This is a genomic window from Streptomyces cinerochromogenes (assembly GCF_014648635.1).
Classification (GTDB): Bacteria; Actinomycetota; Actinomycetes; order Streptomycetales; family Streptomycetaceae; genus Streptomyces; species Streptomyces cinerochromogenes.
In genome coordinates, this window is record NZ_BMRM01000008.1 from 1 (window position 1) to 57,671 (window position 57,671).

Below are 57,671 nucleotides of genomic sequence, written 5' to 3' on the forward strand. Positions count from 1 at the left end.
AACTGGATCGGCACGATGTGGAAGGGATCGCTGTCCTTCGAGACACCGATGCTCTGGGTGATGGGGTTCCTCATCACCTTCGTCTTCGGCGGGCTCACCGGCGTCATGCTCGCCTCCCCGCCGGTCGACTTCCACATCTCCGACAGCTATTTCGTCGTAGCCCACTTCCACTACGTGGTCTTCGGCACGGTCGTCTTCGCGATGTTCTCCGGCTTCCACTTCTGGTGGCCGAAGTTCACGGGCAAGATGCTGGACGAGCGCCTCGGCAAGATCACCTTCTGGACGCTGTTCACCGGCTTCCACGGCACCTTCCTGGTCCAGCACTGGCTGGGCGCCGAGGGCATGCAGCGCCGGATTCCCGACTACCTCGCGGCCGAGGGGCTCACCACGCTCAACACGGTCTCCTCGATCTCCTCGTTCCTGCTCGGCGCCTCGCTGCTGCCCTTCTTCTACAACGTGTGGAAGACGGCCAGGTACGGCACGAAGGTCGAGGTCGACGACCCGTGGGGCTACGGCCGCTCCCTGGAGTGGGCGACCTCCTGCCCGCCGCCCCGGCACAACTTCGTCACCCTGCCGCGGATCCGCTCCGAGTCCCCGGCGTTCGACCTGCACCACCCGGACGTACCGGAAAGGGAGTTGACCGCGCCGTGACGGCCCACGACGAACGGGACCTGGTCCGGCAGGTCGAGGGGCACCTGCTGCTGGCCGCCGCCCGGGAGGAGGGCCGTACCGCAGCCGCACGCCTCGGTTCCCGGCTGGGCTGGCTCACCGACATCCAACGCCAGGAGCTGGAGCGGCAGTTCGAGACCGAGTACCTGGCGCTGGCCCGGCTGTCGTGGTGCCGTACGGCCGAGCGGGCGGAGGAGCTGCGGCAGGCGTACGAGGCCCGGTACCGGGCGCTGCGCGGAAGGCTGCTGGCCTGCGGTGTACTGGGGTGCGCGCTGCTGGCGGCGGCGGTCCTGCTGGTGTCGGCCGCCGCCTAGTACTGCAACGGTGGGAGCACCTCCGGCGCTGTGACCTCGCCGCCCGGCTGCGGGCCGGGACGGAGAGCACTGCGTGACCGCCGAGCAGCGGCACCCTCGTGCTCACTGCTCGCGCTCTTCGTCAGCCGCAGCATCCTGGTGGGGCGCGCCGCTCAAGGGGTGGTGAGTGCCGTCGCTGGTGTGGACCCAGATGAGGCAGTCGTGCCGGGAATCACGTTCGGCGTCCTGGTGTGTCCATGCGCGGCAGTGCTGTGGCATGCGTTGCTCGAACCGGTAACCGACGCGCTGGGCGAGCCGTAGCGAAGGCTCGTTGCCGGGTTCGATCTCCAACCAGACCCGGGGAACGGCGAGTTCGTCGTGGACCCACAGCGTCGCGGCGATCACGGCACGGGAGGCGATTCCCCTGCCGCGCTCTTCCGGCCGTACCCAGTACGCCAGCTCGGTGCTCCCCGGGTGCTCCGGCATCAGTCCGACGGCGCCGAGGAGCCGTCGACCCCGCAGGACGCCCAGGCAGAACTGAGCTGCCGTGGCCGGGTCCCATGCGGCCAGCGCCGCTTGTGCGTCGCGCAGCGAGTACGGACCGACCGGACGAGCGCCCCACAAGGACCGTCCCGGCTCCCGGCTCGTGGCCTCGACGAGCAACGCCGCGTCGGTGGTGACCAAGGTACGAAGCCGCAGATCGCCAAGGTCCAGCTCCACGTCTGTGAACCGCATTGCAACCTCCTCTTGTTCGGCTGTTCGGCCCGCGAGCCGGTGGGAGCGCGGCCTGCCACCGCCGCGCGGATCGACCGCGTCGGAGCGCTCGGCGGATCAGTCCTCGTGCACGAGCCAGCCGATGCGCAGTTCTTCCGCACCCGGGCGGAACGTCCGCACGAGCTCGGCGCGCTCGGGGTCGTCCTCGGGGAGGTTGTCGGCGAGGAGGGCCTGCGCGGCGATCGTCTGGGGCCGGGCGCCGAGTGCGGCGCGCAGGTGGAGCGAGCGGCGCAGCATCGACAACCGCTCCGTAGGCTCCTTGTGCGGGGCGAGGTGCCGGATGATGTACGACTCGAAGTAGCCGTCGCCGTACTTCGTTGCGACATCGAGAGCCGTCTCGTAGAGAGGGAGGGCGCCGGCCGGGTCCTCGTCGATGTTGTCCAGCAGGACGGCCCAGTGGTACTCGGCCCAGGCGCGCTGCTTCTCGTCGCCGGTCTCGATCGCCGCGCGGTAGCCGGCCTCGGCCACGGCGCGGTCGTCGGCGCGGGCGCCGCGCTGGAACAGCAGCCGACTGTAGGCCAGTCGACCCGTGAGCAAGTGCGCGGTGGGCGATGCGGGATCGAGCGCCGCCACCGCCTTCTCGGCCTCCTCGTGACCTTCGATCCGGAAGAACCAGCGGTCGACGGCGATCTCCGCGCGCAGCTCGGGATCGGCGTCCGGGCCCAAGGCGGCGAGCGCGGCGTCCCACTCCCCGAGCAGCTGAAGGCGACGAGCGATGTAGGTGTCATCAGATAGCATGGCGCCTACAGTAGGAAGCGGCGATGTAGGTGGTCAAGTGCAATACGGTGACTACATTGGGAACGTGACGCGGCTGGCTGTCGAGCTGGCCAATACCGGGACCCTCGACCAGCACGGCGAACTGGTCGCCGCGTTCTTCGCGGAGCACGAGGTCACTCCGCCGCCGGGCGGTGACTACGGTGAGCTGCCGGACCTCGTGCGCACGGCCCTGGCGCAGTTGGTCGACGGCGGCCCCCCCGAAGCCGTTCACCGTCTGCTGCGCGATTACCCGCCGGACATGCACCTGTCCGACCATGACGGCCTCGGCGGCTGGCACATCCACTTCAGCCGCAACGGCACCCCGGCCAAGCGCTGGGTCGGCCAGCTGGTCGCCGCCAAGCTCGCCCTGGTCGTGGCCGGGGATCCGGCGGTGACGCTGGGGCGATGCGGTGCGGTCGGGTGCGGAAACTACTTCGTGGACCAGTCACGGAACCGGACGCGTCGGTTCTGCTCCAACGCGTGCGCGAGCCGGACGACGGTCGCGGCTCATCGGGCCCGGACGGCGAAGAAGTCCTAGTACCGCACCGGTGCCGGCCGCCCGCCTGTCGCGAGGAGGACGGCGCGGCGCCGGTGCTCTCGCGGCGCCGGACCGGCCGGCGGCACGGCCGGAGGACCCGGCCGGCCGGGGTGATCCCCGGTGTCAGGCCATGGTGAGCACCATCCGGAAGCGGGCGGCGCCCGCGAGCATCTTCGCGTACGCCTCTCCGGCCTGCTCCAGCGGCACCGTCTCGGTCATCGGGCGGATGCCGTGCAGGACGCTGAACGCCATGGTGTCCTCCACGTCCTGCGAGGTGCCGGACGGGTGCCCGCGCACCACGCGGCCGGACATGAGCAGCTGTGCCGGGCTGATGCCGAGCGGCGCGCTGTCCGCGCCGATGGCGACCAGTTCACCGCGGGGGGCCAGGCCGTCCACGGTGGCCGTGATCGCCTCGGAGTTCCCGGCGGTGGCCAGCACCACCTTGGCCCCGCCGAGCGCCTGCAGGGCCTCGGCGACCGGGGTGCCGGAGGTGCTGTCGACGTAGTGGTGGGCGCCCAGTTGCTTGGCGAAGCCGTCCTTCTCGGCGCCCCGGGCGATCCCGACGGTCTCGAAGCCCATGGCGACCGCGTACTGCACCCCGAGGTGCCCCAGGCCGCCGAGCCCGAGCACCGCGACCAGGTCCCCGGGCCGGGCGGAGCTGCGCCGCAGCCCGTTGAACGTGGTCACGCCCGCGCAGGCCATCGGTCCGGCGTCGTGCGCGGCCAGTCCTTCGGGAATGCGGGCGAGCGCGTCGGCGGGTGCGATCACCTTCTCGGCGAAGCCGCCGTCATAGGCCCAGCCCGGCACCTTCAGGTGCCGGCACACGATGAAGTCGCCCTCGCGGCAGGGCGTGCAGTGGCCGCAGCTGCCGCCGAACCAGCCCACGGCCACCCGGTCGCCGACGTGCCAGCCGTGCTCCCGCACCCCCTGGCCCAGCTCCTCGACGCGCCCGGCGATCTCGTGCCCGGGCACCTCCGGGAAGGACACGCCGGGCAGTGAGCCGCCGAGGAAGAGGGCGTCGCTGTGGCAGATCCCGCACGCCTCGACGGCGATCCGCACCTGGCCGGGTCCCGGCTGCGGCACCTCGCGTTCGACCAGCTCGAAGGCGCCGCCCGGCTCGGCCACCTGCACGACTCGATAGGTGCTCATGGGTCTCTCCCGAGTACGGGTACGACGGTCCCCCGCACCAGCAGACCAGCTCCGGCCCGATCCCGCGCGCCGAGCCCGGGCGCATCCCCGCTGACCTGGGCGGGTCCGGTCAGGGGTGCCCGGGCCGCCAGCCCTCCGGCCGGAGCATCGCCAGCAGCAGCCGGACCAGTTCGTCCACCACCTCGTCGAGCGTGGCGTCCACCCAGCCGGCGGTCCAGTCGTGCAGCAGCCCGTTGACGCCGCCGATGAAGGCCGTGGCCGCGAGGCGGTAGTCGCGTGGCGCCGCCTCCCCGCGGGCCACGGCCGCGTCCGCCTCGGCGCGGATGAGGTCGACCCAGCGGGCGCGGCGGGCCAGGCGCTGTTCCTCCAGGCGCGGGCTGACCCCGATGATCTCCACGAACGCGATGCGGATGCGGCGCGGGTCGCTGGTGACGTCGTGGGCGTAGGCCCGGAAGAGCACGGTGGCGCGCTCGGCCAGCGGCAGGTCCCCGGCGGTGGCGAGGGCGTCGAGGACGGCCTGTTCGGCCCAGCCGTTGACCTCCAGGTGCAGGGCGGCGAGGACGTCCTCCAGGGTGCGGAACTCCTCGTAGAACTGGCGCGTGGACAGGCCCGCGGCCTGGCTCAGCGCGGCCACGGTGGTGCCCCGGTAGCCGGGGGTGCCGCCGAACAGGCGCAGCGCCGCGTCGAGGAAGCGGCGGCGGCGCTCGGCCTGCCGTTCCTCGGCGGACCGGCCGCCGTAGCGTCCCGTCGGCGCTCTGAGCCTGCCCCCCACGCGTCCCCCTCCGTCTCCCCCGCCGATCACCCCAATCTTGTCGTGCACACATCTTGTCGAGAAGGCCCACCCCTCCTTACTTTTCAGTAAGTTCACTGTGAAAGCACCCGTGTTCAGATTCCCCCGAGGAAAGAGAGCCGTCATGGCTGCCTTAAGAACCAGGCACCTGTGCTCCGTGGCCGCCGCCCTCGTCCTGACCGCCGCCGCCCCGGCGACCGCCGCCTCCGCAAGCACAGCCGCCCCGGACGGGCTGCGCGAGGTGCTGTTCGTCGGCAACAACTGGGACGGCACCGCCGATGTCATCCGCTCCTCCGGCGACTTCGCCAGGATCGGCCGGATCGACGTCGTCCCGGACAAGGACGCGCGGATGGCGGAAATCAACGCGGATCCCGTCAAGTGGATCTACTTCCAGGCGATACGCAACAGCGTCGGCGAGGGCCACGACCAGCTCGCCGACGACATGTACACGACTCCGGACGGCCGGTCGGTGGTGGTGTCCCGGCCGAGTTTCGCGGACGTCGTCTCCATCGACCTGGCCACCGGAAAGGTCAACTGGCGCTTCCCCGTGGCCGGTTACCGCGCCGACCACATGGCGGTCTCCCCGGACGGCACCCGGGTGGCGGTCTCCGCCTCGACCGCGAACACCGTCCACGTCCTCGACATCGGCACCGGGAAGCAGCTGGGGTCGTTCAAGACCGGCGACAAGCCGCACGAGAACATCTTCACCAGGGACGGCAAGTACATCTGGAACATGTCGATCGGTGACGTCAACACCGCGCTGGACGACCCGGGCTGGGACTGGACCAAGGGCGACCGGCGCATCACGGTCGTGGACGCCCGGACGTACCAGCAGGTCAAGGTCGTCGACATGCGGCAGCGGCTGGACGCCTACGGGCTGAAGGACTTCTCCGACGCGGTCCGCCCGGCCGTCTTCTCCCCCGACGAGTCCAAGCTGTACTTCCAGGTGTCGTTCTTCAACGGCTTCTTCGAGTACGACGTCGCCGGCGACAAGATCACCCGGATGAAGACGCTGCCGAAGAACCCGGCGACCAGCGAGGACCGCACCACCTGGGTCAACGACTCGCGCCACCACGGCATCTCGATGAACCCCGAGGGCACCAAGCTGTGCGTGGCGGGCACCATGGACGACTACGCGACCGTGGTCGACCGGGCCACGCTCCAGGAGGGGCCGCTGGTCACGACGTCCAAGCCGTACTGGGCGACGGTCAGCGGGGACGGCAAGGACTGCATCGTCTCGGAGAGCGGCGCCGACCAGGTGACGGCGATCGACTTCGCCACCGGCAGGAAGGTGGCGTCGGTCCCCGTCGGCGACCATCCGCAGCGCGTCCGGCTGGGGCACGTCCCGTCCGACTGGACGGGGCCGAGCGGCGGCTGACGCCCGTCGAGCCGTGGCCTCCGGGGTGCCCCCACTCGCTCCGGAGGCCACACCCGTGCCGTCAGAACCGCGCCGCCGCCCACCCGGCCAGCTCCGCCTTCGCCGCGTCCAGCAGGTCCGCCGAGGGTGCCGCGGTGCCGTTGGTGACCAGGGCGTAGTGCAGGACGCCGGAGTCCGCGTCGGTGAGCAGCAGCCGCCGGCTGCCCGTACCGCCCGGTTCCGCGGCCACGGCGACCGGGGTGGCGGAGGTGTACGCGGGCGGGGCGTGGACCGCGCCGAGGTCGGAGACGACCGTGGTCGCGGCGGTCGGGAAGGACGCCGGCAGATGCAGTTCGGTGGGTGCCGTGCCGTCGCCGGAGCGCCACACCAGCAGACCGTACTGCCCCGAGCCCACGAGCTTCGCCACGTTCGGCAGGGACGTCGGCACCGGGTTCCAGGTGAGGGTGGTGGAGCCGTCACGGGAGCGGTCCTCGTAGGTGAAGGCGAGGGCGGTGCCGGCCGTGGCGCTCGGGTAGAGGCGGTCCAGGAGGCGGGCGTCCTGGCGCAGGGCGACGCTCCCGGAGTCGTCCAGCCGCACCGCCGACAGGTCCTCGTCGTTCCAGGCGTCGCCCGCGGTGAGCACCTTGCCGGGGTTGCCGTTCATCGGCTCGTGGTGCCGGCCGTGGTAGAGGTCCCACTGCCACTGGGTCCCGGACAGCACGGGACCGGAGGAGGCGGGCCTGGTCCACCAGCCGGCGCCGGGCAGCCGGGAGTCGAGGGCCTGGTACATGGCCTTCAGGACGGTCGGCGCCTTGTCGGACACCGTGCCGGACAGGGGGTGGCCGAACTCGCTGACGACGGCCGCGGTGCCGGCGGCCGTGGCGCGGTCGCGGACGGCGGCGAAGTCGGCGGCGTACTGGCCGTCGGCCGCCTTGCCCCACATCAGGATGCCGGAGATGGCCTTCTGGTCGTAGAAGTGGGTGTTGAACACGTAGTCCGGGCCGAGCGTGCCCGCGTCCAGCAGGCCGCCCTCCTGTTTCTGGGTGGAGATGTTGGCGTTCCAGAAGAGGTTGGGCTCGACGAGGGCGGGCTTGTCCTGCCAGCCGGCGGCGTCCATCCGGGCGCGGAACCTGACGTAGAAGGGCCAGAGCAGATCGCGCTCCCAGGTGCGGGAGGTCTGCCCGGAGTCGTAGCCGCCGGCGTACGGCTCGTTGTACGGGTCGAAGCCGGCGATGCCCGCGAACTCGGCGTCGCTCAGGTGCCGGCGCAGGTGGGCCATGGTGCTCTGGGCGGTGGCCAGGAAGGCGTCCTGCACTCCGTGGGCGTTGTGCCAGAAGTCGTACTGGGCCTTCCGCACGGCCCCGTTCTGCGTGATGTTCTGACCCCAGAGGAGGCAGATGCCGCAGGACTCCTTCGGGTAGCTCCCCGCGTCGACCGCCCACTCGGGGGCGCCGTCGCCGGTGTACCAGCTGTCCGTGTCGAACAGGTACCGGGAGAAGAGGTCCTGGTGGAAGTCGGGCTGGACCCGGATGCCCGCGTCCAGGAAGGCGCGTATCTGTTCGGTGGCGGCGGCCAGGTAGGCGGTGTCCACCTGGCCGCGCACGGGCTCGGCGTGCGCCCAGGACAGCAGGAAGCGGACCGCGTTGCCGCCGCCGAGGGCGCGCAGCGCGGCCGCGGACTTCCGGGCGTCGGCGACCGAGGCGAAGGGCAGGCCGCCGTTCTCCTCCAGTTTGGTCTCACCGGAGACGTTGTAGCCGCGCAGCACGATCTCGCGGCCCTGGCCGTCGGTGAACCGGCCGTCCCGCACGGTCAGCGGAGCGCCGTCGAACCAGAGGGAGTCGGAGGGGGCGGCGGTGGCGGGCGGGGCGCCCGCCACCGTGAGGGATCCGCCGAGGACGACCAGGACAGCCAGCAGACGCGCGCGGAAATTCGGCATGTCCACCACATTCCGATGCCGTCGGGAGGACGTCAAGAGCTTCTGACCTGTGAGTAAGTTGACGATTGGTCAGGAGCTGGTCCGCTCCCCCGTCCGGCGGGTCACGTTCAGCAGGTACTCCTTCCGGTTCAGCGGGTTGTGGTCGGTGCGCGGGCGCCGCGGGACCGTGCCGCGCGTGACCGGCGCGTAGTGGTCGAAGGCCGTCTCCAGCTCGCCCTCGCCCCGGGTCAGCCCCGGCAGCCGCTGCTCCAGTGCGTGCACCCGGGCGGCCGGCACCGTGCCCTCCAGCACACAGACCGCGGCCCGCGTGCCGGTGCTCTCCGGTACCGCGCCGAGCCGGGCCAGCACCGGAAGCAGCGCGCCGAGCGTGTCGGCCGGTGCCTGGAGCCGGAAGCGGTGCACCGGCTCGTGCACCAGGGTGCCGGCGCGGCGCAGCGCCTCGGTCAGGACCAGCGGGGTCAGGCCCCGGAAGTCGTAGCCGGTGCTCGACATGCTCTTGTCGAATCCCTGGTGGGCGTGGCTCTGCCGGGGCGAGTAGCCGGAGTGGGTCACGGTGACCGTGCAGTCGGTGACCTGCCAGCCGTGCAGCCCTTGGCCGAGCGTCTCCCGGACGGTGTCCTCGACGGCCTTGAAGAAGGCGTACGGCATCGAGCCCAGCTCCACCTCCAGCCGGAACGCGACGCCCGCGCCGGGCGGGGCCGGGTCGACGCGCAGACCGACGGTGGCGAGGAAGGGGTTGGGGTCCTTCTTGTTGAACTCGACGGCGTGTCCGGTGCCGACCGGCCGTTCGACGCACAGGGTCGTCGTCTCGCGGAAGGTGACGTCCAGGCCGTACTCGTCGGCGAGGGTGGCCTGGACGACCTCCTTCTGCACCTCGCCGTAGAGGGACACCGAGGTCTCCCCGCGCAGTGCGTCGTGCCGGACACCGATCAGCGGGTCCTGTTCGGCCAGCTGGGTGAGCGCGAGGTGCAGGGAGCGCCGGTCGGTGCCGGGGGCCGGGACGACGACGGTCTCCAGGGTGGGCGGCGCGAAGTGGTGCCCGCGGGACCGTCCCGGCGCTCCGAGCGCGTCACCGATGCGGATGCCGCCGAGGCCCCACACCTTGACGATCCGGCCCGCCCCGGCGCTGTCCGTCCGGGTGTCCGTGCCGTGCTCGAAGACGCTGAGCGCGGTGACGCGTCCGTCGGTGCCGGGGCCGCGGCGGCCGTCCCCGAACGGGATCCGGTCGCGGACGCGCAGAGTGCCGGAGAAGAGACGGGCGTAGGCCACCTTCTCCCCCGCCGGGCCCCGCTCGACCTTGAAGACCGTGCCGGAGACGGGGGCGCCGGGGTCGCCGGCGGCGGGCGGCAGCAGCCGTTCGATGCCGTTGATCAGCTCGGGCACGCCGGCGCCGGTGATCGCGGAGCCGAAGTACACCGGGTGGACCGAGGCGTCGCGGGTCCGTGCCGTCAGGACGCGGTGCAGCCGGGCCCCGGGGACCGTGCCGTCGAGGTAGGCGGCGAGCAGGCCGTCGTCCCGGTCCGCCAGCGCCTCCAGCGCCGCCGGGCCGAGGCCGGGGCGGAACCGGGCGGCGCGCGTGCCGAGCCCTGCGGCCGTGCCCATCGGCACGACCGGTACGGCGAGCCGCTCGGCCATCTGGTCGAACACGGCGGTGTCCCGGGCGCCGCGCCGGTCGATCTTGTTGACGAAGACCAGGGTGGGGATGCGCAGCCGGCGCAGGGTGCGCATCAGGACCCGGGTCTGCGCCTGGACGCCCTCGACGGCGGAGACGACCAGAACGGCGCCGTCGAGCACACCGAGCACCCGCTCCACCTCGGCGATGAAGTCCGGGTGACCGGGGGTGTCGATCAGGTTGACGGTGACGCCGTCGAGCGGGAACGACACCACGGCGGACTTGATCGTGATGCCGCGCTGCCGCTCCAGCGCGAGGGTGTCGGTGGTGGTGCTGCCGGCGTCGACGCTGCCGATCTCGTCGATCACTCCGGCGGTGTGCAGCAGTCGTTCGGTCAGGCTGGTCTTACCTGCGTCGACGTGCGCGAGGATTCCCAGATTGAGCAGGTGCACGAAGCGTCATGTCCTTGAGAGAGGGGGCCGTTGCTACCGGGGTGGACATGGACGCAGTGCGCATCTTCGCTCCTGGCCTTCTCGGGGAACTCGACCGGTGCAGTGCAGCAGAACGGCGGCCACGGCGCCAACGGATTAACGTTCAACTGGATGCCCGGGGCGGGGGGCTGAGCCGAGGAGCGGACGATGCGCGAGATTCTCCCCGTACTGGACCGGTGGTACGCCGCCCGGGTGCCGTTCGGGCTGGCCACGGTCGTCTCGGTCAGCCACAGCGCACCGCGCGGGCCCGGCGCCGCGCTGGCGGTCGGCCCGGACGGAGAGGTGGTCGGCAGCGTGTCCGGCGGCTGTGTGGAGGGCGCGGTGTTCGAGCTGGCCCAGGAGGTCGTCGAGACCGGCGCGGCACGGCTGGAGACGTTCGGCTACAGCGACGACGACGCCTTCGCGGCCGGGCTCACCTGCGGGGGTGAGATCACCGTGCTGGTACGGCCGGTGACCCGGGCCGGGGACCCGGTGTTCGGCGCGGTCGCCGCGTCCGTCGCGGGCGGTGAGCCGGTCGCCGCGGCCGTCGTGGTCGACGGGCCGGCGCAGCGCGGGGCCACCCTCGCGGTGTGGCCGCGGACGGCCGCCGGCAGTCTGGGCACGCGCGGGCTCGACGTGGCCGTCGCCACCGACGCGCGCGGCGAACTCGCCCTCGGCGTGACGGGCCTGAGGCACTACGGGCCGCACGGCGAGCGGCGCGAGGACACGGTGACCGTGTTCCTGCAGTCCTTCGCCCCGCCACCGCGCATGCTGGTGTTCGGCGCCATCGACCACGCCGCCGCCATGGCCCGGCTCGGGGGCTTCCTGGGCTACCGGGTGACCGTGTGCGACGCCCGGCCGGTGTTCGCCACGCCGCGGCGGTTCCCGGAGGGCGTGGAGGTCGTCGTGGACTGGCCGCACCGCTATCTGCGCGGTACGCGCACCGACGAGCGGACGGTGATCTGCGTCCTCACCCACGACCCGAAGTTCGACGTGCCGGTGCTGCGGGAGGCGCTGCGGCGACCGGCGGCGTACATCGGGGCGATGGGCAGCCGGCGCACCCACGACGACCGGCTCCGCCGCCTGGTCGAGTCCGGCCTCACCGACCAGGAACTGGCCCGCCTGCGCTCCCCGGTCGGCCTGGATCTCGGGGCCCGTACGCCGGAGCAGGTGGCGGTGTCGGTGGCGGCGGAGATCGTGGCCCTGCGCTGGGGCGGCAGCGGGGCTCCGCTGAGCGGGACGAGGGGGGCGATCCATCCCCGGAGGGCGGGGTGACGAACTCCGCGCCCGGACACCGCCCGGCACGGCACAAGGCCTCCGGCGGACTCGGTCCGACTCGGCGCGGTGGTCGGCGAGGATCCGTTCCAGGCGGACGAGAGCCCGTGTCACGCGGGCCGGCTCCGCGCGGTAGTACGGGTCGGGGAGCGAGGCGGCGAGGGCCCAGCCGCGACCCCGGGCCCGGGTGGCCTCGTCGGCGCCCAGCGCCTCCCGGAACGCCGTGCGTGCCGCCGCGGGCAGGACCTTCCAGGCGGGCACCAGGTCCACCGCCGGATCGGCCACCGCGAGCGTGCCGAAGTCGATGACCCGCGAGGGCGGCATCGATCGACACGCCTGCCGTCACAGCGAGTCGGGTCGCCCGGTGTCCACGGATGTGTCACGCCCGGCCGTCTGCCCCGCCCCGCTCACCGCTCACCGCCCGCGACGCCCTCGGCAGCGGCGCCGGCGCGAAGGCGGCCGTCGCCGCGTGAGGGGGCGCCGGGCCGAGGGCCACCGTGGGCAGGTCCCGCCGCGTGCTACTCGGGGTCGCCGGCCACGCGGGCGTGCAGGTGTTGGTCGTGCCAGCCGTCGGCGTGCAGCAGGGCACTGCGCTGGGTGCCCTCGAAGGTGAATCCGGCCTTCTGCGCCACCCGGCAGGACGCGGGGTTGGCCGTCGAGTGGCACAGCCGCAGCCGGTGCAGGCCCAGGTCGGCCAGGGCCCACCGGGCAAGCCCCCGGGTGGCCGTGACAGCGAGGCCGGCGCCGCGTGCCTCGGGCAGCAGCCAGTAGACGAGTTCGGCGCTGCCGGCCGCCAGGTCGATGTCGTTCAGCCCGACGAGTCCGACGGCCGGGCCGTCCGGCCGTGCGAGGGCCCACACGGCGCCGGTCTCGGCCCGCCACCGCGCGTGCATGCGGTCGATCCGGGCGCGGGCGTCCGCGCGGTCGGCCACGGTGAACAGGTTCCACCGCGTGATCGCGGGGTCCTGCCCGGCCGCGACCAGCGCGTCGGCGTCCTCGGCCCGCCAGGGCCGCAGCCGGGATCCGCCCGGCAGGTCGAGGCCGGGCTGGTCGCGGTCGGCCATGCGGCCCGCGGGTACGACGTCGGGTATGCCGGCGCTGGAGATCATTCCGGCATCCTCGCACGGCCGGCCGTCAGGGCCGGGGCAGCCGGTGCAGGGTGACGTCCGTGAGCGTCCCGTCGGCCACCGTCGCCGTCAGGTAGGTGCAGTGGGGCTGGCGGCGGCGGTCGGTCGGGGAGCCGGGGTTGAGCAGGCGCAGGCCGCCGGGGGCGGTGGTGTCCCAGGGAATGTGGCTGTGCCCGAAGACGAGGACGTCCAGGCCGGGGAAGCGGGCGGCGCAGCGGGCCTCGCGGCCCTGGGCGGGGCCGGTCTCGTGGACGACGCCGAAGCGCAGGCCGCCCAGCTCGGCGTGGGCCACCTCGGGGAGCCGGGCGCGCAGGTCGGGGCCGTCGTTGTTGCCGTACACGGCGACCAGCCGGCGGCTGCGGCTCTCCAGCAGGTCGAGGGTGGCGGTGTCGACCCAGTCCCCGGCGTGGAACACCACGTCCGCGCGCGGGAGTTCGGCGAGCAGCTGCTCCGGGAGCCGTTTGGCCCGCTTGGGCAGGTGCGTGTCGGACATCAGCAGGAGGCGCACACCCCCAGCCTAGGCGGCTCGCGAGGTCAGGCGGCGCAGGCCGCCCACGGTGGCGAACAGGGCGGCGCCGGCGCCGAGGGCGGTGGCCGCGGGGTGCCGGAGCAGTGTCTCCTGCCACGAGCGGGCGTGCGCGCTGTCGTCGAAGGGGCCGTGGGCGCCCTGGTCGTCGGCGGGTTCCCGGTCGGCCGGCGCGAAGAGGTTGTCCAGGCCTGCGGGCGGGATGCGGTCGGTCTGCTGGGAGTCGTAGCCGGTGCGGGCCAGGTAGCGGTCGAGCAGCGCGGGGACGAGCCGGTTGGCCCAGATGGTGGCGACGGTGGACGCGCCGACGTAGTACTGCTTGCGGTGCGGGTGGTCGGCGGCGTACAGCACGCCGCGCGCGGCGACCTCGGGCTGGTAGATCGGCGGGACGGGCATGGGGTGCTTGGCGAGCCGGGAGCGGACCCACTGGAACTGGGGCGTGTTCACGGCGGGCATCTGGGCGATGGTGATGTGCACGTTGCTGCCCCGGTGCAGCAGCTCGGTGCGCAGGGAGGAGGTGAAGCCGTTGATGGCGTGCTTGGCCCCGCAGTACGCCGACTGCAACGGGATCGACCGTTCCCCGAGCGCGGAGCCGACCTGCACGATGGTGCCGCGGTCGCGGGGCACCATGCGTTTCAGGGCCGCGCGAGTGCCGTTGACGAAACCGAGGTACGTCACCTCGGTGACACGCTTGAACTCCTCGGCCGTGATCTCCTCGAACGGGGCGAACACGGTGGAGAAGGCACAGTTGATCCATACGTCGATGGGGCCGAAGGCCTTCTCCGCGGCCTCGGCGGCGGCCTCCATCTGGGCCGGGTCGGCCACGTCGGCGACCTGCACCAGGGGCCGTCCGCCGAGGGCGGCGACCTCGTCGGCCGCCGCCTCCAGGCCGCCCTCGCCGCGGGCGACCAGGACGACGTCGGCGCCGCGCCGGGCGTAGAGGCGGGCGGTGGCGCGGCCGATGCCGGCGCTGGCACCGGTGATGACGACGGTGGGCATGTTCTTCCTCTCCTCCTGCGTGCGCGGTGTCGGTCACTCCACCCGGTAGGGCGCGGCCCGCTCCTCGGCGAGGGCCAGGCCGAGGCCGGGTGCCCCGTCGGCGCCCGGGGTGATGCTGCCGCCGCCGGGGTCGAGGACGCCGTCGAACAGGAGCCGTTCGATGCGGACGTGGTCGTGGAACCACTCCAGGTGGCGCAGGTTGGGTACGGCGGCGGCCGCGTGGGCGTGGGCGTGGGGGGCGCAGTGCCCGGAGACGTCGATCCCGCGCGCGTGGGCGAGGGCGGCGGCGCGCAGCCAGACGGTGATGCCGCCGCACCGGGTGACGTCGGCCTGGAGGCAGTCGACGGCCCCGGCGGCCAGCATGTGCTCGAAGTACGGCAGGGCGTAGCCGTATTCGCCGGCGGTGACGTCGATCGGGGTGCGGCGGCGGATGTCGGCGAGGGTGGTGAGGTGGTCGGAGGAGACGGGTTCCTCGAACCAGGTGACGCCCTGGTCGGCGAGCGCGTCCGCGAGGCGCAGGGCCTGGCCGCCGGTGTAGCCGCCGTTGGCATCGACGTAGAGCTCGGCGGTGTCGCCGATGACGGCCCGCGCGCGGGCGACGCGTTCGAGGTCGCGGTCCTCCCGGGTGCCCCACGACTCCCCGATCTTGATCTTGACGCGGGGGATGCCCTGTTCCTCGGCCCAGCCGCGCAGCTGGCGCTCCTGCCGGGCGGTGTCGTAGGTGGTGAAGCCGCCGCTGCCGTAGACGGGGACGTCGTCGCGGGCGGCGCCCAGCAGGCGGACGAGGGGCAGGCCGAGCAGCCGCGCCTTGAGGTCCCACAGGGCGATGTCGACGGCGGCGATCGCCTGGGCCGCGACGCCGGGCAGCCCGGCGTTGCGCACGGCCCGGCACATCCGCTCGTTGGCGCGCGGCACGTCGTGGGCGGACAGGCCGGTGACGGTGCCGGCGAGGAGTTCGCGGACGAGGTGGGCGGTGGCGGCGGGCGCGTAGGTGTAGCCGAGCCCGGTGGTGGTGCCGGCGCGGGCGGTGACCAGGACGAGGGTGGTCCTGTCCCAGGCGAGGGTGCCGTCCGCCTCCGGGGTGTCGGTGGGCACGGTGTAGACGGCGGTGTCCACGGCCTCGACGGCCGGCTGGTCGCTCATGGTCACCTCCTCGGCTGCCGCAGGGCGCTCACGGCTCCCACGGCGCCCAGGGCCAGGGCGGCCACGGAGGCGGTCGTCGCCCAGCGGGCCGTGCGGGACGGCTCGGCGGGGCGGTCGGCCAGCCGCTCGGGACGGTCGCTGGGCAGGGTGCCGTCGAGGGCGAGGGCGAGGACCTCGGCGAGGTGGAGGGCGCGGCGGCCGGTGCCGCCCTGTTCGATCTGGGTGCGGCAGCTGAAGCCGTCGGCGAGGACCACGCTGCCCGGGGCGGCCCCGCGCACGGCGGGCAGGACGCCCTGCTCGGCGACGGCCATGGACACCTCGTGGTGGCCGCGTTCGAAGCCGAAGTTGCCGGCCAGGCCGCAGCAGCCCTCGTCGAGCACCTCGGCGTCGAGGTGGGCGCGGCGCATGAGTTCGCGGTCGGCGTCGAACTTCATGACGGCGTGCTGGTGGCAGTGCGTCTGCACGGTCGCCTGCCGGGCCAGGTGTGGCGGCTCCCAGTCGTCGGGGGCGTGGTGGACGAGCTGTTCGGCGAAGGTGCGCGTCTGGGCGGCGAGCCGCTGCACGTCCTGGTCGCCGGGCAGCAGTTCGGGGGCGTCGGCGCGGAAGACGGCCGTGCAGGAGGGCTCCAGGCCGATGACCGGGGTGCCGGCCTCCAGGTAGGGGCGCAGCACGTCGAGGGTGTGCCGCAGCACCCTTTTGGCCGTGGCGAGTTGGCCGGTGGAGATCCAGGTCAGTCCGCAGCACACCGGCCGGGTGGGGACGGCGACGCGGAAGCCGGCGTCCTCCAGGACGCGGACGGCGGAGGTGGCGATCGAGGGGTGGAAGTAAGTGCTGAAGGTGTCGGGCCACAGCACGACGGTGCGCGGGTCGGCGGGGTCGGGCTCGTCCCGGTCGCGTGCCCGCCACCACTGGAGGAAGGACTCCTCGGCGAACACGGGTGCCGGGCGGGCCTCGTCGATCCCGGCCAGCCGCTTGCCCAGGCGCGCGAGGCCGGGCGCGTGGAGCGCCGAGTTGACCAGGGACGGAGCGGTGCGGGACAGGCGGGCCCAGAGGGGCAGCCAGCCCATGGAGTAGTGGGCCATGGGACGCAGCCGTCCCTCGTAGTGGTGGGACATGAACTCGGCCTTCAGGGTGGCCATGTCGACGCCCGTCGGGCAGTCGGACTTGCAGCCCTTGCAGGCCAGGCAGAGGTCGAGGGCGTCGTGGACGGCGGTGGACCGCCAGCCGTCCCGGATCGCGGAGTCGGCATGTCCGTCGAGCATCTCGAACAGCAGCCGGGCCCGGCCGCGTGTGGAGTGCTCCTCCTCCATGGTGGCCCGGTAGGAGGGGCACATGACGCCGCCGGAGTGGCCGCGGCAGTTGCCGATGCCGACGCAGCGCATGACCGCGCGGTTGAAGGAGTGGTCGTCCTCGGGGAAGCCGAAGTGGGTCGTCGGGGTGGCGGGCCGCCAGGCCGGGCCGAGCCGCAGCTGTCCGTCGACCGGGTTGGGGTGGACGACCTTGCCGGGGTTCATCCGGTTGTCCGGGTCGAAGAGGGCTTTCAGCTCGCCGAACGCGGTGACGAGCCGTTCCCCGAACATCCGGGTGAGCAGCTCGCCCCGGGACTGGCCGTCCCCGTGCTCGCCGGAGAGCGAGCCGCCGTAGGAGGCGACGAGGTCGGCGGCGCGCTCCAGGAAGCGGCGGAAGCCGGCCACGCCCTCGGCGGTCGTCAGCCCGAAGGGGATGCGGGTGTGGACGCAGCCCTGCCCGAAGTGGCCGTACAGGGACGGGTGGCCGTAGTCGAACTCGGCGAACAGGTCCTTCAGGTCCCGCAGGTAGTCGCCGAGCCGTTCGGGCGGTACGGCGGAGTCCTCCCAGCCCTCCCAGGTCTCCCGGTCGTCCGGCGGGCGGGCGGTGACGCCGAGTCCGGCCTCGCGGGCCTTGAGCATCTTCTGTTCGCGTTCGGGGTCGTCGGAGAAGGCGACGTTCGCCTCCTTCTCCCCGCGGCCGATGGCCCGCAGCAGCGCGTGCGCCTGTTCGTCGACGTCCTCCTGGCTGTCGCCGCTGTACTGCACCATCAGCCAGCTGTCGCCCTCGGGGAGGTTGTCGAGGGATTCCAGGTAGGCGCCCTCCTCGCGCATCAGCTGGGCCATGCGGCCGTCCAGGGCCTCCAGTTGGGTGGGCGAGCAGTGCTCCAGGAGGCGGGGGACGTCGTCGGCGGCGGCGCAGATGTCGTCGTAGCCGAGGACGAGCAGGGACTGGTACGGCGGCACGGGGACGAGGTCGAGTTCGGCGCGCAGGACGGTCACCAGGGTGCCCTCGCTGCCGACGAGGGCCTTGGCGACGTCGAATCCGTTCTCGGGCAGCAGGGAGTCCAGGTTGTAACCGGAGACCCGGCGGGGGATCTTGGGGTAGCCGCGGCGGATGTCGGCCAGGTACTCGGTGGCGATGCGGTCGAGGCCCGCGTAGATCTCGGCGAGCCGGCCGCCTCCGGCGACGATCCGGGCGCGTTCGTCGGGCGGGGTGGGGCCGACCCAGGCGCGCTGTCCGTCGTAGGTGAGGATCTCCAGGCGGCGGACGTTGTCGACGGTCTTGCCGTAGGCCTGGGCGGAGGCCCCGCAGGAGTTGTTGCCGATCATGCCGCCGAGCGCGCAGTGGGTGTGGGTGGACGGCTTCGGCCCGAACTGGAGCTTGTGGCGGGCGAGTCGCCGGTTGAGTTCGTCCAGGACGATGCCGGGCTCGACCACGCAGGTGCGCCGTTCGGGGTCGACGGAGAGCACCCCGGTGCAGTACTTGCTCCAGTCGATCACGACGGCGGTGTTGGTGGACTGACCGGCGAGACTGGTGCCGCCGCCCCGGGAGAGGACGGGGGCGCCGAAGCGCGCGCACACCGACACCGCCCGGGCTCCCGCCTCGACGGTGCGGGGCACGACGACGCCCAGCGGGACCTGCCGGTAGTTCGAACCGTCCGTGGCGTAGGCGCCTCGGCTGCCCGCGTCGAAGCGGACTTCGCCGTCCACCTCGGCGCTCAGGGCCGCCTCCAGGCCGGACCTGTCCGGAGGGGTCATCTGCGCTCCTCTTCGCTCCATGGGGCACCGACGTGTCTGCACCTGCCGTGCCGGCGTACCGCGCCGTCCGCGGCACGGCGAGTACCCCGGCAAATGGACAGTCAAAACTGAACAGTCTCAGCTGGACAGTTCCGGCTGCTGGTCCTAGCCTGGCGGCATGGCCGACATCTCCGACTCCGCCGCCCGCGCCGCCCGCGATCTGCGCGTGGTGTTCAGCAGGCTGCGGCGCCGCATCCGGGAGGTGGCGCAGGACGCCGACCTCAGCCCCTCTCAGGAGTCGGCGCTCACCCTGGTCGGCAAGCACGGCGCGGCCACGGCCAGCGCGCTCGCCGCCGCCGAGGGGGTGCGTCCGCAGTCCATGGCCACCACGCTGGCCGCCCTGGAGCAGCACGGGCTGATCCGGCGCGCCCCCGACCCCGACGACGGCCGCCGCCAGCTGGTCACGCTGACCGACACCGGCCGGGCCCGCGTCGCGGGGAACCGGCAGGTCCGCGAGGAGTGGCTGGCCCGCGCCTTCCAGGACCGCTACACGGAGGAGGAGCGGCGGACCGTCCTCACGGCGCTGGAGCTGATGGACCGGCTGTCCCGACCGTGACACCCGGCCCCCGACCGCCCCGGCCTTGATACCGGCCCCGCCTCCGGCCCCCGGGCCGCCGGCTACGACGCCGCCGGCCACGACCCTGTCCGACCGGTCCGCCGGCCGGACCGCCCCGATCTCCCGAAAGGCCTGCCCGACCCATGTCGCTCACCGCGCTCGACCCCCGCACCGCCCTCGTCGCGATCGACCTCCAGCACGGCATCGTGGCCATGCCCACCCAGCCGTACCCCGGACCGGACGTCGTCTCCCGTACGGCCGGGCTCGCCGAGGCCTTCCGCTCCCGCGGCCTGCCCGTGGTCCTGGTCCGGGTCTCCTTCGCGCCCGACGGCGCCGACGCCGTCCCCGGCCGCACCGAGCGCGGGCCGCGCGGGCTGGCCTTCCCCGAGGGCTGGGACACCGTCGTCGACGAACTGACCGGGAACCCCGGCGACATCCGGGTCACCAAGCACAACTGGAGCGCCTTCCACGGCACCGACCTGGACGTCCAGCTGCGCCGCCGGGGCGTCACGCAGATCGTCCTGACCGGGATCGCCACCAGCATCGGCGTCGAGTCCACCGCCCGGGACGCCTACGCGCACGGCTACCACGTCACCCTCGCCACCGACGCCATGGCCGACGCCGACGGCGAGGCGCACGCGAACAGCGTCGAGCGGATCTTCCCGCGGCTCGGCGAGACCGGCACGACCGCCGAGATCCTGGAGCTGCTCGCCAAGACCCACCCCTGACCGCACTGCCCTGGCTACGTCGCTCGGCCGCCGTTCAGTCCTCGCCGCGGACGATGTTGTCCTCCGGCTCCGGGCCCTCCCGGCGCGCCGAGGCACCGTCCAGGACGGCGGGCACGCAGGTGCGCACTCCCCGGTGCCGCAGGCGGTGGGCGGTGGCCCAGCCCGTCTCCGCGTCGGGTACGGCCGGTTTCTCGCTGGCATGCGCGGTCACGTCGTTCATCTTCCTTCGGTGCACCGCCGCTGCGGGAGCGTGTCCCCACCGGCGGAGCCGTTCGCCGGGCCCGCCGGCCCGGGGCTGCGATCTGTGTCCGACCGGGTCCCCGGGCCGCGGGCCCCGCAAACGGGGGTGTGGGCGGCGGCTCAGGTCCGGCCGCCGCCTCCCCCGCCGAAGGAGCCGCTGGAACCGGGCGACCAGCGGGGGCGGCGCTGGTCGTCGGCGCGCTTGGAGCCGACGTTGCCGAGCTGGTGCGGGGTGAGGCGTTCGCTCTCGTCGGCGGCCCGGGGCACCTCGTCGGGTTCGCGGACCTCACGGGTCTCGCGAACCGGCCCGGACGGCGGCATCCTGGGCTGCTCGTCGGGCCGCGGCGGCGCCGGCTCCCGGTCCCGCACCTTGCTGCCCATCCGGAAGGCCCAGATCAGTCCTGCGACGCAGGCCACACCGGCGACCAGGATGAGGACGTACCCGAAGACCTGCGCGCCGGTGGCCGCTTCGTACATGGCAGTGTTCATGACCGCCGGGTACCCGGCGGGGCCCGGCGGATGCGCGGACGGGCACATGCCACGGCATGGCGGCGGGACGGCTGGGCGACGGCGGTCGCGGGGCCGGGGGCAGGTGGGACGGCGCGGTGGTGGGCCCGTCGGCCGGCACCGCGCGTCGGCGGTCCGGCCCGGGCGGGCTGGGGCGGGGGTGGGTCAGTCCGGGGGCTGGGCCGCCTCGCGTTCCACCTCCGCCTCGATCTCGGCCCGCGGGCGTCCCGTATCCCTGGCGTACTCGCTCACCGCCGTCTGCACATCGCGGGCCAGGTCGCGCCAGGCGCGCAGCGCGGTCTCGTAGGTGCCCGACTGGGCTCCGGTCATCCGCCGCTCGGCCGGCGGGCCGTAGGTGGTGCGGAGGTCCTCGACCGTGGTGCGGGCCGCTTCGGCCGCGCGCTGCTTCTGCACCAGTTCTTCGAAGGTGTGTGCCACATCAACCGACCCTAGGCACCGCGGCCGGAGCCCGCCCGTCCAACCGGCCTGAACGGCTCCCACCCGTACCCGGGTGGCGGGTCAGCCGTCGGGTACGAGGTCCGCCCAGACCTGCTTGCCGCCGCTCACCGGAACCGTCCCCCACGCCTCCGACACCGCCTCCACCAGCAGGATCCCCCGGCCTCCGGTGGCCTCCCAGCCGATGCTGGCGGGCTTCACGGGGCTGCGGGGCGAGGAGTCGGCGACGGCGAGCCGCAGCCGGTGGTTGACCAGGCTCATGTCGAGCCGGACCGGGCCGCCGGTGTGCACCAGGGCGTTGGTGACGAGTTCGGAGACGACCAGCAGGGCCGTGTCGAGGGTGTCCGGGGAGACACCCCAGGAGCGCAGGGTGCGCCGGGTGAAGCGGCGGGCGTGCCGCACCGCCTCCGGCACCCGCCACACCGTCCAGCTCTCCCGCAGCGGCCGTACGGCCATGCCGTCGTAGCGCATCAGCAGCAGCGCCACGTCGTCACCGCGGTGGGCGCCGGTGAGCAGGGCGTCGGCGACCAGGCCGAGGTGGGCGGGGTCGGCGGCGGCCAGTTCGCGGGCGAGGCGGTCCATGCCGGCGTCGAGGTCCGTACCGGGCGACTCCACGAGGCCGTCGGTGGTGAGCGCGAGCACGGTGCCGGGCTGGAGGCGCAGCGGGGTCATCGGGAAGTCGGCCTGGTCGAGCACACCGAGCGGCGGGCCGCCCTCCGCCTGCACGATCTCGGCGGTGCCGTCCGGGTGCCGCAGCACCGGCTGGACGTGCCCGGCGCGTACGCACCAGGCGGTGCCCTGTTCCATGTCGACGTCGACGTAGGCGCAGGTGGCGAAGAGGTCGGTCTCCATGTCCAGCAGCAGCCGGTTGGCGTGCGCGACGACCACGTCCGGGGGGTGCCCTTCGGCGGCGTAGGCACGCAGCGCGGTGCGCATCTGGCCCATCAGCGTGGCGGCGCCCGCGTTGTGCCCCTGGACGTCGCCGATGACCAGGGCGACGTGGTTGTCGGCGAGCGGGATCACGTCGTACCAGTCGCCGCCGACCTCCAGGCCCGCCGTGGTGGGCAGGTAGCGGGCGACAGCGACCGCGCCGGGCAGCCTGGGCAGGCGGCGCGGCAGCAGGGTGCGCTGGAGCATGCCGACGAGTTCGTGCTCGGCGTCGAAGGCGTGGGCGCGCAGCAGGGCCTGGCCGGTCAGGCCGGCGCAGGCGGTGAGCAGGGCCCGCTCGTCGGGGGCGAACTCGTGCGGGCGGTCCCAGCCGATCAGGCAGGCGCCGGCCATGCGCCCGCCGGCGGGCAGCGGCAGCACCGCCAGGCCGCCCGGGCCGACCTCCGCGAGGGCGGGCTCCAGGGGGCTGCCGGCGGGCCAGATCCGGGCGCGGCCCTCGCGCAGCGCGGCGCCCAGGGTGGGCATGGCGCGCACCGGTGCGTCGGGCCACTCGGTGCGCCACTCGCTGCGCCACACCTCCGGCCAGGCCTCCGGTTCGGGCGGGTCGAGGACCGTGACGACCAGCCGGTCGTTCTCCAGTTCGGCCAGGGCGATCCGGTCGGCCTGCAGCGGGCCCCGCAGGGCGGCGACGACGGCCTGGCCGACGTCCTTGACGGTGCCGGCGGTGGCGAGGGCGGCGGCGAGCCGCTGCACCCGCGCCACGTCGGTGACGCCGGAACGCAGGGCCGAGGCGTCGGCGACGGTGCCGACCAGCCGGGCGGGCCGGCCCTCGCCGCCGGGTTGCAGCCGGCCGCGCAGCCGCAGCCACCTGGGCCGGCCGCCCGGCTGCAGGATGCGGAACTCCAGCTCGCGGTCGCCGATGGACATGTGGTCGGCCTCGACCACGGACATCAGCGCGGGCAGGTCCTCGGGCACGGCGCGGCCGAGCAGGGTCTCCACGCGGCCGTCGAAGCTGTCCCGGCCGATCCCGAAGAGCCGCAGGATGGCCTCGCCGACCTCGACCCGGCCGGTGTCCATGGCCAGGCTGAAGGCGTCCTCGGGCAGCTCGCCCGTGTCGCCGGCGGCGGGCGGGGCGGGGACGGCGACCGCGCGGGTGATCAGCTCCAGGCAGGCCCGGTCGTCGGTGCCGAACCCGCCGGGGTGCTCGCCGACGGCCAGCAGGCAGCCGCCGCCGGCCGGGCCGAGCGGCAGGACGGCCAGGGAGAAGTCCGGGGACGGGGTGCGGCGGGCGTCGGGGCACGCGGCCAGCTCGGCGGGGCCGAGCCAGCGCGGGCGTCCGGTGCGGTGGGTCTCGGCGACCGGGAAGGCACCGGTGGCCGGGTAGCAGTCCCGCAGGCCGTACAGGGTGCGGGGCAGGCCGGCCGACTCGGCGAGGCAGAGCTGTGCGGTGTCGTCACCGGGCGTGTACACACCGGCGAAGGACGCTCCGGCGAACACCAGCGCCTGTTCGAGGAGCCGGCGGAGCCGGTCGGGGGTCGGCGGGGTCGCCATCAGCGAGGCGAGGGCGACTTCGGCACGCTCCGGCGCCGTTCTCGTCCCGCTGACCGCAGCGCCCTCACTCACCACGTCGCCATTACAGCGCGTATGAGCCCCCCGCGCAGCCCCTGTGACCGGCACCGGGCGCTGTCGCGCGGGTCGGGCCGGCTGTCGGATCAGACCGGCCGCGGGCGGGGCGCGGTGCGGCCGGCCCGAGCGGGGTCCGGTCCGCCGCGCGAGGGCGTGCCGGCCGCCACGACGCCGGGACGACCCGCACGACAGGACCCGGTGCCTAGGCGGGCGTCGTCCCCGCGCCCTCGCTCCGGATGCCCTTGCTCAGGGTCGCCGTGACCGCGGCGGCGGTGACCAGCGCGGGGAAGACCAGCAGGGCCGGTCCCGGGGGCCAGCGGGCGAGCAGCGCGCCGGCCAGGGCGGGGGCCAGCGCGGCGGCCGAACCGGCGGCGAGCAGGACGCCGGCGACCACGCGGCCCTGGAGGTGGTCGGGGGTGACGGCGGCCTGGTGGGCGAAGAGGGCCGCGTTGGCCGTGGGCCCGAGGAACACCGCGGCGGCCAGCGGTACGGCGGCCGGGATCGTGCCGGCCAGCAGCGCGCCGGCCGTCATCAGCACGGCGGTCGTCCAGCACAGCAGCGTGATCAGGGCGGGCAGCCGCAGCCGCCGCTGGAGCGCCGGGGCGGCGAGGGCGCCGAGCAGGCCGCCCAGCGCGAAGACCGTGCCGGCGACCCCCACCAGGGCCGGGGAGACACCGGCCCGGCGCAGCGCGAGGGTCATCGCGAAGACCATGCCGGTGAAGGCCATGTTCAACGGGGCGGCGATCAGCAGCAGGGCCCGCAGGAACGGGTGCCCCAGCAGGAAGCGCAGGCCCTCCTTGGTGGACGCGCCGACAGGCGGGGCGGGCTCCCGCCGCGGCTGCTGGAGGGGGCGCCGGATGCGGCTGACGGCCGCGAGGGACAGCAGGAAGCTCAGGGCGTCGCAGAAGAAGGGCAGGGCCCGGCCGAGCCCGAACAGCAGGCCGCCCAGGGGCGGGCCGGCCAGCGTGACGCCGTAGGTCCGCGCCTCGTTGCGGGCGACGGCGGAGGTCAGCTGGCCGGGGCTGACCAGGGAGCGCACCGAGGCGTGCTCGGCGGTGCTGAAGACGGCCGTGGCGGCGGCGCCGGCGACCACCACCGCGAGGATCACCGGCAGGCTCGCCCCGCCGGCCACGACCGCCCAGCCGAGCAGGGCGTACGCGGCGAGCCGCAGCACATCGCAGGTGATCATCAGCCTGCGGCGGTCGAACCGGTCGGCGAGGACTCCGGCCGGCAGCCGGCACACCAGCGTGGTGACGAGCCCGGCGGTGCCGACGAGTCCGGCGCGCGCCGGGGACCCGGTCTGCTGGAGCACCAGCAGCGGCAGAGCCAGTTCCACCATGGCACCGCCCAGGTCGGACAGGCACTGTCCGGTCCACAGGAGGGTGAAGTCCCGGTTGCGCCACAGCCCGTCCCGCGGCTCCCCGTCCCGGGTCCCGGCGGCGCTCCCGCCGAGCGGCGCCCGGGTCATACGGAACCCTCACCGTCGGGGTCCTTGGTGGGGATCACCAGCAGTTTCGTCACGGAGCCGTCCTCGGCGACGACATCCCGGACATGGCGGAAGCCCAGGCGCTCGCACATGGCGAGGCTGGCGGTGTTCCCGGCGCCGACCATGCCGTAGGCCTCGGTGAGTCCGAGGTTGTCGGCGGCGTGCCGGAGCAGGCCGCGTACCGCCTCGCCGCCCAGGCCGCGGCCCCAGTAGCCGGGGGCGAGCGCGGTGACGAGTTCGTGTCCGTCGACGTTGCCGGTCGGCTTCACCTCGGCGTGGCCGACGTAGGCGCCATCGAGCCACAGGCCCCAGATGTCGAAGCGGCGCTGGGGGTAGACGTCGGTGAGGATGGCGCGGAACAGCTCACGGAGCTGCGGTTCCGGCACCTGGTCCTGGCCCATCCAGCGGCACACCTCCGCGTCGCGCAGCAGGGCGACGAAGACGTCCTCGTGCTCGGGCCGGTAGGGGAGGAATTCCAGGCGTGCGGTGCGCAGGACGGGGATGGTCATGGCGGGCTCCTCGGGAGTGATGCGGTGGGGCGGGGGCCGAGGGCGGTGGGGCGCCGGTACGGCGGCAGGTGGGGGCCGCAGGGGGTGCGTCAGAGGGATGCGGCACGTGCAACCGCGTCGGACGGATGCCGCGCGCAGGGGGCCTTCGGATGGATGACGCGTGCCGGGGGCGTCGGACGGATGCCGCGTGCCGGGGCACGTCGGATGGATGCCGCGTGGGGGGCTTCGGGGGGGATTCCGCAGGTGGGGGCGGTCACCGCCGGGCCGGTGTGCGTCTCGCCGGCCCGGCGTGGCCCCGGCGGTCAGGCGCCGGCGTTCTCCATGCGCTCGCGCAGGCTCTTGGGCCGCATGTCGGTCCAGACCTCGTCGACGTAGGCGGAGCACTCGGCCTCGGTGCCCTCCTTGCCGACGGGCTGCCAGCCCGCGGGCACCTCGATGTCGACGGGCCACAGGGAGTACTGCTCCTCGTCGTTGCGCAGCACCTGGTAGCGGGTGTTCTCGTCCATGTCGTTCTCCTTCGTCGTGCGGTTCGGGTGGGAGAGGGTGGTGTGTTGGGCGTGGTCGGTCGAGCGCGGGGGTGAGCGGGGGCCGGGCCGGGTGGTGCGGCGGGCCGGCGCCCCGCGGGTCCGGAGGGTCGTCACCGGCCTCCCCGGGCGTGCCGGGCGAGGTGGCGCAGGGCCGTGGCGAACTCCTCGGCCACCCGGCGCACGGTCTCCGTGTCGTGGACGCCGGGCCGGTGGTGCCAGGTGAAGGCGAGCCGGCCGTGCTGCACCGCGCCCACCACCTCCAGCAGGTGCGAGCCGGGGTCCCGCGGGTCGTGGTCCCGCCCGAAGGAACCGTGTTCGGCGCGGACCAGGCCGCCGTCGGCGGTCTCGGGGCGGGCGTCCCACTGGCCGAGGTAGTTGAACACCACCTGGCTGTGTGCGCTGCCGCCGAGGCGTGCGCGGACCTCGGGCGGGCCGAAGGTGCGCAGCGCGCCGAAGCCGATGCCGTTGCCGGGCACGGCGCGGAGCTGGCGGCGCACCGCCTTCACCAGGGACCGCCAGTCCCGGTCCGGGCCGAGGTCGCCGGGGTCGGGCACCTGGAGGGCGACCGGGTAGACGGTGGTGAACCAGCCGACGGTGCGGGAGAGGTCGACGCCGTCGAGCAGGTCCTCGCGGCCGTGCCCCTCCAGGTCCAGGCGGACCCGCTCGCGCCCGGTCCAGCGGGCCAGCGCCAGGGCGAGCGCGGCGAGCAGGACGTCGTTGACCCGGGTGCGGTAGGCGGCGGGCGCCGCACGCAGCAGGGCCGTGGTGTCCTCCTCGCCGAGTTCGACGCTCACCGTGGCGGCCGGTCCGGCGGCGGGGGGCGCGGGCGGTGCGGGGTCGGTGTCCACCGCCTGCTCCCAGTACGGCAGTTCGTGGTCGAGGCGGCCCTCGGCGACGTGCGCGGCGAGGCCGCGCGACCACGCGCGGAAGCTGGTGCCGCGCTCCCCCAGCGTGACCGGTCCGCCCTGGAGCGCCTGCCGGTAGGCGGTCTCCAGGTCGTCGCGCAGGATGCGCCAGGAGACGGCGTCGACGACCAGGTGGTGGGCGACGAGGAGCAGGAAGGCGGGCCGGTCCGGCTCCCCGGTGAACAGGGCCGCCCGCAGCTGCGGGCCCCGGGACAGGTCGAAGCCCGCGTGGAGTTCGTCGGCGGCCTTCGCCATGGCCGTGTCGGCCTCCTCGGCGGACAGACCGGTCAGGTCGTGCCGGACGAGGAGGTCGTGGCCGGCGGCGGGCGGCGGGTTGAACTGCCGCCAGCCGCCGGCCTCCCGGGTGAACCGCATGCGCAGCGCGTCGTGGTGCTCCAGCAGCGCGTCGAGGGCGGCGCGCAGCGCCCGCGGGTCGGGGGTGCCGTCGAGTTCGAACAGCGCGGACTGGTTGAAGTGGTGGTGGGCGGCGCGCGGGGTGGTGAGGAACCACTCCTGGATCGGGGTGAGCGGCACCTCGCCGGTCACCGGGCCGTCCCCGGTCCGCCGGGACACGGCGCGGACCACGGTGGCGAGTTCGGCCACCGTCTGGTGGGTGAACAGGTCCCGGGTGGACACGTGCAGCCCGTCGCGGCGCAGCCGGGAGACGACCTGCATGCTGAGGACGGAGTCGCCGCCGAGCGCGAAGAAGTTGTCGTCGGCGCCGACCTCCTCGATGCCCAGCACATCGGCCCAGATCCGGGCGATCCGGCGTTCGGTGTCGGTGCGAGGCGCGGTGCGCGGGCCGTCCGCGGCCTGTACGGGCCCGGGTGCGGGCAGGGCCCGCCGGTCGGTCTTGCCGTTCGGGGTGAGCGGCAGCCGGTCGAGGGTGACGAAGACCGCCGGGACCATGTGCGGGGGCAGCAGCCCGGCCAGGTGCAGCCGCAGCTCGCCGACGGGCAGCCCGGTGCCGGACGGCTCCGCCGGGACGACGTAGGCGACGAGCCGGGCGGGTGCGCCGGGCGTGTCCTCCGCGCGTACGACCACGACCGCGTCCCGGACCAGGGGGCTGCGGCGCAGGGCGCTCTCGATCTCGCCGGGCTCGATGCGGAAGCCGCGCAGCTTGACCTGGTCGTCGGCGCGGCCGGCGAAGACGAGCCGCCCGTCGGCGGTCCAGCGGACCAGGTCCCCGGTGCGGTACATCCGCTCCCCCGGCGCGCCGAACGGGTCGGCGACGAACCGCTGGGCGGTGAGGCCGGGCCGGCCCAGGTAGCCGCGGGCGAGCCCGGGCCCCGCGAGGTACAGCTCGCCCGTCACACCGGGCGGCACGGGACGCAGGGCGGCGTCGAGCACGCGGACGCGGGTGCCGGCCGCGGGGCGGCCGATGGGCGGGGTGCCGGTGCCGGGGGCGAGGGGGCCGGTCCAGGTGGCGACCACGGTGGCCTCGGTCGGACCGTAGGAGTTGATCATCCGGCGGCCGGGGGCCCAGGTGTCGACCAGGTCGGCGGGGCAGGCCTCGGCGCCCACGATCAGCGTGCGCAGGCGGGGCAGGCCGGCGGCGGTCTCCGGCGGGACGGTGGCCAGCGCGGCCGGGGGGATCAGGGTGTGGCTGATGTGCCGCTCGGCGAGCACCTCCGCCAGCCGTTCCCCGACCAGCGGCCCCTCCTCCCCGGTGACCAGTGCGGCTCCGCCGAGCAGGGAGACGCACAGCTCCAGCACGGAGGCGTCGAAGCTGGGCGAGGCGAACTGCAGGACCCGGTCGCCGGGGCCGGCCGCGTACTGTTCGGCGGCCGCCGCGGCGAAGGAGGCGAGGCCGCGGTGGGTGACCACCACGCCCTTGGGGGTGCCGGTGGAGCCGGAGGTGTAGATGACGTAGGCGGGGTGGGCGGGGGTGAGCGGCGCGCCGCGGTCGGCGTCGGTGGGTGCCGTCTGCGGCCCATCGGCGGCCCACACCCGGGCCGGGTCGCCGAGGACCAGGTGGGCGCCCGCGTCCCGGATCATGAACTCCCGGCGCTGCGGCGGGTAGTCGGGGTCCACGGGCAGGAAGGCGCCGCCGGCCTTGCCGACCGCGAGCTGGGCCACGACGGCCGCCGCCGAGCGGGGCAGCGCCAGGGCGACGATCCGCTCCGGTCCCACCCCGTCCCTCAGGAGCCGGTGGGCGAGCCGGTTGGCGGCCCGGTCCACCTCCGCGTACGTCAGTTCCCGGTCGCCGTCCACGAGCGCCACCGCGTCCGGGGTGCGGGCCGCCTGCCGTTCGAAGAGGGCGGGCAGGGTGGACTCGGGCACCGGGCGGAAGGTGCCCCGGCCCTGCTCCAGCAGGTTCTTCAGTTCGTCGTCGGAGGTCAGCGGCAGGGCGCCGAGCGGGCGGCCGGGGTGCTCGGCGACGGCGTGCAGCAGGGTGCCGAGCTGTCCGGCCATCCGTTCGGCGGTGGCCGGGTCGAACAGGTCGGTGTTGTAGGTGAGCAGCCCGTGCAGGTCTCCGGAGCCGGTCTCGGCGAACTCCAGGGTGAGGTCGAACGCGGCCTGCTCGGAGTCCGGTTCGACGTCGGTGACGTCCAGTCCGGGCAGGTCGAGGGCGGCGGCCGGGGTGTTCTGCAGGACGACCATGACCTGGAAGAGCGGGCTGCGGCTGGGGTCGCGGACCGGGTCCACCTCGTCCACGACCCGTTCGAACGGCACATCCTGGTGGGCGAAGGCGTCGAGGACGGTCTGCCGTACGGCGGTGAGGAACCCGGTGAACGGTTCCTCGGCCTCCGCCCGGGAGCGCAGCACCAGCGTGTTGACGAAGAACCCGACGAGGCCCTGGGTCTCGGGCCGGTCGCGGCCGGAGGTGACGGTGCCCACGGCGATGTCCTCGGCACCGGAGAGCCGGGCGAGGTAGGCCTGGGCGGCGGCGACGAGCGTGGTGAACAGGGTGGTCCCGTGCTCCCGGGCGAGCCGCGTCAGCCGCTGGACCGTCCCGGCGGGCACGACCAGCCGGGTGGTCGCGCCGGCGCTGGTGCGTACCGGCGGCCGGGGCCGGTCGGTGGGCAGCTCCAGCGGCGCGGTGTCGGCCAGTTGCCGCTTCCAGTAGGCGAGGTGTTCGTCCGTGCCGGTGGCCCCGGCGGTGCGCTGCCAGTGCGCGTAGTCGGCGTACTGCACCGGCAGCGGCGGCAACTCGCCTTCCACGCCACCGAGTTCGGCGCGGTAGAAGTGGGCGAGGTCGCCGAGCAGGACGGAGGTGGACCAGCCGTCGGTGACGATGTGGTGCAGGGTGAGGGCGAGGACGTGGTCGTGCTCGGCCAGCCGGACCAGTGCGGTGCGCAGCAGCGGTCCCTGGCGCAGGTCGAAGGGGCGGGAGCGTTCCTGGGCGAGCAGTTCCCCGAGCGCCGCGTGGGGCCGGCCGGTGCCGGACAGGTCCCGCACGGGCAGCGGCACCTCCCGGGGCGGGTGGACGAGCTGTACGCCGTGTCCGTCGACGCTGTCGAAGGTGGTGCGCAGCGACTCGTGCCGGGCCACCAGGGCGGCGAGGGCCGCGCGCAGGGCGCCGGTGTCCAGGGTGCCGCGCAGCCGGAGGGCGAGCGCGGTCACGTACTCGGCTCCGCCGGGGGCGAACTCCTCCAGGAACCAGAGCCGTTGCTGGGCGTATGACATGGGGGCGGCCCCGCCGCGGGCGGCCGGGGTGATCGCCTCGCGGCCGCTGCCCTGCCGGGTGCCGAGCAGGCGGGCGAGGCCGGCCGGGGTGGGGTGGGTGAACACCGCACGCGGGGTGAGGTCGGTGTCGAAGGTCTCGGCGAGGCGGGAGGCGAGCCGGATGCTGAGGATCGAGTCGCCGCCGAGCTGGAAGAAGTCGTCCTCCACACCGGGCGGTTCGCTGCCGAGCACCTCGCCGAAGACGGCGGCCGTGCGGCGCTCGGCCTCGGTGCGCGGCTCGACCCGGGCGCGCCCCGGCAGGGCCTGCGGGGCGGGCAGGGCCGCCCGGTCGACCTTGCCGTTGCGGCTGAGCGGGAGGGCGTCGAGCGGGACGACGGCGGTGGGGACGAGGTAGTCGGGCAGGGTGCGGGCGGCGAAGGCCCGCAGTTCCTCGGTGTCCGCTCCGGCCGGCCCGACGACGTAGGCGACGAGCCGTTTGGCGCCCGGCCGGTCCTCGCGGGCCAGGACGGCGACGTCCACGACGTCCGGGTGGGCGGCGAGCGCGGCCTCGACCTCGCCGGGCTCCACCCGGAAGCCCCGGATCTTGACCTGGTCGTCGGCGCGGCCCAGGAACTCGACGGTGCCGTCCGGCCGCCGCCGGGCCAGGTCGCCCGTGCGGTACATACGGGCGCCGGGCGATCCGCAGGGGTCGGCGAGGAAGCGGGCGGCGGTGTCGCCGGGGCGGCCCAGGTAGCCGCGGGCGACGCCCTCGCCCGCCAGGTACAGCTCGCCCGCGCAGCCGGGCGGTACGGGCCGCAGCCGGGCGTCGAGGATGTGCACGCGCATGTCGTCCAGCGGCCGGCCGATGGGCACGGTGTCCGGCACCGCCGCCGGGTCGGTGAGGGCGTGGGAGGTCGCGAAGGTCGTGGTCTCGGTGGGCCCGTAGCCGTCCACGACGGTCAGCCCCGGGCAGGCGGCGAGCACCCGGCGCACGGCCTGGGCGGGGACGACGTCGCCGCCGGTCCACACCTGGGTGAGGCCCCGGAAGCAGTCGGGGGCGTCCTGCGCGAGCAGCCGGAACAGTCCGGCGGTCAGCCACAGCGCGGTCGGCCCGCCCTCCGCGGCCAGTCTGCGCAGCAGGGCCGCGTCCACGCCCCCGCCGGGGGCCACGATCACGCAGCCGCCGGTGAGCAGGGGCGCCCACACCTCGAAGGTGGCGGCGTCGAAGGCCACCGGCGAGTGCAGCAGGACCCGCGCGCAGGCCCCGCCGGCGAACCGGCTGTCGGTGGCCAGCGCCGCCACGTCCCGGTGCCGTACCGCGACCGCCTTGGGCAGGCCGGTGGAGCCGGAGGTGAACATCACGTAGGCCAGCCGGTCGGGATCGGCGTCGGGCATCCGCCGTGCCAGGGAACCGTGCACGGGCCGGCCGGGGTCCGGGGCGGGTATCCGCTGTGCTTCCGCCGCCGTGCCGGGCGCCGGCAGGCCGGAGCCGGAGCCCGGGGTACGGTCCCCGGCAGGCCGGTCCGTGCCGGCGGGCGGCACGTCGGCGGGCCGTGTCCGGTCGTCCCCCGGGCCCGTGCGGGCGGCGGCCACCTCGGTGGCGGTGAGCCGGAGGGTCGTGCCCGCCTGGGCGAGCAGGGTGCGGCGGCGTTCCTCGGGGGCCCGGGTGTCGACGGGGACGTAGGCGCCGCCGGCCATGAGCACCGCGAGCTGGGCGACGACGAGTTCGGCGGAGCGGTCCATCAGCAGCGCCACCCGGTCCTCGGCCGCGAGCCCGCCGGACACCAGGTGTCCGGCCAGCGCGGCGGACCAGTCGGCCAGTTCGCCGTACGTCAGCTCGCGGTCGCCGTCGCGGACCGCGATCGCGTCCGGGGTGCGGCGGGCCTGCTCGGCGAAGAGGTCCACGGGGCTCGCCGGGGCGGCCGGGCGGGCGGCGGTGTTCCAGGCGGCCAGCAGGTCGCGGTCGGCCGGGGTGAGCAGGTCCAGGCCGGCCAGGTCGGTGTCGAACCCGTCGGCGAGGGAGGTGAGCAGGGCGGCCAGCCGGTCCGCGGCGCGCTCGGCGGTGCCGGCGTCGAACAGGGCGGGATCGTAGGCCAGGTCGAAGCCGAGCCGTCCGGCCAGGTCGGCGCGCAGGCACCAGGGGAAGGTGGTGGCGTCGTCGGCGCGGACCTCCTCGACGCGGACGCCGGTGCGGGCCGTGGCCGACTCGTCCACGGGGTAGTTCTCGAACACCACCATGCTGTCGAACAGCGGCTCGCCGGGCGGGACGTCGCTGACGGCCTGGATGCGGGGCAGGGCCAGGAAGTCGAAGCGGCGGGCGTCGCTCTGCCGTTCCTGGAGGCCGCGCAGCCAGGGCAGCACCGGCCCGGCGGGGACACGGACGCGGGTCGGCACGGTGTTGATGAACATGCCGATCATGCCTTCGACGCCGGGCAGTTCGGCCGGGCGGCCGGAGACGGTGGTGCCGAACACCACGTCGTCCCGGCCGCTGGAACGGGCCAGCAGCAGCGCCCAGGCGCCCTCCACCACGGTGTTGACGGTGAGGCCCGCGCGGGCGGCGGTCTCCCGCAGCCGGCCCGAGACCGAGGGGTCCAGCTCGCGGCGGACGGCCGCGGCGGAGCGGGCCCGGTGGGCCTCGGCGGGGGTGCGGTCGTACGGCAGCGGGGTGCGGGCGGTGAACCCGGCCAGCGCGTCGGCCCAGTGCCGTTCGGCCGCCGTCTCGTCCTGTTCGCCCAGCCAGCGCAGGAAGTCCGCGAAGGGCCGCCGCACCGGGGGTGCCGGGTCCGGGCCGCCGGTCAGGGCCGCGTACCGCTCGCACACCTCGGTGAGCAGCTGCCCGGTGCTCCAGCCGTCGAGGACGATGTGGTGGGTGGACCACAGCAGCAGGACCTCGTCGCCGGGCAGGGCGGCCAGGGTGAGGCGGGTCAGCGGCGCGGTGCTGAGGTCCATGCCGGCCGCGCGGTCCTCGGTGAGCAGCCGCTCGGTGGCCCGCGCGCGCTGCGCGGGGGTGAGGGAGCGCCAGTCGAGGTGGGTGACGGGCAGCTCGGCGCGGTGGTGGACGACCTGCACGGGGTGGGGCAGGCCCTGCCAGTGGACGCTGGTGCGCAGTGCCGGGGTGCGGTCGGCGACCTGCTGCCAGGCGGCGGCGAAGGCGCGCGGGTCGGCCACCCCGGACAGCCGTACGGCCGTGCGGTCGAAGTAGGCGTGCTCGGTGTCCACCAGGCCGTGGAAGAGCATGCCGGACTGGAGCGGGGTGAGCGGCAGGACGTCCTCGGCGTGCCGGCCGGTGCCGAGGAGCCGGTCCAGCTGGTCCTGGCCGAGTCCGGCGAGGGGGAAGTCGGAGGGGGTGCGGCCGCCCGCGTCGGGGCGGGCGCAGTGCGCCACGATGTCCCGCAGGGCGGCGAGGGTGTCCTCGGCGAGCCGGCGGACGGTGTCCTCGTCGTGGACCGCCGGCGGGTAGGTCCAGCCGAGTTCCAGGCGGCCCCGCTGCACCACTCCGGTGATGTCCAGCACGTACGGGCGCGGTTCGTCGGGGTCGGTGTCGCGGCCGGCCGGGGGCAGGGAGCCGTGGACGAGGCCGCCGGCGCCGCCCGTGTCCCACTGGCCGTGGTAGTTGAAGCCGACCTGCGGTGCCGCGGCGCCGGCGAGCGGACTGCCGGGCACGAGGTGGCGCAGCGCGCCGTGGCTCAGGCCGCGCGACGGCACGGCGCGCAGCTGCTCCTTGACGGCGCGGAGGGTGTCGTGCCAGCCGGCGTCCGGGTCGACGCGCAGGGCGAGCGGGTACTCGGCGGTGAACCAGCCGACGGTGCGGGAGAGGTCGACGTCGTCGAACAGGTCCTCGCGGCCGTGCCCTTCCACGCCCAGCAGGACGGTGTCCCGCCCGCACCAGCGGGCCAGGGTGCGGCCGAGGGCGCTGAGCAGGACGTCGTTGACCTGGGTGCGGTAGGCCTCCGGGACCTGCCGCAGCAGGGCGCCGGTGGTGTCCTCGTCCAGGGTGACCGTGAGGGTGGCGGCGGTGCCGTGGGTGTTCGGGCCGGGCCGCCCGGCGGGCAGTCCGGCCGGGGCCGCGCCGGTGCGCGTCCAGTAGGGCAGGTCGGCGTCCAGCCCGCCGGAGCGGGTGTGCCGGTCGAGCCGGGCGGCCCAGTGGCCGTAGGAGGTGCCCGGGGCGGGCAGCTCCGTGTCGCGGCCGTCCGCGGCGGCCCGGTGGGCGGTCTCCAGGTCCGCCAGCAGGATGCGCCAGGACACGCCGTCGATCACCAGGTGGTGTGCGGTGATGACCAGCTGGGCCGTCCGCTCCGGGCCCCGGTCGAAGAACAGGACGCGGACGACCCGGCCCGCGAGGGGGTCGAGGGCGGCCTGTGCCTCGTCCGTGAGCCGCTGGACCTCGCGCTCCAGTGCCGCCTCGTCCAGCGCGGCCGCGTCGTGGCGGGTGAAGACGCCGTCCGGTGCCTGGGGCAGCGCCTCCTGGCGCCAGCCGTCGCCGGTGCGGTGGAAGCGGGTGCGCAGGGCCGGGTGGTGGCGCACGAGGGCGTCGACGGCGGTCCGGAGCGCCGGTCCGTCCGTGCCGGCGGCGAGTTCGAGGCGCTGGGTCATGGTGAACCGGAGCGGCTGTCCGGGTTCGCGGCCGTCCAGGTACCAGTGCTGGATCGGGGTGAGCGGTGCCTCGGCCGTCTCCTCGGTGGCGGCCGGTCGCGGGGCCGACGCGCGGACGCGCAGGGCGAGTTCGGCGACCGTCTGGTGGCGGAAGACGTCCTTGGTGGTGAGGGCGAGTCCGGCCTGCCGGGCGCGGGAGACGATCTGGATGCTGAGGATCGAGTCGCCGCCGAGCGCGAAGAAGTTGTCGCGGGCGCCGACCCGTTCGACGCCGAGCACCTCCGCCCAGATCGCCGCCAGCTGTTCCTCGGCGCCGGGCCGTGGGGCGGTGTACGGGGTGGTGCTGTCGGGCTGGGCGGGCGGTGCGGGCAGGGCGCGCCGGTCGGTCTTGCCGCTGGTGGTGCGGGGGATGCGGGCCAGCGGGACGAACGCGGCGGGCACCATGTGGTCGGGCAGGGTACGGCGCAGGGCGAGCCGCAGTTCGTCGGCGGACGGGGCGCGGCCGGCGGCCGGCACGACGTAGCCGACGAGCAGGAGCCGGCCGGCGTGCTCGCGGGCGGTGACCGCGGCGTCGGCGACGTCCGGGTGGTCCAGGAGCGCGGCCTCCACCTCGCCGGGCTCGATGCGGAACCCGCGGATCTTGACCTGTTCGTCCACCCGGCCGAGGAACTCCAGCAGCCCGTCCCGGTCCCAGCGGGCCCGGTCCCCGGTGCGGTACATCCGCTGTCCCGGTCCGCCGAACGGGTCGGCGAGGAAGCGGGCGGCGGTGAGGCCGGGCCGGTCGCGGTAGCCGCGGGCCACCTGCGCACCGGCCAGGTACAGCTCGCCGGGCACCCCGGGCGGCACCGGACGCAGGGCGCCGTCGAGGACGTAGGCGCGCAGGTTGCCGCCGGGCCGGCCGATGACGGGGCGGTCGGGCCGGTCGCCGGCACGGCCGTAGACGGCGTCGACGGTGCACTCGGTGGGCCCGTACATGTTGTACACCGCGACGCCCAGTTCCCGTTCGGTGCGCACGAGTTCGCGCCAGCCGGCCGGGGTGACGGCCTCGCCGCCGACGAGCAGCAGGCCCGGGTGGTGGCGGCCGGGGGCGAGCAGTCCGGCGGCGGTGAGTTCGCGGAGGAAGGACGGGGTGACGTTCACCAGGTCGAGGCGGCGGGAGGCGACCTGGGCGCAGAACGCCTCCGGGTCCAGGCGGACGTCCTCGTCGATCAGGTGGACCTCGTGGCCGAGGGCGAGGAGCAGCGGTCCCTCCCAGGAGGTGTCGAAGGAGAAGGAGGCGCTGAGCGCGGCCCGCAGCCGCCGTCCGCCGGTGGTGTGCGGGGCGAGCAGGCCCGTGCGGTGGTCGTGGCAGAGGTTGACCAGCTGCCGGTGTTCGACGGCGACGCCCTTGGGGCGGCCGGTGGAGCCGGAGGTGTAGACGATGTAGGCGGTGTGCTCGGGCAGCAGGGGCCGGATCCGGTCGGCGTCGGTCGGGTCGTGGGCGGGCAGCCGGTCCCAGGGCACCGTGTCGAGGTCGGTGAGCAGGGTGTGCGGGCGGGCGTCGGCGAGGAGGAACTCCTGGCGCTCCGCGGGGAGCCCGGGGTCCAGGCAGAGCAGGGTGGCGCCCGCCTTGAGGACGGCGAGGAGTGCCGTGACCAGGTCGGAGGTGCGGGGCAGTCGTACGGCGACGACGTCCTCGGGACCGGCGCCCCGGGCGATGAGGTGGTGGGCGAGCCGGTTGGCGCGCTGGTTCAGCGCCGCGAAGTCCAGGGTGGCGCCGCGGGCCGCCAGGGCGGTGCGGTGCGGGGTGCGGGCGGCCTGCGCCTCGAACAGGGCGGGGAACGTGGTCTCCGGCTCCGGCAGTCGGGCGCCCTGCCCGTGCCGGAGCACCTGCTGCCGCTCGGCGCCGGTCATGAGCGGCAGGCGGCCCACGGCCTGTCCGGGGTCCTCGGCGGCGGCCTCCAGCAGGATCCGCAGCCGGGCCGCCAGGTGTTCGGCGGTGTCGGCGTCGAACAGGTCGGTGTTGTACTCCAGGTAGCCGGTGAGGCCGCCGTCGGTCTCCGTGAAGTCGAAGGCGAGGTCGAAGGTGGCGGTGCGCACCGGCGGGGTGACCGGCTCCACGGTCAGGCCGGGCAGCCGGGGGAGCTCCGCGCCGAGGTTGTGCAGGGCGACCATGACCTGGAACAGCGGGGTGCGGCTGGTGTCCCGCTCGGGCTGGACGGCGTCCACGACACGCTCGAAGGGAACCTCCTGGTGGGCGAAGGCCTCCAGGACGGTGGTGCGCACCTCGGCGAGCAGTTCCCGGAAGGGCAGTGCGGGGCGGACCCTGGCGCGCAGCACCAGGGTGTTGACGAACATGCCGACCACGTCGTGGAGTTCGGGTCGTTCACGGCCGGCGGTGACGGTGCCGACGGTGACGTCCTCCTGGCCCGCCCAGCGGGCGAGCAGGACCTGGCAGGCCGTCACCAGGGTCATGTAGAGGGTGGCGTCGGCCTCCCGGCCCCGCTCGCGCAGCCGCTCGGTGAGCGCGGCGGGCAGGGTGAAGGTGACCAGGGCTCCGTCCCGGGTGCGGACGGCGGGGCGCGGCCGGTCGGTGGGCAGTTCCAGCGGGGTGATGCCGTCCAGGGTCCGGCGCCAGTGGGCGAGTTCCGCCTCGGCCTGTTCGGCGCGGCCGCGCTGCCAGGCGGCGTAGTCGGCGTAGCGGACGGGCAGCGCGGGCAGGTCGGGGCGGCGGTCCGCGACGGCCGCCGTGTACAGCTCGCCCAGGTCCCGGGCCAGCACGCCGGTGGACCAGCCGTCGGTGACGATGTGGTGCGCGGCCAGGACGAGGACGTGCTCGTCGGCGGCGAGCCGGGCCAGGCGGGCCCGGAACAGCGGCCCGGTGGCCAGGTCGAACGCGGTGGCGGCCTCCCGCTCCAGGAGGGCGTCCAGGGCGGCGGTGTCCGCGAGGTCGTCCAGCGGCAGCTCCACGGGCCGCGGCGGGTGCACGGTCTGCCGGGCCTGGCCGTCGTGTTCGGCGAACGTGGTGCGCAGGGTCTCGTGCCGGGCGACGAGCCCGTCCAGGGCGGTGCGCAGGGCGGCCGTGTCGAGCGGGCCGCGCAGCCGCAGCACGGACAGGGTGGTGTACTCGGTGCTGCCCGGCTCGAACCGGTCGAGGAACCACAGGCGTTGCTGGGCGTACGACAGCGGCGCCGGCGTGCCGGGGGCGGCGGCCGGGATCACGTCGGCGGTGCTCGCGGCCCGGGGTTCGCCCAGCGCGGCCGCGAGGCCGGACAGGGTGGGGTGGGTGAACAGCAGCCGGGGTGAGACGTCCCGGCCGAAGGCGGCGCGCAGCCGGGAGACGACGCGGACGGCGAGGATGGAGTCGCCGCCGAGGGCGAAGAAGTCGTCGTCGGCCCCGACCTCGCCGGTGTCCAGGACGTCGGTCCACGCGGCGGCGACCAGCCGCTCGGCCGGGGTGCGCGGCGGGGTCCGGTGGGTGGTGTCGGCGGCGAAGCCGTCGGGGCCGGGCGCGGGCAGGGCGCGCCGGTCGAGCTTGCCGTTGACGGTGAGCGGCAGCGCGGCCAGCGGGACGTAGGCGGCCGGCACCATGTGCGCGGGCAGCGACCCGGCCAGATGGGCGCGGAGTTCGGCGGCGGACGGGGGCGGTACGGCGCGGTCGCCGGTACCGGTGCCGACGACGTGGGCGACCAGCCGGCGGGTCCCGGCGCTGTCCTCGTACACGCCGACGGCGGCCGCGCCCACACCCGGGTGGCTGTGCAGGGCGGCCTCGATCTCCCCGGGCTCGATGCGGTAGCCGCGGATCTTGACCTGCTGGTCGGCGCGGCCCAGGTACTCCAGGGTGCCGTCGCCCCGCCGGCGGACCCGGTCCCCGGTGCGGTACATGCGGGTGCCGGGCCTGCCGAAGGGGTCGGCGGGGAACCGGGTCGCGGTGAGGCCGGGCCGGTTCAGGTAGCCGCGCGCGAGGCCCTCGCCGGCGACGAACAGCTCGCCGACGGCGCCGGGCGGCACCGGCCGCAGCGTGTCGTCGAGGACGTACAGCCGCAGGTCGGGGATGCCGGTGCCGATGGGGCTGGCGGGGCCCGCGCCGGCCGCCCGGCGGTCCAGCGGGGCGTAGGTGACGTGCACGGTGGTCTCGGTGATGCCGTACATGTTGACCAGGCGGGGCGCGGTGTCCGGGTGCCGGGCGTACCAGTCGGCGAGCCGGGTGACGTCCAGCGCCTCACCGCCGAAGATCACCGTGCGCAGCGCCAGCCGGCCGCTCACCTCCGGGAGTTCGGCGTCCGCCCGGCTGAGCGGGTAGAACGCGGAGGGGGTCTGGTTGAGGACGGTGACCTGTTCGTCGGCGAGCAGGCGCAGGAAGTCCTCCGGGGAGCGGGCGGTGTCGTCGGGGACGATCACGAGCCGGCCGCCGTGCAGCAGCGGGCCCCACAGCTCCCAGACCGAGAAGTCGAAGGCGTAGGAGTGGAACAGCGTCCACACGTCGTCGGGGCCGAAACCGAACCACTCCCGGGTGCGGGTGAACAGCCGGACCACGTTGGCGTGCGGGACGACGACGCCCTTGGGCCGGCCGGTGGAGCCGGAGGTGTAGATGGCGTAGGCGGGGCTCTCGGGCAGCGCGCGGCGGGCCGGTCCGGCGGCCGGGTGCCGGCCGAGGTCGGCGCGGACGTCCGGGTCGTCCAGCAGGATCCGGGGTACGGCGCTGTCGGCCGTGTTCCGCCGGGTGGTGACCAGGGCCACCGGTTCGGCGTCCGCGAGCAGGTGCCGGACGCGTTCGGCGGGCAGCGCGGGGTCGATGGGCAGGTAGGCGGCGCCGGTCTTGAGGACGGCGAGGACGGCGACCACGAGGTCGGTGGAGCGGGGCAGGGCGAGGGCCACGAACGTCTCGGGTCCGGCGCCGAGTTCGGCGAGCCGGTGCGCGAGCCGGCCGGAGCGTTCGTCCAGGGTGGCGTAGTCGAGCCGGTCGTCGCCGCAGCTGACGGCCTCGGCGCGGGGGGTGCGGGCGGCCTGGGCCGCGAACAGGGCGTCCAGGGTGTCGGCGGGCCTGCCCTCCTCGGTGCCGTTCCCGTCGGCGAGCAGCCGGCGGCGCTCCTCGGCGGTCGTCCAGGCGAGGTCGCGCACGGGCCGGTCGGGATCGTCGGCCAGCTCGGTGAGCAGCAGGCACAGCCGGTCGGCGAGGTCGCCCGCCGTCGCGGCGTCGAACAGCTCGGGGTCGTAGGCGAGGTCGAAGCCGAACCGCTCGCCCTGGTAGGCGCGCAGGACGAGGGGGTAGTTGGTGGCGTCGCGGGCGGAGACGTCCGTGAGGCGTATCCCGGTGCCGGCCGAACGGGCCTGGTCGAAGGGGTAGTTCTCGAAGGCCACCATGCTGTCGAACAGCGGGGTGCCGGCGGGCGTGCCGCTCAGTGAGGTCAGCTCGGCGAGGGAGACCGCCGCGAACCGCCGTGCCTCGGCCTGCGCCCGCTGGAGTTCCCGGAGCCATGCGGTGGCGGTGCGGTCGCCGTCCACGCGGACGCGGGTGGGCAGGGTGTTGATGAACATGCCGACCATCGACTCGACGCCGGGCAGGTCGTCGGGGCGTCCGGAGACGGTGGTGCCGAACACCACGTCCGGCTCGCCGCTGTAGCGGGACAGCAGCAGTGCCCAGGCGCCCTGCACGACGGTGCCGAGGGTCAGTCCGGCCCTGCGGGCGGTGCGGGCCAGCCGCGCGGAGACCTCCTCAGACAGTCCGGCGGTGTGCACGCGGCCGGAGCGGGTCTCGTGGTCGCGGCGCCGGACGCGGTCGACGGGCAGCGGGGTGGGGGTGGCGAACCCGGCGAGCACGGTCCGCCAGTGGGCACGGGCGGCCTCGGTGTCCTGGCCGGCGAGCCAGCGCACGTAGGCGCCGAACGGCTGCCGTACCGGGGGCCGGGACGCGGTGCCGGCGGTGAGGGCCGCGTACTCCTCGAACACGTCGGTGAGCACCTGGGCCAGGCTCCAGCCGTCCAGGATCAGGTGGTGGGAGGTCCACAGCAGCTGCACCCGGGCCTCGGGCAGCCGGACGAGGGTGAGCCGCATCAGGGGTGCGGTGCCGAGGTCGAGGCCGCGCGCGAGGTCGTCCGCGCGCAGCCGGTCGAGCCGCCGGTCCCGTTCCTGAGCGTCCAGTTCGCGCCAGTCCGTCTGCTCGACGGGGACGGTGACGCTGCGGTGCACGACCTGGAGCGGCACCGGTACGTCCTCCCACACCACCGAGGTGCGCAGCGCCGGGGTGCGGTCGGTGACCCGCTGCCAGGCCAGGGCGAGGGCGTCGGGGTCGCTCACCCCGTCGAGCAGCAGGGCGGCCTGGTCGAGGTAGACGTCGTCGGGTCCGCCGACCAGCCGGTGGAAGAGCATGCCCTCCTGGAGCGGGGTGAGCGGCAGCAGGTCCTCGACGTCCCGGCCGTCCCCGGCGAGGCGGTCCACGCCGGCCTGGTCGAGGCGGGCGAGCGGGAAGTCGGAGGGGGTACGGCCGCCCGCGCCGGGCCGGGCGCAGTGCTCGGTGATGCCGGCGAGCGCGCGGACCATGCCGTCGGCCAACCGCCTTACGGTGTCCTCCCGGTGCACCTGGTCGCTGTAGTGCCAGGTGATCTCCAGTTCGCCGTCGGCGACCAGCGCGGAGACGTCCAGGAGGTGGTCGAGGGGGGCGCCGGGGTCGGTGTCCCGGCCGGGTACGTCGGCGGCGGGTGCGAAGTCCTGCCCCGAGGAGGCCTCCCACTGGCCGTGGTAGGTGAAGCACACCTGGGGCAGCGGGACTCCGGCGAGGGTCCGTGCCGAGGGGTCGGGGGAGCCGAGGTGGCCGAGCGCCTGGTAGCCCAGGCCGCGCCGGGGCACGGCCCGCAGCGCTTCCTTGACGGCCTTGAGCGTGGCCCCCCAGTCGGCCGGGTCCGCCGGGGTCAGGGTGACCGGGTACTGGGTGGTGAACCAGCCGACCGTGCGGGACAGGTCGGTGCCCTCGGCGAGGTCCTCCTCCCGGCCGTGGCCCTCCAGGGCGACGGTCACCCGGTCGGTGCCGGTCCAGTCGGCCAGGACCCGGGCCAGCGCGCTCAGCAGGACGTCGTTGACGTGGGTGCGGTAGACGGGCGGCACGCGGCGCAGCAGGGCCTCGGTGGTGGCGCGGTCCAGCCGGGTGCGGACGGTGCGCACGGATCCGGCGAGCGGGGTGCCGGGGAGGTCGGCGGGGAGCGGGATGGGCGGCAGCGCGGCTGCCCGCGTCCAGTGGGGCAGGTCGTCGTCCAGGTCTCCGGCGCTAACCCGTGCGGCCAGCTCGCGCGCCCAGTCGGCGAACGGGGTGTGCTCGGGCTCCGGCCGCGGGTCCTGCCCCGCCACGGCCTGCCGGTAGGCCTCTTCGAGGCCGGCCAGCAGCACCCGCCAGGAGACGCTGTCGACGGCCAGGTGGTGGGCGGTGACGAAGAGCCGGGGGCGCTGTCCGCCGGTGAGCAGGGCGGCGCGGAACAGCGCGCCGGTGGCCGGGTCCAGTGCCGCGCGGGCGGCCTCGGCGGCTTCCTCGGGTGAGGTGTCCGGGCCGTGCCGGGTGAGCAGTCCGGTGGCCGGGCCGGTACCGGGGTGCTGCCGCCAGGTGCCGTCGGTGCGGGTGAAGCGGGTGCGCAGGGCGGGGTGCCGGGCCACCAGGGCCTCCAGCGCCCGTTCCAGCGCCCGTTCGTCCAGGTCGTGCGGCAGGTCGAGCAGCATCGACATGCTGAAGTGCCGCAGCGGGCCGTGCGTGGCGAGGAACCACTCCTGGACGGGGGTGAGCGGGGCGGGCCCGTCCTCGTGCGGGCGCCGGGGGGCGGGCACGGCGGCGGTGCGGCGGGAGCCGTCGGCGCCGTGCGACTCGGCGGCGGCGTGGGTCGCGGCGGCGGCCAGGTCGGCGACCGTCTGGTGCCGGAAGACGTCCTGCGAGCCGATCCGCAGGCCGGCGGCGCGGGCCCGGGAGACGGTCTGGATGCTCAGGATCGAGTCGCCGCCCAGCTCGAAGAAGTTGTCCGTGACACCCACCCGGGCCACGCCGAGCACCTCGGCCCAGACGGCGGCCAGCGTCTCCTCCTCCGGGGTGCGCGGGGCCACGAACTCCCCGTGCCGCTCGGTGGTCTCGGGCGCGGGCAGGGCGCGCCGGTCCAGTTTGCCGCTGGTGGTCAGGGGCAGCGCGTCCAGCGGCGTGAAGGAGGCCGGCACCAGGGCGTCCGGCAGGGTGCGGCGCAGGGCCGCCCGCAGCTCGGCGGGGGCGGGCCGGGGCGCGCCGGGCGCGGGGACGACGTAGGCGGCGAGGCGGGTGTGGCCGTGTGCGTCGGGTACGGCGACCACCGCGGCGGCGGCGATGCCGGGCAGCTCCAGCAGGGCGGCCTCGATCTCGCCGGGCTCGATGCGGTGGCCGCGCACCTTCACCTGGTCGTCGGCGCGGCCGAGGTAGTCCAGGCGGCCGTCGGCGGTCCAGCGGGCCAGGTCGCCGGTGCGGTACATGCGGGTGCCGGGCGGCCCGTAGGGGTCGGCGAGGAAGCGGGCGGCGGTCAGGCCGGGGCGGCCGGTGTAGCCCCGGGCCAGCTGGGCGCCCGCGAGGTACAGTTCGCCGCCGACGCCGGGCGGCACCGGCTGCAGCCGGTCGTCCAGCACGTAGGCCCGGACCCCGGGCAGGGGGCGGCCCACCAGCGGCCGGTCGCCGCCGTCGATGCGGCAGGACAGCGCGTCGACCGTGCACTCGGTCGGGCCGTAGAAGTTGTACGCGGTCACGTCCGGGTGGGCGGCCAGCTCCCGCCAGAGCGCGGGTCCGACCGCCTCACCGCCGAGCATGAGGACCCGGGGGCGGTGCCGGGGGTCGGTGAGCAGGCCGGCGGGCAGCAGCTGCCGCAGGTAGGAGGGGGTGACGTCGAGGAAGTCGACGCGGTGCCGGACGACGTACTCGACCAGGGCGGCCGGGTCCATCCGGGTCGTCTCGTCGACCAGGTGCAGCGGGTGGCCGTCGGCCATCAGCAGCACGCCTTCGAGGGAGGTGTCGAAGGAGAAGGACGCGGTGAGCGCGACCCGGAGCGGGCCGCCGCCCGCCTCGGCGACGAACCCGGCCCGGTGCGCGGCCAGCAGGTGCGCCGCCGCGCGGTGGGACACGGCGACGCCCTTGGGGCGGCCGGTGGAGCCGGAGGTGTGGATGACGTACGCGGTGTGCCCGGGGTGCAGCGGGGCGCGCCGGTCGGCGTCGGTGGGGTCGGTGTCCGGGGCGGTCGCGGGTACGGCACGCAGGGCGGCCTCGTCCAGGACCAGGGCCGGGCGGGCGTCGTCCAGCAGGTACCGGACGCGTTCGGCGGGCAGGGCGGGGTCGAGCGGCAGATAGCCGGCGCCGGACTTCCAGACGGCGAGGATCGCGGTGATCATGTCGGCGGTGCGCGGCAGCCGCAGCGCGACCAGCCGTTCGGGGCCGGCGCCGAGCGCGACGAGGTGGTGGGCGAGCCGGTTGGCGCGGGCGTTGAGGGTGGCGTAGTCCAGCCGTTCGCCGCCCGCGACCAGCGCGAGGGCGTCCGGCGTGCGGGCCGCGCGGCGCTCGAAGAGCACCGGGTACGGGGTGTCGTCCACGGGGTTGCGCGGGCCGGCGCTCCAGTCGTGGACGACACGCCGTATCTCCTCCCCGGACAGCAGGGGCAGGCTGCCCAGCGGGCGGTCGGGTGCCCCGGTGGCGCCCTCCAGCAGGCGCAGCAGTTGCCGGGCCAGCCGCTCGGCCGTGGCCGCGTCGAACAGGTCGGTGCGGTACTCCAGCAGGCCGGTGAGCGCCTCGCCGTCCGGCACGAACTCGATGCTCAGGTCGAAGGTGGCGGCCTGCCGGGGCACGGTGACGGGGGTGGTGGCGAGGCCGCGCGGGGCGGTCGCGGCGGGCGGGTCGGGGTGCAGCAGGACCATCACGTCGAACAGGGGGTTGCGTCCCGCCTCGCGGGGTGCGCCCACCGCCTCCACGATCCGCTCGAACGGTGTGTCGCCGTGCGCGAAGGCGTCGCCGACCGTGCCGGCCGCCCTGGCCAGCAGCTCACGGAAGGATCCGGAGGCCTTGACCGGGGTGCGGAGCACGACCGTGTTCACGAAGAAGCCGACGGCCCGTTCGAGATCGGTACGGGACCGGCCGGGTGTCAGGGAGCCCACGGTGATGTCGTCCTGGCCGGACCAGCGGGCCAGCAGCGCCTGGACGGCCGCGACCAGGGCGGTGTGGAGGGTGCTGTGCTGTTCTCTGGCGAGGTCGCGCAGCCGGGCGGTGAGACGGGCCGGGACGGTGAAGGTGTGGACGGCGCCCTCCCCCGCCTCCTCGCCGCGCCGGGGCCGGTCCAGGGGCAGCTGCGGGGCGACCGCGCCCGCCAGCTGCTCCTTCCAGTAGGCGAGATGGCGTTCCAGGCGGGGGCCCGAGAGCTGTTCGCGCTGCCACACCGCGAAGTCCGGGTACTGCGTGGCCGGCGGGGGCAGGTGGGGCCGGCCGCCCTGGGCGAGGGCGTCGTAGGCGGTGCACAGCTCGTCCAGGACCACACCCATCGACCAGCCGTCGGTGACGATGTGGTGGGCCGTCAGGAGCAGGACGTGCGCGGTGGCGGACTCGCGCAGCAGCAGGGCGCGCAGCAGCGGACCGTGCCGCAGGTCGAAGGGGCGGGAGTACTCGGCCAGCAGGTCCGCGTCCAGGTCACCGGCGTCCCGGACCGGCAGCGGCACCGGGCCGGCGGGGTGCACGCGCTGCACCGGGCGGCCGTCGGTCTCCTCGAAGGTGGTGCGCAGGGCCTCGTGCCGGGCCACGACGGCGGTGAGGGCCTCCCGCAGGGCCTCGCGGTCCGGTGTGCCGGTGAGGCGGACGGCGACGGCGCTGTTGTAGCGGGGGTCGCCGGGGCGCAGCCGGTCCAGGAACCACAGCCGCGCTTGCGCGAAGGACAGCGGCAGCGGGCGGTCCCGGTCGGCGCGCGGGATGCCCTGCGGGGCGGCCGGGGCCGTGCCGCCGGCCCGTCCTGCCAGCCGCCGCCGCAGTGCTTCCCGCATCTGCTCGGGCAGTGCCTCGGCGCGGTCCCGCCGGGAGGGCCGCGCGGAGCCGGAGGGGTTCGAAGGGGTCGAAGACGTCATGGTCGTCGGGTCCTCACCGTTCGTGGTCGTGGCCGCCGGCAGCGGCGTCTTCGGAGTCGTCGCCGTACGCGGCGTCTTCCAGCTCGCTCAGGACCTGTTCCTCCACGACGTCCGCGAGGGCGGCGACGGTGCGGGAGACCAGGACGTCCCGGGGGGTGAGCGTGACGCCGAACGCGTCGTTGGCGCGGGAGGCGATGAGCAGGGCGCGCATGGAGTCGCCGCCGAGCAGGAAGTAGTCGTCCTCGGCGCCCACGGCGGTCCGGAGGGTCTCCTCCCAGATGGCCGCCAGCGCCTCCTCGGTGGGCGTGCGGGGTGCGACGTACCCGGCACCCGGCTGCTCCTCGGCCGGTTCCGGGGCGGGCAGGGCGGCCCGGTCGGTCTTGCCGTTCTCGGTGACCGGGAAGCGGTCCAGCACCATGTACGCCGAGGGCACCATGGGGCCGGGCAGGGAGCGGGCGGCCAGCTCGCGCAGTTCGGCGGTGGTGGGCGGTTCCGCGCCGGGTGCCGTGAGCAGGTGGGCGACCAGGCGCGGCTGTCCCGGTTCGTCCTCGCGCACGGTCACCACGGCGTCCAGCACGCCCGGGTGGCGGGCCAGGGTCGCCTCGACCTCGCCCGCCTCGATGCGGTGGCCGCGCAGCTTCAGCTGGTGGTCGGTGCGGCCCAGGTAGTGCAGTTCGCCGGCGCTGTCCCGGCGCACCAGGTCGCCGGTGCGGTACATGCGGGTGCCGGGCGGTCCGAACGGGTCGGCGCGGAACCGGGCCGCGGTCAGGCCGGGCCGGCCGAGGTAGCCGCGGGCCAGTGCCGCTCCGGACAGCCAGAGTTCACCGGCGACACCGTCGGGGACCGGGCGCAGCCGGGCGTCGAGGACGTAGGCGCCGGTGGCGGGCAGCGGGCGGCCGATGGGCGGTGCGGTGCCGTCCGCCGTCAGGGGCGCGGACCAGGTGGCGACGACGGTGGCCTCGGTGGGGCCGTAGGAGTTGACCATGCGGTGGTGCGGGGCCCAGCGGGCGACGAGTTCGGCACCGCAGGCGTCGGCGCCGACGATCAGCGTCTTCAGGTCGGGCAGCGTGCCGGGCGCGTCGGCGGGCACGGTGGCGAGCGCGGCCGGCGGCAGCAGGGTGTGTGTGATCCGTCCGGCCCGCAGTGTGTCGGCCAGTTCGGCGCCGAGCAGCGGGCCGGGCCGGGGTACGACCAGCCGGGCGCCGTGCGGCAGGGACGCGCACAGCTCCAGCACGGAGGCGTCGAAGCTGGGCGTGGCGAAGGCCAGCACCCGGTCGGCCGGGGCGACCTGGTAGTGGGCGGCCTCGGCGGCGGAGAACGCGGCGAGCCCGCGGTGGGTGACGACGACGCCCTTGGGGGTGCCGGTGGAGCCGGAGGTGTAGATGACGTAGGCCGGGTCGTCCAGGTCGAGCGGGCGGGTCCGGTCGGCGTCGCCGGGCCGGTGTCCCGGCGCCTCGTCCGGCGGGGCGGCGAGCAGGTCCGCGACCTCCTTCGCGTCGAGGGTGAGGGCGGGGGCCGCGTCGCGCAGCATCAGGGCGATCCGCTCCTCCGGGTAGGCGGGGTCGACGGGCAGGAACGCGGCGCCCGCCTTCGCCACCGCGAGCTGGGCGAGCACCATGTCCGCCGAGCGGGGCAGCAGCAGCGCGACGAGGTCGCCGGGTCCGGCGCCCCGGGCGATGAGCCGGTGCGCGAGCCGGTTGGCGAGCGTCTCGGTCTCGGCGAACGTGAGGAGGGTGCCGGGCGCTTCGAGTGCGGGGGCGGCCGGCCACCGGTCGACGGCGGCCTCGACCAGCGCGGGCAGGGTGGCGGCGGGCACCGGGCCGCGCGCCGGGCGGGCCGGGCCGTGCAGCAGCCGGTCGCGTTGCGCGGGCGGCAGGACGTCGACGTCGTCCAGGCGGGCGGTGCCGTCGGAGGCGGCCAGGGCGTCCAGGGTGTGCAGCAGCTGTCCGGCCAGCGAGGAGGCGGTGGCCGCGTCGAAGTAGCGCGGGTCGTAGCCGAGTTCCACGGTCAGCCGGTCGCCGGGCGAGACGACCACGGTGAGGGGGTAGTTGGTGGCCTCGCGGGCGTCCAGGTCGCGCAGGGCGAGCCCGTGCGCCCCGGCGGTGGTGTCCCCGACCGGGTAGTTCTCGAAGACCACGAGGCTGTCGAACAGCGGTGTCCCGGACGGCAGTCGGGTGAACCGGTGCAGCGCGTTGAGCGGCAGGTGGTCGTGCCGGCGGTCCTCGGCCCGGGCCTCCTGCACCGCGCGCAGCCACTCGGTGCACCGGGCGTCGCCGTCGACCGCGGTCCGGGCGGGCAGCGTGGTGATGAACAGGCCGGTGATGGTGTCGGCGCCGGGCAGGTCGGCGGGCCGGCCGGAGACGGTGGCACCGAAGCACACCTCGCGCTCCCCGCTCCAGCGCGCCAGCAGCAGCGCCCAGGCGCCCTGCACCAGCGTGTTGAGGGTGAGCCGGTGCCGGCGGGCGAACTCCGTCAGCCGCCGTGACCGTTCGGCGTCGAGCCGCTCCGACAGCCAGGTGCCGGAGCGGGCGGTGGCGCCGGGGGCGGGCCTGCGGTCGTACGGCAGCGGGGTCGGTGTGGCGAGGCCGGCCAGGACCTCGCGCCAGTGCTGCTCGGCGGGGCCGGTGTCGCGGGCTGCCAGCCAGGCGGCGTAGTCCGCGAAGGGCCTGCGCTCGGGCAGCCGGGGCCGCTCGCCGCGGGCGAGGGCGGCGTGCGCGGCCGTGACGTCGGACAGGACGTGGAAGACGCTCCAGCCGTCCAGCAGGACGTGGTGGAAGGTCCACACCACGCGGACCGCGTCCGGGCCGAGCCTGACCAGGGCGAGCCGCAGCAGCGGGGCACGGTCCAGGGCGACGCCCCGGTCGCGCTCGTCGGCGAGCAGGTGCTCCAGCTCCGCCTCCCGCCGGTCTTCCGGCAGCCCGCTCCAGTCGTGCTCGGTGACCGGCAGGGTCGCCCCCCGGTGGACGACCTGGAGCGGCACGGGTACGCCGTGCAGGGCGACGGAGGTGCGCAGCACGGGGGTGCGGTCGACGACGTGCTGCCAGGCGGCGGCCAGCGTGGCGAGGTCGCGGGCGCCGTCGGCGACGAAGGTGATCTGCTCGACGTACAGGCCGTGTCCGGCCTCGTCGAGGCCGTGCATCACCATGCCGGTCTGGGTGGGCGTGAGCGGGTAGACGTCCGTGACGCCCGTTCCGTCGCCGACGAGCCGGTCCACGGCCGCCTGGTCCAGCGGCGCGAGCGGGAAGTCGGAGGGGGTGCGGCCGCCCGCGCCGGGTTCGGCGCAGTGCCGGACGATCGCGCGGAGTTCACCGGTCAGCTCGGCCGCCAGCCGGGCGACGGTCTCCCGCCGGTGCACGGAGCGGGAGTACGACCAGGTGAACTCCAGCCCCTCCTCGGTGACGCGGCCGAGGACGTCGAGGAGGAACGGCCGGTCGGCGGCGTGGTCCATGCCGCCGGTGAGGCCGCCGTGGGGGGCGTGCAGCAGGCCGCCCGGGGCGGGGTTCCCGTCCGGCCGGCCCAGGTAGTTGAAGCAGACCGGTGGCAGGGCGGGCAGGCCGCGGCCGGCCGTGGGGTGCAGGAAGCGCAGCGCGCCGTAGCCGAGTCCGCCGTGCGGTACGGCCCGCAGGTTCTCCTTGACGGCCTTCAGCACGGTGCCGGTGCCGGCGTCGCGGGGCACGTCCAGGGCGACCGGGTGGACGGCGGTGAACCAGCCGGCGGTGCGGGCGAGGTCGACGTCCGCGAACGGGTTCTCGCGGCCGTGGCCCTCCAGGGTCACCGCCACCCGGTCCCGGCCGGTCCAGCGGGCCAGGACCCGGCCGAGCGCGGTCAGCAGGACGTCGCCCACGCGGGTGCGGTAGGCCTCCGGCACCTCCTGGAGCAGCCGGCGGGTCTCCTCGGCGTCGAGTCCGGCGGTGACGCTGTCCTCGTCGGCGACGGTGTTCGTGCCGCCGGGGTGGTCGGCCGGCAGGGCGGTGTCGGTGTCGAGGCCCTGCCAGTGGGCGAGTTCGGCGTCGAAGCCGCCGGCCTCGGTGTGCGCGGCGAGCCGGCGGGCCCAGTCCCGGAAGGAGGTGCTCTTGGCGCCGAGGGCGGGCCGCTCTCCGTCCCGCAGCGCGCGGTAGGCGGTGTCCAGGTCGTCCAGGAGCATCCGCCAGGACACGGCGTCCACCACCAGGTGGTGCGCGGACAGCAGCAGCACCGGCCGGCCGCCGTCGTCCGGCCGGCACAGCGCGGCCCGCAGCAGCGGCCCGGCGGCCAGGTCGAAGCCTGCGCCGAGGTCCCGGGCCACCTGGTCCGGGTCCGCCCGGTGACGCACCTCCAGGTGCGGGGTGGCGTCACCGGGCGCGGTGCCGTACTGCCGCCACCGCCCGTCCCCGGCCCTCTCGAAGCGCAGCCGCAGGGCGTCGTGGTGCTCCAGTACGGCGGCCAGCGCGGCCCGCAGCAGCCCCTCGTCGGGGTCCGTGGCCAGGTCGAAGGCGACCGTCTGGCTGAAGTGGGCGGGGTCTCCGGTGAGGGTGTCCAGGAGCCAGTGCTGTACGGGGGTGAGCGGGGCGTCGCCGGTCACCGGGCCCTGGTCGGCTTCGACCGCGGGGACGGCCGGGTCCGGCAACCGCTCGGCCGCGGCGGCGAGTTCGGCGAGGGTCTGGTGGGTGAAGAGGTGCCGGGGGGTCAGGGCGAGTCCGGCCCGGCGGGCGGCGGAGACGATCCGGATGCCGAGGACGGAGTCGCCGCCGAGTGTGAAGTAGTTGTCGTCGGCGCCGACTTCGGGCACGCCGAGCACCTCGCACCAGATGTCCGCGAGGGTCCGCTCCGCCTCGGTGCGCGGCGGCCGCCCCGACTCGGCGCCGCCCGCCGCGGAGGGTTCGGGCACGGGCAGCGCCCGCCGGTCGAGCTTTCCGGTGGCGCCGAGCGGCAGCCGCTCCAGCGGCACGACGAGGGCGGGGACCAGGTGGTCGGGGAGGCTGCGGGAGAGGAAGGCCCGCAGTTCGGCGGGGTCCGGCAGGGCAGCCGAGTGCGGTACCGCGTAGCCGACGAGGCGGCGGTGGCCGTCCTGCTCGACGACGCGGGCCGCTGCCGCGGCCACGCCCGGGTGGCGGGTCAGGGCCGCCTCGACCTCGCCGAGTTCGATGCGGAAGCCGCGCACCTTCACCTGGTCGTCGCCGCGGCAGAGGTAGACGAGGTCGCCGTCGGACGTCCAGCGGACCAGGTCGCCGGTGCGGTACATGCGGCTGCCGGGCGGACCGAACGGGTCGGGCAGGAAGCGGGTCGCGGTCAGGCCGGGGCGGCCGAGGTAGCCGCGGGCGACGCCGGTCCCGCCGAGGAACAGCTCGCCGGGCGCACCGGCGGGCACCGGGCGCATCCGGGTGTCCAGGACGTAGGCGCGGGCGCCGCCGAGCGGCCGGCCGATCGGCGGGTCGCGGTCGGGGTCGGCCGGGTCGCAGGTGAAGGCGGTGGCGTAGACGGTGGCCTCGGTGGGGCCGTAGATGTTGCGCACCTCGCTGCCGGGGACGGCGTCGCGGACCCGGCGTACGGTCCGGGCGGGCAGCCCCTCCCCCGCGAGGACGACGGTGTCCGCGGTGATCCGCACGGCGTCCTCGGCGAGGAGCCGGTCCAGGGCGGAGGGCACCGCGCTGAGCAGTCCGGCCCGCCAGGGCCCGGGGCGCTCGGCGAGGGCCAGCAGGTCGCGGACGATCTCCACGCAGCCCCCGGAGAGCAGCGGCGAGAAGATCTCGAAGACCGACACGTCGAAGTTGAGCGAGGTGGAGGCGATGACGTGCGCCAGGCCCCGGCCGGTGAACTCGGCCGCGGCCCAGTCGGTCAGGGCCAGCACGGAGGCGTGGCTGACGACGACACCCTTGGGGCGGCCGGTCGAGCCGGAGGTGTGGATGACGTAGGCGGGGTGGCCGGGCAGCAGGGGTGCGCGCCGTTCCCCGTCTCCGACCGGGGTGTCGGGCACCCCGGCGTCCGTGTCCGGGCCCTGGTCCTGTTCCTGCCCCTGGTCGAGCAGGATCCGGGTGAACGGGCCCTCGGGCAGCCGGCCGGCGGTCTCCGTGGCGGTGACCACGGCGTCGGGCCGTACGTCCTCGAAGAGGAACGCGACGCGCTCGGCCGGGTACTGGGGGTCGACCGGGAGATAGCCGGCGCCGCTCTTGAGCACCGCGAGGAGGGCCACGACCAGGTCGGCGGTGCGGGGGAGGCAGAGGGCGACGAAGCGTTCGGGGCCGGCGCCGGCGGCGATGAGCCGCCGGGCCAGCCTGCTGGAGCGGGCGTCGAGTTCGCGGTAGGTGAGGGTCGTGCCGCCGTGGCGGACGGCCGGGGCGTCCGGGGTCCGCTCGGCCTGCCGCCGGAACGCCTCGGGGAGGGTGCCGTACGGTGCCGCGGCCGGCCTGCCGCCGAACCGGTCCACCAGCGCGCGCCCCGCGGCCGGCTCCAGCAGCGGCAGGTCGGCCAGGCGGCGGTCGGGGTCGGCGGCCATGCCGGTCAGCAGGGTGCGCAGGCTCTCGCCGAGCGCCTCCACCGTCGCGGTGTCGAAGACGGCCGGGTCGTGGTCCAGGTTCACGGCCAGGGTGTCCCCGGGCGCGACGACCACGCTGAGCGGGTAGTTCGTCGGCTCGACGTCCCGTTCCTGTTCCATGGCGAGGCCGTGCCGGGCCAGCGCCCCCTCGTCGAACGGGTAGTTCTCGAAGACCACGATGGAGTCGAACAGCCCGCTGCCGCCCGGCACCTCGCTCCAGGACTGGACCTGCGCCAGCGAGACGAAGTCGTGGCGCCGGGCCTCGGACTGGGCGGACTGCAGCTCGCGCAGCCAGTCGAGCAGCGGGCGGTCGCCGTCGACGCGGGCCCGGGTGGGCAGGGTGTTGATGAACAGGCCCACCATCGAGGTGACGCCCGGGAGTTCGGCGGGCCGCCCGGAGACGGTCGTGCCGAACACCACGTCCTCGCCGCCGCCGTAGCGGGACAGCAGCAGCGCCCAGGCGCCCTGGAGCACGGTGTTGAGGGTGAGCCCGGCCCGCTGGGCGGTCTCCCGCAGCCGCGCGGAGACGTCCGGGCCGAGGGTCATCCGCACCGACCCGGAGGAGGAGGCGCGGTGGGCCTCGGCGGGCCGCCGGTCCCGCGGCAGTTCGGTGGGGGCCTGGAAGCCGGCGAGGGTCGCGCGCCAGTACGCCTCGGCCCTCCCGGTGTCCCGCCCGGCCAGCCAGCGCAGGTAGTCGGCGAAGGGCCTGCGCTCGGTCACCCGCGGGCGGCGCCCGGAGGTGAGGGCCGCGTAGCGTTCGCAGACCTCGTCGAAGAGCTGGGCCGCGCTCCAGCCGTCGAGCAGGACGTGGTGGAAGGTCCACAGCAGCCGGACCCGGTCGGGGCCCAGCCGGATCAGCGTCAGCCGCATCAGGGGCGCCGCGCCGAGGTCGATGCCCGCCTCCCGGTCCTCGGCGAGCAGCCGGTCCAGGTCGTGCCACTGGCCGCCGGACCAGTCGAGGTGGGTGACGGGCACGGTGGCCCGGTGCCGGACGACCTGGAGCGGCTCCGGGGTCTCCTGCCACACCAGGCCGGTGCGCAGCACCGGGTTGGCGTCGGCGGTGTGCTGCCACGCCTCGGCGAGGGCGTGCGGGTCGGTGACGCCGGACAGCACCAGCTGCACCTGGTTGACGTAGGTGCGGGCGGCGGGGTCGAGCAGGCTGTGGAAGAGCATGCCCGCCTGCATCGGCGTCAGCGGGTAGACGTCCGCGACGTCCCGGCCGTCCCCGGCGATCCGGTCGACGGCGGCCTGGTCCAGGCGGGCCAGCGGGAAGTCCGAGGGGGTACGGCCGCCCGCGCCGGGGCGGGCGCAGTGCGCGACGATGTCGTCGAGGGCCCGCAGCATGCCCTCGGCGAGCGCGGTGACGGTGTCCTCGCGGTGCCGTCCGGCGCTGTAGTACCAGCTGATCTCCAGCCGGTCGTCCTCGACCCGGGCCACGACGTCCAGCAGGTGCGGCCGCTCGGTGCCGGGTGCCTCCGCTCCGTCCAGGCCGCCGGGCACCGCTCCGAGCAGGGCGCCGCCGTCGGCGGACCAGTCGAAGCGGCCCAGGTAGTTGAAGGTGATGCCGGGCGCGGGTGCGCGGGTGAGTGTCGCCTCGCGGGCGAGGTGGCGCAGGACGCCGTAGCCGAGTCCCCGGTCGGGTACGGCCCGCAGCTGCTCCTTCACCGACTTCAGGGCGGTGCCCCAGTCCCCCGCCGGGACGGTCAGGGCGACCGGGAAGAGGGAGGTGAACCAGCCGACCGTGCGGGACAGGTCGACGTCCTCGAACAGCTGGTCCTCGCGTCCGTGCCCCTCCAGGCCGACGGCGACGGTGTCGCGTCCGGTCCAGTCGGCGAGGACCCGGCCCAGGGCGGTGAGCAGGACGTCGTCGACGCGGGTGCGGTAGACGCCGGGGACGCGGCGCAGGAGCCGGTCGGTGCGGTCGCGGTCCAGGCGGACGGTGACCTCGCGGACGTCGGCCGCGGTGTTGCCGCCGTCGCGGTCCACGGGCAGCGGGTCGGCGCAGGCGCGGGCGGCCCGCTCCCAGTGGGCGAGCTGGGCGGTGAAGCGGTCGTGGTCGCGCAGCCGGCGGGCCCACTCCCGTACGGAGGTGGTGCGTCCGGGCAGCCGTACGGGCTGCCCGGACGCGGCCTGCCGGTAGGCGGTCTCCAGGTCCTCCAGCAGGATCCGCCAGGAGACGCCGTCGACCACCAGGTGGTGGGCGAGGAGCAGCAGCCGGGCGGGCCGGGTGCCGTCGGCGGTGAACAGCCGGGCGGTGATCAACGGGCCGGTGTCCAGGCGGAGTCGGGAGTGGGCCTTTGCCGTGACGCGCTCCTCGTCCCCCGGGGCGTGGACCTGGAGCAGCTCGGGAGCGGGGCCGTCGGCGTCGGTGATGTCCTGGCGCCACCCGTCCTCCGCGTCGTCGAGGACGAACCGGGCGCGCAGGGCGTCGTGGTGGGTCCACAGGGCGGTGAGGGCGCGGCGCAGGGCGTCCTGGTCCACCGGGCCGGCCGTCTCGATGACGACGGACTGGTTGAAGAAGCCGGCCTGGGCCGGGCGCGGGTCCAGGAACCAGTGCTGGATCGGGGTGAGGTCCGCCGTCCCGGAGACCGGTTCGGTACCGGCGACGGCGGGCGCCGCGTCCCCGCCGGCCGCGGCCAGCTCGGCCACCGTGGGGTGCCGGAAGAGGTCGCGCGGGGTGAGTGTGAGTCCCGCGGCCCGGGCCCGGGAGACCACCTGGATGCTGAGGATCGAGTCGCCGCCCAGCATGAAGAAGTTGTCGTCCACGCCGACCCGTTCGACGCCGAGCAGCTCGGCCCAGATCCCGGCGAGGACCCGCTCGGCCCCGGTGCGCGGGGGACGGTGGGCGCGCTCGCCGCCCGCCGACCAGTCGGGGGCGGGCAGCCGGCGCCGGTCGACCTTGCCGTTGGCGGTCAGGGGCAGTTCGGGGACGGTGACGAACGCGGCGGGCAGCATGTAGTCGGGCAGTCCGGCCGCCAGGTGGGCGCGCAGTTCGCCGGCGGAGGGCACCGCGGTGCCGCCGGCCGGGACGAGGTGGGCGGCGAGCCGCTTGCGTCCGGCGTCCTCGTACAGGGAGACGACGGCCTCGGCGATGCCGGGGTGGGCGGTGAGGCGGGCCTCGATCTCGGCGGGTTCGACGCGGAAGCCGCGGATCTTGATCTGGTCGTCGGCGCGGCCGACGAACTCCAGCTCGCCGTCGGCGCTCCAGCGCACGATGTCGCCGGTGCGGTACATGCGGGTGCCGGGCGGCCCGAAGGGGTCGGCGACGTAGCGGGCGGCGGTGGCCCCGGGGCGGCCCGCGTAGCCCCGGGCGAGGCCCGCGCCGGCGATGTACAACTCGCCGGGGATGCCGGGCGGCTGGGGCTGGAGGGCGGCGTCCAGGACGTACACGCGGGTGTTGTCCAGGGGGCGTCCGATGGGCAGGACGGCGGGCAGCGGGTCGCCGGAGCGGAAGACGCGGCGGGTGGCGAAGGTGGTGGTCTCGGTGGGGCCGTAGCCGTCCACGACGGTCAGGCCGGGGCAGGCGTCCAGCACCCGGCGTACGACCGCGCCCGGCACGGCCTCGCCGCCCGTCCACACCTCGCGTGCGCCACGCAGGCAGCCGGGGTCCTCCTGGGCCAGTAGCCGGAACAGTCCGGCGGTGAGCCACAGGCAGCTCACGCCCTGCTCGGTGATCGCGTGCCGGACCTGGGCGGCGTCCAGGTCGGCCGGCGGGGCGAGCACGGCCGTGCCGCCGCGCAGGAGCGGCACCCACACCTCGTAGGTGGCGGCGTCGAAGGCGTGCGGCGAGTGCACGAGGACCCGGTCGTGCCCGGCGAAGGCCCGGTCGAGGGCGAGGGCGACGACGTCCCGCTGGCGCACCGCGACCCCCTTGGGGGTGCCGGTGGAGCCGGAGGTGAACATCAGGTACTGGACGTTGTCGGGACGGACGGGCTGGACGGGCTGGACGGACTGGGCGGCACCACCGGCGTGTGCGGGCGCCGGGGCCTGCGCCGCGCCGGTGGTGCCGTCGGCGCGCAGGACGCCGTCGCCGGGCAGCAGCTCCCGCGCCGTCTCCTCCCAGCCGGCGTCGGTGAGCAGCAGGCCGGCACCGGCCTCGGCGAGTGTTCCGCGGAGCCGTTCGACCGGTGCCCTGCCGTCCAGCGGCACGTACACCCCGCCGGTGCGGACGAGCGCCAGCTGTGTGACGACCAGGTCCACGGAACGGTCCATGAGCACGCCGACGGGGCGTTCCGGCCGCACCCCGAGCCCGGCCAGCCGAGCCGCCAACGCCTCGGCCCGCGCGTCGAGTTCACGGTAGGTGAGGCGGGTGTCGCCGGCCTCCAGGGCGACGGCGCCGGGAGTGCGGCGGACCTGGGCGGCGAAGAGGCCGGCCACGGTGGTGTCGGGGAGGCGGGTGGCGGTGTCGTTCCAGGTGTGCAGCACCTGCTCGCGGCGCTCCGGGGCGAGCAGCGGCAGCCGGGCGGGCGGCCGGCCGGAACCGGCGGGCAGGTGGGTGAGCAGGACGGTCAGGTACTCGGCCAGCCGCTCGACGGTGCCGGCGTCGAACAGCTCGGGGTCGTAGCCGAGGCGCAGCGCCAGTTCGGTGCCCGGGTAGGCGGTCAGGCTGAGCGGGTAGTTGGTGGTCTCGACGCCCTCCAGGCCGCTCAGGGCGAGTCCGTGGGCGGCGGCGAGGTCGTCGTCCACCGGGTAGTTCTCGAAGACCACGATGCTGTCGAACAGGCCGACCCGCTCGGGGAGTCCGGTGAGCGCCCGGAGCCGGGTGAGCGGCAGGTGGCCGAAGCGCCGGTCCTCGCTCTGGTCGTGCTGGAGGGCGCGCAGCCAGTCGGTCAGGGTGCCGTCGCCGGGGACGGTGACCCGGGTGGGCAGGGTGGTGATGAACAGGCCGGTCATGGCGTCGGCACCGGGCAGCTCGGGCGGCCGTCCGGACACGGTGGTGCCGAACACCACCTCGTCCCGGCCCGCC

27 protein-coding genes (1 of these 27 running past the window's edge) are annotated in these 57,671 nt (G+C 75.3%); 7 read left to right on the top strand and 20 right to left on the bottom strand.

From position 1 onward, the window contains the following. The coding region (locus IEZ20_RS16820; protein WP_189299251.1) for a cytochrome c oxidase subunit I at nucleotides 1–651 on the top strand (651 nt) is incomplete at its 5' end. Further along, entirely contained in the window at nucleotides 648–983 is a 336-nt protein-coding gene (locus IEZ20_RS16825; RefSeq protein ID WP_189299254.1) for a hypothetical protein, read from the top strand. The genes IEZ20_RS16820 and IEZ20_RS16825, both read left to right, overlap by 4 nt. Nucleotides 984–1,085: 102 nt before the next feature. On the opposite strand, the gene IEZ20_RS16830 is transcribed toward IEZ20_RS16825, so the two are convergent. After that, nucleotides 1,086–1,697 (bottom strand): GNAT family N-acetyltransferase, encoded by a 612-nt coding sequence (locus tag IEZ20_RS16830; protein ID WP_189299256.1) that lies wholly within the window; start codon nucleotides 1,695–1,697, stop codon nucleotides 1,086–1,088. Between the two features lie 96 nt (nucleotides 1,698–1,793). Next, nucleotides 1,794–2,474, bottom strand: coding sequence for a hypothetical protein (locus tag IEZ20_RS16835; protein WP_229896108.1), 681 nt, complete (start codon nucleotides 2,472–2,474; stop codon nucleotides 1,794–1,796). A 64-nt stretch (nucleotides 2,475–2,538) separates the two neighbouring features. Between IEZ20_RS16835 and IEZ20_RS16840 the strand changes: the two genes are divergently transcribed. Continuing rightward, nucleotides 2,539–3,030, top strand: a complete 492-nt coding sequence (locus IEZ20_RS16840; protein WP_229896109.1) for a CGNR zinc finger domain-containing protein — start codon at nucleotides 2,539–2,541, stop codon at nucleotides 3,028–3,030. Nucleotides 3,031–3,153: 123 nt separating this feature from the next. Here the strand turns inward: IEZ20_RS16840 and IEZ20_RS16845 are convergent, their stop codons facing one another. Continuing rightward, entirely contained in the window at nucleotides 3,154–4,179 is a 1,026-nt protein-coding gene (locus tag IEZ20_RS16845; protein WP_189299260.1) for an alcohol dehydrogenase, read from the bottom strand. A 109-nt stretch (nucleotides 4,180–4,288) separates the two neighbouring features. Then, nucleotides 4,289–4,951, bottom strand: a complete 663-nt coding sequence (locus IEZ20_RS16850) for a TetR/AcrR family transcriptional regulator (RefSeq protein WP_189299262.1) — start codon at nucleotides 4,949–4,951, stop codon at nucleotides 4,289–4,291. 142 nt (nucleotides 4,952–5,093) lie between these two features. Between IEZ20_RS16850 and IEZ20_RS16855 the strand changes: the two genes are divergently transcribed. Continuing rightward, a complete protein-coding gene (locus IEZ20_RS16855; RefSeq protein ID WP_189299264.1) occupies nucleotides 5,094–6,347 on the top strand; it encodes a YncE family protein in 1,254 nt (417 codons plus the stop codon). A 61-nt stretch (nucleotides 6,348–6,408) separates the two neighbouring features. Here the strand turns inward: IEZ20_RS16855 and IEZ20_RS16860 are convergent, their stop codons facing one another. Beyond that, the gene (locus IEZ20_RS16860; RefSeq protein WP_189299266.1) at nucleotides 6,409–8,262 is read right to left on the bottom strand and encodes a cellulase family glycosylhydrolase; all 1,854 of its coding nucleotides are present in this window, start codon (nucleotides 8,260–8,262) and stop codon (nucleotides 6,409–6,411) included. 69 nt (nucleotides 8,263–8,331) lie between these two features. After that, the gene (locus IEZ20_RS16865) at nucleotides 8,332–10,326 is read right to left on the bottom strand and encodes an elongation factor G (RefSeq protein WP_189299268.1); all 1,995 of its coding nucleotides are present in this window, start codon (nucleotides 10,324–10,326) and stop codon (nucleotides 8,332–8,334) included. A 186-nt stretch (nucleotides 10,327–10,512) separates the two neighbouring features. Between IEZ20_RS16865 and IEZ20_RS16870 the strand changes: the two genes are divergently transcribed. Continuing rightward, nucleotides 10,513–11,619, top strand: coding sequence for an XdhC family protein (locus IEZ20_RS16870; RefSeq protein ID WP_189299271.1), 1,107 nt, complete (start codon nucleotides 10,513–10,515; stop codon nucleotides 11,617–11,619). Nucleotides 11,620–12,137: 518 nt separating this feature from the next. Here IEZ20_RS16870 and IEZ20_RS16875 read toward each other — a convergent pair. Genes IEZ20_RS16875 through IEZ20_RS16895 form a run of 5 tightly spaced genes read right to left on the bottom strand, consistent with a single transcriptional unit; the run spans nucleotide 12,138 to nucleotide 18,461 of the window. Next, nucleotides 12,138–12,728 (bottom strand): GNAT family N-acetyltransferase, encoded by a 591-nt coding sequence (locus IEZ20_RS16875; protein WP_189299273.1) that lies wholly within the window; start codon nucleotides 12,726–12,728, stop codon nucleotides 12,138–12,140. Nucleotides 12,729–12,753: 25 nt separating this feature from the next. After that, nucleotides 12,754–13,254, bottom strand: coding sequence for a metallophosphoesterase family protein (locus tag IEZ20_RS16880; protein ID WP_189299275.1), 501 nt, complete (start codon nucleotides 13,252–13,254; stop codon nucleotides 12,754–12,756). Between the two features lie 9 nt (nucleotides 13,255–13,263). Beyond that, nucleotides 13,264–14,271 (bottom strand): SDR family oxidoreductase, encoded by a 1,008-nt coding sequence (locus IEZ20_RS16885; RefSeq protein WP_189299277.1) that lies wholly within the window; start codon nucleotides 14,269–14,271, stop codon nucleotides 13,264–13,266. A 33-nt stretch (nucleotides 14,272–14,304) separates the two neighbouring features. Further along, nucleotides 14,305–15,414, bottom strand: coding sequence for an enolase C-terminal domain-like protein (locus IEZ20_RS16890; RefSeq protein ID WP_189299279.1), 1,110 nt, complete (start codon nucleotides 15,412–15,414; stop codon nucleotides 14,305–14,307). A 2-nt stretch (nucleotides 15,415–15,416) separates the two neighbouring features. Next, entirely contained in the window at nucleotides 15,417–18,461 is a 3,045-nt protein-coding gene (locus IEZ20_RS16895; protein ID WP_189299281.1) for an FAD-binding and (Fe-S)-binding domain-containing protein, read from the bottom strand. Between the two features lie 157 nt (nucleotides 18,462–18,618). Here IEZ20_RS16895 and IEZ20_RS16900 point away from each other — a divergent pair, with 157 nt between their 5' ends. Continuing rightward, the gene (locus IEZ20_RS16900; RefSeq protein WP_189299283.1) at nucleotides 18,619–19,056 is read left to right on the top strand and encodes a MarR family winged helix-turn-helix transcriptional regulator; all 438 of its coding nucleotides are present in this window, start codon (nucleotides 18,619–18,621) and stop codon (nucleotides 19,054–19,056) included. Between the two features lie 143 nt (nucleotides 19,057–19,199). Next, the gene (locus tag IEZ20_RS16905; RefSeq protein ID WP_189299285.1) at nucleotides 19,200–19,784 is read left to right on the top strand and encodes an isochorismatase family protein; all 585 of its coding nucleotides are present in this window, start codon (nucleotides 19,200–19,202) and stop codon (nucleotides 19,782–19,784) included. A 34-nt stretch (nucleotides 19,785–19,818) separates the two neighbouring features. Here the strand turns inward: IEZ20_RS16905 and IEZ20_RS16910 are convergent, their stop codons facing one another. The 9 genes from IEZ20_RS16910 to IEZ20_RS16950 all read right to left on the bottom strand — a co-directional run. Continuing rightward, nucleotides 19,819–20,004, bottom strand: coding sequence for a hypothetical protein (locus IEZ20_RS16910; protein ID WP_373303938.1), 186 nt, complete (start codon nucleotides 20,002–20,004; stop codon nucleotides 19,819–19,821). Between the two features lie 140 nt (nucleotides 20,005–20,144). Continuing rightward, nucleotides 20,145–20,513 (bottom strand): DUF6479 family protein, encoded by a 369-nt coding sequence (locus tag IEZ20_RS16915; protein ID WP_229896110.1) that lies wholly within the window; start codon nucleotides 20,511–20,513, stop codon nucleotides 20,145–20,147. A 183-nt stretch (nucleotides 20,514–20,696) separates the two neighbouring features. After that, nucleotides 20,697–20,969: a hypothetical protein gene (locus IEZ20_RS16920; RefSeq protein ID WP_189299288.1), complete on the bottom strand. Its 273-nt coding sequence runs from the start codon at nucleotides 20,967–20,969 to the stop codon at nucleotides 20,697–20,699. Nucleotides 20,970–21,050: 81 nt separating this feature from the next. Next, nucleotides 21,051–23,501, bottom strand: a complete 2,451-nt coding sequence (locus IEZ20_RS16925; protein ID WP_189299290.1) for a SpoIIE family protein phosphatase — start codon at nucleotides 23,499–23,501, stop codon at nucleotides 21,051–21,053. A 202-nt stretch (nucleotides 23,502–23,703) separates the two neighbouring features. Continuing rightward, complete coding sequence (locus tag IEZ20_RS16930) at nucleotides 23,704–24,969, bottom strand: MFS transporter (RefSeq protein WP_189299292.1); 1,266 nt, start codon at nucleotides 24,967–24,969, stop codon at nucleotides 23,704–23,706. After that, a complete protein-coding gene (locus IEZ20_RS16935; RefSeq protein ID WP_189299294.1) occupies nucleotides 24,966–25,496 on the bottom strand; it encodes a GNAT family N-acetyltransferase in 531 nt (176 codons plus the stop codon). Before IEZ20_RS16935 ends, IEZ20_RS16930 begins: the two co-directional genes overlap by 4 nt. Before the next feature lie 302 nt (nucleotides 25,497–25,798). Next, the gene (locus tag IEZ20_RS40605; RefSeq protein WP_308434670.1) at nucleotides 25,799–26,137 is read right to left on the bottom strand and encodes an MbtH family protein; all 339 of its coding nucleotides are present in this window, start codon (nucleotides 26,135–26,137) and stop codon (nucleotides 25,799–25,801) included. Further along, complete coding sequence (locus IEZ20_RS16945) at nucleotides 26,134–46,194, bottom strand: non-ribosomal peptide synthase/polyketide synthase (RefSeq protein WP_189299297.1); 20,061 nt, start codon at nucleotides 46,192–46,194, stop codon at nucleotides 26,134–26,136. Before IEZ20_RS16945 ends, IEZ20_RS40605 begins: the two co-directional genes overlap by 4 nt. Before the next feature lie 13 nt (nucleotides 46,195–46,207). Beyond that, a protein-coding gene (locus IEZ20_RS16950) for a non-ribosomal peptide synthetase (RefSeq protein WP_189299299.1) crosses the window boundary here: on the bottom strand, nucleotides 46,208–57,671 show its 3' portion. 7,148 nt of this gene lie beyond the right edge of the window; the window shows 11,464 of its 18,612 coding nt (coding positions 7,149–18,612); its start codon lies off the right edge, out of view; the stop codon is at nucleotides 46,208–46,210.

Excerpts from the sequence above, each read along its gene's own strand:
- IEZ20_RS16830 (WP_189299256.1), bottom strand. The coding sequence starts at position 1,697 with ATGCGGTTCACAGACGTGGAGCTGGACCTTGGCGATCTGCGGCTTCGT.
- IEZ20_RS16835 (WP_229896108.1), bottom strand. The coding sequence starts at position 2,474 with ATGCTATCTGATGACACCTACATCGCTCGTCGCCTTCAGCTGCTCGGG.
- IEZ20_RS16845 (WP_189299260.1), bottom strand. The coding sequence starts at position 4,179 with ATGAGCACCTATCGAGTCGTGCAGGTGGCCGAGCCGGGCGGCGCCTTC.
- IEZ20_RS16855 (WP_189299264.1), top strand. The coding sequence starts at position 5,094 with ATGGCTGCCTTAAGAACCAGGCACCTGTGCTCCGTGGCCGCCGCCCTC.
- IEZ20_RS16860 (WP_189299266.1), bottom strand. The coding sequence starts at position 8,262 with ATGCCGAATTTCCGCGCGCGTCTGCTGGCTGTCCTGGTCGTCCTCGGC.
- IEZ20_RS16870 (WP_189299271.1), top strand. The coding sequence starts at position 10,513 with ATGCGCGAGATTCTCCCCGTACTGGACCGGTGGTACGCCGCCCGGGTG.
- IEZ20_RS16875 (WP_189299273.1), bottom strand. The coding sequence starts at position 12,728 with ATGATCTCCAGCGCCGGCATACCCGACGTCGTACCCGCGGGCCGCATG.
- IEZ20_RS16885 (WP_189299277.1), bottom strand. The coding sequence starts at position 14,271 with ATGCCCACCGTCGTCATCACCGGTGCCAGCGCCGGCATCGGCCGCGCC.
- IEZ20_RS16890 (WP_189299279.1), bottom strand. The coding sequence starts at position 15,414 with ATGAGCGACCAGCCGGCCGTCGAGGCCGTGGACACCGCCGTCTACACC.
- IEZ20_RS16895 (WP_189299281.1), bottom strand. The coding sequence starts at position 18,461 with ATGACCCCTCCGGACAGGTCCGGCCTGGAGGCGGCCCTGAGCGCCGAG.
- IEZ20_RS16900 (WP_189299283.1), top strand. The coding sequence starts at position 18,619 with ATGGCCGACATCTCCGACTCCGCCGCCCGCGCCGCCCGCGATCTGCGC.
- IEZ20_RS16905 (WP_189299285.1), top strand. The coding sequence starts at position 19,200 with ATGTCGCTCACCGCGCTCGACCCCCGCACCGCCCTCGTCGCGATCGAC.
- IEZ20_RS16910 (WP_373303938.1), bottom strand. The coding sequence starts at position 20,004 with ATGAACGACGTGACCGCGCATGCCAGCGAGAAACCGGCCGTACCCGAC.
- IEZ20_RS16915 (WP_229896110.1), bottom strand. The coding sequence starts at position 20,513 with ATGAACACTGCCATGTACGAAGCGGCCACCGGCGCGCAGGTCTTCGGG.
- IEZ20_RS16930 (WP_189299292.1), bottom strand. The coding sequence starts at position 24,969 with ATGACCCGGGCGCCGCTCGGCGGGAGCGCCGCCGGGACCCGGGACGGG.
- IEZ20_RS16935 (WP_189299294.1), bottom strand. The coding sequence starts at position 25,496 with ATGACCATCCCCGTCCTGCGCACCGCACGCCTGGAATTCCTCCCCTAC.
- IEZ20_RS16945 (WP_189299297.1), bottom strand. The coding sequence starts at position 46,194 with ATGACGTCTTCGACCCCTTCGAACCCCTCCGGCTCCGCGCGGCCCTCC.